This is a genomic window from Schaedlerella sp. (assembly GCF_056796775.1).
This window is the reverse complement of sequence record NZ_JBQIKP010000025.1, coordinates 1-57,671: the sequence shown is the minus strand read 5'-3', so window position 1 is coordinate 57,671 and position 57,671 is coordinate 1. Positions and strand designations below refer to the sequence as shown.

Here is a 57,671-nt window from a genome sequence, read left to right as displayed (position 1 = left end):
CTCTCTGGCGGTGAAGCCGGACGGGATCTATGTAGACGCCACACTGGGCGGAGGTGGACATGCCTTTGAGGTGTGCAGACGTCTAAGCGACAAGGGGAGATTCATAGGGATAGATCAGGACGCTGCTGCGATCGAAGCAGCCAGTGTCCGCCTAGAGGGCTTTGGGAAGATGGTCACGGTCATTCGGAGCAATTATTGTGACATCGGCCCTCAGCTTCGGGCTGTCGGAATTAAAAAAGTCGATGGGATTGTTCTTGATCTGGGAGTATCCTCGTATCAGCTGGATAAGGCTGAACGGGGATTTTCTTACCGATTGGACGCGCCTCTGGACATGCGGATGGACCAGAGGCAGGTCCAGACGGCAAAGGATATCATTAATTCTTACAGTGAGCAGGACCTGTACCGTATCATTCGTGATTACGGGGAAGACAGGTTTGCGAAAAATATTGCAAAGCATATCGCAATGGAGCGGGAGAAGGCGCCGATCGAGACAACGGAACAGCTCAATGAAGTGATTCGGCATGCCATACCCATGAAGATCAGAAAGGCTTCCGGCCATCCGTCTAAACGGACGTTCCAGGCGCTTCGTATCGAACTGAACCGGGAACTGGACGTATTGGAGGGAACGCTGGATGAGATGATCGACATGCTGAATCCGGGGGGAAGGATCTGTATCATCACCTTCCATTCGCTGGAGGACAGGATTGTGAAGCGGACATTCCGCAGGCAGGAGAATCCCTGTACCTGTCCCAGCCATTTTCCGGTCTGTGTCTGCGGGAACGTTTCAAAGGGGAAGGTGGTCACGAACAAGCCGATCCTTCCTGGAAAGGAGGAACTGGAATATAACAGCCGTTCGAAGAGCGCGAAGCTGCGCGTTTTTGAACGGTCCTGATGACTTGAGATAATTGGAAGGAGTATATAAAATAGATTTTATCAGGAAGGGGAGAATCCTGGTAAAAAAGGAAAGGGGCGTAAGAACGATGGCATCGACAAAGACGACCACATATTCGATTTACGGAAGACAAGCTTATGAGAATTCTTTTCATGGAGATACCGTGAATCTGGATCTGTCTCAGATCAGAAGCAGCGTATCCCGGGGAACCACCCGCATCGGGTCGGTTGCGGATGAGTTGCGGCGTGGAAGTCAGGGCGGACAGGTATATGTGTACGACAACATTGCCCGTCAGCCAGAAGTTCCGCCCGTACACATGCCGGTTGGGGAACCGGAGTACAGACAAAAGACAAGCCGTCAGGTCCTTAAGAACCGGAGGCGGGCGCTGAGCATGAATACGGCTTATGCGGTATTTCTTGCGTCTGCGGCGATCTTTGCCGTAGTGATCTGTTCGCTGTATCTTAGACTGCAGTCGGAGACGGTTGCCAGATCGGAGAACATTACGGCGCTGCAGAGGGAGCTTGCGGAGCTGACGGAGAAGAACGATGCCGCGTATCAGGCGGCGGCAGATTCCATCAACCTGAACACCGTAAGGGACAGGGCGTTGAATCAGCTTGGGATGGTGTATGCGTCTCAGGGAAGAGTCGTATCCTATCAAAATCCGACAACAGACTGCGTGAAGCAGTATAATGACATTCCGGACAACGGCGTCCTGGCAAAGTCGGGAAAGCTGGCAGAGTAGGATACCGGCAGAGATCTCTGCGAACGGCGGCAGACGGGAACAAGCAGGAAGGAGTATACATACAGCGGCAGATGGCGGTACCAAAACGTAGAAACAGATTTGATTTTCTGACAAAAAAATTTCCAAAGAGGATGCAGGAAAAGCTGGTAATGGTCTTTATGGGAGTCGTACTAGCTTTTGTTGCTTTAATCGGAAAAATTACATATATCAATGCGTCGAAAGGAAGCGGCTACACGAAGATCGTGCTGGAACAGCAGCAGTACGACAGTCGGGTTATCCCCTACAAGAGGGGGGATATCGTAGACTGCAACGGAACCAGGATGGCAACCAGCGAACGGGTCTACAATGTGATCCTGGATGTATATGTGATGCTGTCGGAGGAAAAATATAAAAAGCCGACCATGGAGGTGCTGAAAACCGTATTCGGCATTCCCGAGGGAACGGTGCAGGAGATCATTGAGGAACGGCCCGACAGCCGGTATGAGATCCTTGCCAAAAAGATCTCCTATGAAAAGGCCCAGGAATTTGACGAGATTGATGGGGATGAAGAGAACTATCCGGACGTGCGGGGTATCTGGCTGGAGGAGGATTACCAGAGAAGCTACCCTTACGGCCGTCTGGCAAGTGATGTGGTCGGTTTTGTGGTAGGTACAAATGAGGGCGCGATCGGCATCGAAAGTGCCTATAATAACATTCTGAATGGGACAAATGGACGGGAATACGGATATTTTAACGACGACGCGACGATTGAACGGACTGTGAAGGCATCTAAAAACGGCAATACGGTGGTGTCGACCATTGATGTCACGCTACAGAGCATGGTGGAACAATGCATCCGGGAGTTCAATGAGGCGCATGCCGGAGAAGCCCGCCCGGGACAGCTTGGCAGCAAGAATACGGCGGTCATGATCATGAATCCGAATACAGGGGCGATCCTGGCGGAGGCATCCTACCCGGATTTTGATCTGAACAATCCGAGAGATCTGTCCATCCTGTATTCCGGGGAACAGTGGAGCGCCATGTCGGAGGAGGAACAGCTGACAGCCATGAATGATCTGTGGAGAAATTTTTGTGTCAGCGATACCTTTGAACCCGGGTCCACGGTCAAGCCGATGACCGTGGCGGCAGGACTGGAATCTGGGATCCTGCAGGGAGATGAAACCTATGCATGCTATGGGAGTCTTCATGTGGGAGACTATGACATTTCCTGCCACCAGAAGACCGGGCACGGGAACGAGACCGTACAGGATGCGGTGGCCTATTCCTGCAATGTGGCGATGATGCATATGGCGGAAAAGATCGGGGTGGATCATTTCCTGCGGTATCAGCACATCTTCGGCTTCGGAGAATATACAGGGATTGACCTTCCGGGAGAGGCCTATACGGAGGGACTTCTTTTTAATAAAGAAAATATGCTGGATGTGAACCTTGCCACCTGCTCCTTCGGACAGGGGTTTAATGCTACCATGACCCAGGTGGCGTCGGCTTTTTGCTCCCTGGTAAACGGGGGATACTATTATCAGCCTCATGTGGTGAAGCAGATTCAGGACGGGGACGGCAAGGTCGTGGAGATCAAGGATCCGGTACTGTTGAGAAAAACAGTGTCCGCCGAGACCGCAGAGCAGTTAAAGCCTTATCTGCGCGCGGTGATGGAATATGGGACCGGGATCAATGCCCAGGTTCCGGGCTATGACATCGGCGGTAAGACCGGGACCGCGGAAAAGCTTCCCAGGGAAGCGGAGAATTATGTGCTTTCCTTTATCGGCTGCGCGCCGCTGGAGAATCCGGAGGTGGTGGTCTACGTAGTGATCGATGAGCCTAATGTGGCAAGGCAGGAGACCAGCCAGTACGTACTGGAGCTGTCTCAGAAGATTATGGCCCAGGCATTTCCATACCTGGATATTACCATGAAAGAGGATGATGTTCCGGAGGAAACTAAGGAAGAGCAGCAGCCGGAAGACAATGCTGGACAGGAAGAGTATACATCCTATAACGAGAACTACGAGGATACCTATTCCAACCCGGACGGCGCTTATATCGACGAGGACTACAACCCGGATCTGGACGGATGGGCCGAAGAGATGCCGGTGGAATACCAGGTGCCTTATCCGGAAGAAGATACCCCGTGAGACGGCCGAACGGTCATAATGGGATGCCTATTGGATATAGGGAATAAGAAACGCATGCATAACCTTACAAAAGAGATAATATGTTATAAAAATATCTTTTGTAAGGTTTTTCTATGAAAAACAGGACATATAATAAGAAGAAGATGCTTGTTGTCTTCTGCGCGGCCTGTATCATTATTTTCGGTCTCATTGCCCGGCTGGTCTACCTGATGATCTTTGACGCCGGGTATTACCAGAAAAAAGCGGAGGCTCTTCACGAGAGGGAGCGTGAGATCAAGGCGGCCCGTGGCGAGATCGTGGACAGGAATGGCAACGTCCTGGCAACCAACAAGACGGTCTGTACGATTTCGGTTATCCACAGCCAGATCGAAGATCCCCAGGCCGTGATCCAAACCCTGGCCCGGGAACTGGAGATGGAGGAAGCCAGCGTGCGCAGGCGCGTGGAAAAGGTCTCCTCTATGGAAAAGGTAAAGACCAATGTGGACAAAGAGACCGGCGACCTGATTCGGGGATATAATCTGGCAGGAGTCAAGGTAGATGAAGATTTTAAGCGGTACTATGTCTATGATGAGCTTGCCTCCAAAGTGCTTGGATTTACAGGCGGCGACAACCAGGGCATTATCGGGCTGGAGGTCAAATATGAGGATGACCTGAAAGGAAAAAACGGAACCATACTGACAGTGACGGATGCCCGGGGAATTGAGCTGGAGGGCGTGGCGGAGGACCGGATAGAGCCGGTGGCGGGCAATACGCTGCAGATCAGCCTGGATTATAATATCCAGTTCTTCTGTACCCAGGCGGCTTACAAGGTGATGGAGGAAAAGCAGGCGGATAGTGTGTCGGTGATCCTGATGAACCCTCAGAACGGGGAGATCCTTGCTATGGTCAATGCACCGGAATTTAATCTGAATGATCCCTTTACTCTGAATGCGGATGCTTCCGGAGTTACCGATGAAGAGAAACAAAACCTGCTGAACCAGATGTGGAGAAACGGCTGTATCAACGATACCTACGAGCCGGGATCCACATTTAAGATCATCACATCCTCGGCCTGCCTGGAGGAGGGGGTGGTCAGCCTTTCGGACAGCTTTTCCTGCCCCGGATACCGGATGGTGGAGGATCGGAAGATCCGGTGCCATAAGGTGGGGGGACACGGTGCGGAGACCTTTGTCCAGGGACTGCAGAATTCCTGCAATCCGGTATTCATCGACATCGGCCTGAGACTGGGAGCGGACCGATTTTATGACTATTTTAAGCAATTCGGACTGATGAGCCTGACCAATGTAGATCTTCCGGGAGAGGCCGGAACAATCATGCATAAGAAAGAGGATATCGGGATCGTAGAGCTTGCGACCATGACCTTCGGGCAGTCCTTCCAGATCACCCCGATCCAGATGCTGACAACCGTCAGCTCGCTGATCAACGGCGGAAGACGAGTGACGCCCCACTTCGGGATGGCAGTCCTGGACCGAGACGGCACGCGGGTCAGGGAGTTTTCCTATAAAGAGAAAAAAGGAGTGGTATCGGAGGAAACGTCGGCCACCATGCGGACGCTTCTGGAAAGTGTTGTGGCCGAAGGCGGCGGAAAAAAGGCCTATATTGAAGGGTATCGGATCGGCGGCAAGACCGCGACCTCTCAGACGTTGCCCAGAAGCGCCCATAAGTATATCGCTTCCTTCATTGGCTTTACGCCGGCAGACGATCCCCGGGTCATCGGCATGGTGGTGATCCACAATCCCCAGGGTGTCTACTACGGTGGTACCATTGCGGCTCCGGTGCTGCAGAGCATCTATGACAATGTACTCCCTTACCTGGGCATCCAAAAAGAAATCGTAGAAAAAGAGGAAAATCGTGAAAATGCGGAATGAAACGCGGTAAGACAACTCATGATTGAAAAAGGGGACAGAATGCGGTATACTGTAAACGGTTAGACAAAAGAGATGTGAGGTGGATGTATGGCAGAACATATCGTGATACCAGTATTGATTTCATTTGCGCTGAGTGTGATCATGGGACCGGTGGTGATCCCATTTCTTAGAAAGCTGAAAGTCGGGCAGACGGAGCGTGCGGAGGGAGTGAAGTCGCATTTAAAGAAGGCGGGGACTCCGACTATGGGCGGTGTGATGATCCTGGTCAGCGTGATCATCACGTCACTGTTCTATGTGAAGGATTATCCGAAGATCATCCCGGTGCTGTTTCTGACAGTTGGATTCGGTCTGATCGGATTTCTGGATGATTATCTGAAGGTGGTGATGAAGCGTTCCGACGGATTGTATCCGGGACAGAAGATGGTGCTGCAGGTGGCGGTGACGGCGGTATTTGCGTTCTATCTTGTGAAGATCGCGGAGGTTCCGCTGGTGCTTTTGATCCCATTCTCCGGCGGGAGTTATCTGGATATCGGGTGGGTGGCTGTGCCGCTCTTGTTTGTGGCAGTTATCGGAACGGTCAACGGAACCAATTTTACGGACGGACTGGATGGGCTTGCGTCCAGCGTGACGGTACTGGTGGCGACCTTTTTTACCGTGGTGGCGATCGGATCCAAAAGCGGGATCGAACCGATCACCTGTGCGGTGGTGGGAGCTTTGATGGGATTCCTTCTATTTAATGTACACCCGGCCAGCGTATTTATGGGGGACACCGGTTCTCTGGCACTGGGCGGTTTTGTGGCAGGGACGGCTTATATGATGCAGATGCCTTTGTTCATTATCATCGTAGGCCTGATCTATGTGGTAGAAGTGGTATCTGTCATGATCCAGGTAACATATTTTAAGAAAACAGGCGGAAAAAGATTCTTTAAGATGGCACCGATCCATCATCATTTTGAATTGTGTGGATGGTCAGAGACACGGGTGGTCGCCGTATTTTCCATTACGACCGCGATCCTGTGCCTGATCGCATTGATGGGGGTATGATGATATGAGCATGGAGATCAAAGGAAAAAAAGTACTGGTATTTGGTTCGGGGATCAGCGGTGTGGCGGCAGGGCAGCTTTTGCTCAGCGAAGGCGCGGAGGTGATCCTGTATGACGGCAATGTTTCCCTGGACAGGGCAATGCTTCGAGCGGAGCTTTTAGAAGGCGCGGAAGGACTGCTTTCTTCGCCGGAGGAGAAAGAGAAGCTTTCCGGACGGGCGCGGGTGATCCTGGGAGATTTTCCGGAGGAGGAGCTGGATACCCTGGCGCTGGTGGTGATCAGCCCCGGTGTGCCGCTGGACCTGCCGGTGGTAAAACGGATGCATGAGATGCAGCTCCCGGTATGGGGCGAGATTGAACTGTCCTATGTGTACGGGCAGGGTGATGTGCTGGCCATTACCGGGACCAACGGGAAGACGACGACTACAGCGCTGCTGGGCGAGATCATGAAGAACTATAAAGAAAGCGTCTACGTGGTGGGTAATATCGGCAATCCATACGCCTGCGTGGCTTCGGAAACGAGGCCGGAATCCGTCATTGTGGCGGAGATGAGCAGCTTCCAGCTGGAAACGATACATACCTTCTGTCCGGTGGTCAGCGCGGTGCTGAATATCACTCCGGATCATCTGAACCGCCATCATACGATGGAAGCATATATTGAAGCAAAGAAAAATATCTTCCGCAACCAGACGGCGGAACATACCTGCGTACTGAACTATGAAGACGAAGTGACCAGAAGGTTCGGAGAAAATACGAACGCGCGGGTTCTATATTTCAGCAGCCGGCGTAAACTGGAAAGAGGGATCTGTCTGGACAGCAGCAGGATCATTTACCGGGATAAAGAACAGGTACAGATCTGCCGTACAGATGAGCTCCAGCTCCTGGGGGTCCATAACTATGAAAATGTGATGGCTGCTGCGGCCATGGCGATCGCATACGGGGTTCCCATGGAGATCATCCGGAAGACTGTAAAAAAATTCAAAGGAGTAGAACACCGGATTGAATTTGTGGCAGAGACAGCCGGTGTGGCGTATTACAATGATTCCAAGGCCACCAATCCGGACGCGGCCATCCGGGGCATCCAGGCCATGAACCGGCCCACGCTCCTGATCGGCGGTGGCTATGACAAAAATTCCGATTATGAGGACTGGATCCGTGCCTTTCACGGGAAGGTCAAAAAGCTGGTGCTGCTGGGGCAGACCGCAGAAAAGATCGCGGCTGCGGCGCACAGGCTGGGATTTGAGGATACGATCCTGGTAGAGACCTTTGAGGAGGCGGTAAAGACCTGCGTGAGATTTGCCATGCCGGGTGATGCGGTACTGCTTTCCCCTGCCTGCGCAAGCTGGGGAATGTTTAAAAATTATGAAGAACGGGGAGATAAATTCAAAGAGCTTGTGCAGCAGCTGAGTACGCTCTGAGCTGCGGAACATCTATCGTTAAGGAGTGGATTTATATGCCCAAAAAGCAGGGCCGGCGGCGCTATGACTACACGATGCTGACGGTGGTGCTTGTTCTGGTCGTGATTGGTCTGGTGCTTCTCTACAGCACCAGTACCTACAACGGGCAGGTCAAGTTCCACGATCCGTTCTACTATCTGAAAAAACAGGGATTTGCGACGGTACTTGGACTGGCAGGGATGTTTTTTGTCGCCGGGATCGACTACCATAAATGGGTGCCTCTGGCCAATCTGGGTTATCTGACGGCAGTGCTTTTGTCCGTTGCGGTCATGTTTGTGGGAGACGAATACAATGGGTCCAAAAGATGGCTGTCTTTGGGCCCTGTTTCATTTCAGCCTTCGGAATTTGCCAAGGTGGCGATCATCTTTTTCCTGGCCTGCCTGGTGACGAAGCATGTAAAGACCATGGGAAAATTCACCACGCTGATTCGGGTGATGCTTCCCGTGCTTCCCGTCGTGGCCCTGGTGGGGGCCAGTAATCTGAGCACCGCTATCATCATCCTGGGAATTGCGGCAGTCCTGATCTTCGTGGCAAGCCCAAAGTATGTGCAGTTTATCGCGATGGGAGCAGCAGGCATCGGATTTATGGGAATCTTTCTGGCGCTGGAAAGTTACCGCCTGGAGCGTCTGGCAATCTGGAGAAACCCGGAGCAGTATGAGAAGGGATATCAGACTCTGCAGGGGCTGTATGCCATCGGTTCGGGAGGACTTTTTGGCAGAGGGCTGGGAGAGAGCGTACAAAAGCTGGGTTTCCTGCCGGAGGCGCAGAATGACATGATCTTTTCGATCATCTGTGAGGAGCTGGGCCTGGTCGGGGCAAGCTTCATCGTGCTCTTGTTTCTGATCCTGATCTGGCGCTTTTTCGTGATCGCCACCCGGGCCAAGGATCTGCTGGGCGCTTTGATCGCGTCAGGGGCCATGGCTCATATGATGATCCAGGTGATCCTGAACATTGCTGTTGTGACGAATTCCATTCCCAATACCGGTATCACGCTGCCCTTTATCAGCTATGGGGGAACCTCTGTTTTGTTCCTGCTGCTGGAAATGGGGCTTGTGCTCAGCGTATCTGTGGCCTGCGGTTCGGCAGGCGGCAAACCATAAAGAAGAAACAGACGGACCTGACCTTGCGGGCTCTCCTGCAAAAGACGGTCTTGTCAGCGACAAACCATAAGGAGGAATTTCATGACAGCGAAGAGAAGTCCGGAGGGCAGCACTCGACGGATTCCATCCGGCGGTCCTCCCGGCCGGGGAATGGACAGAGAAGAAGCATATGACGACCGCCGGAGCGCGCGCCGATCCGGAACCGCGCAGAGACCTGCGGACCGCAGAAATTCCGAAAGCTCAGGAGGCGGGGAGCAGAGCCGCCCGACTGGAAGCCGGTCTGCTCCTGCAAGAGGGGATGGCCGTATGTCCGGAAGCCGGTCCGCTCCTGCAAGAGGGGATGGCCGTATGTCCGGAAGCCGGTCCGCTCCTGCAAGAGGGGATGGTCGTATGTCCGGAAGCCGGTCCGCTCCTGCAAGAGGGGATGGTCGTATGTCCGGAAGCCGGGCGGCTCCTGTAAGAGGAGCGCCGCCTGAGAGACGTTCCGAAAAACAAAAAGAAGGCAGGTCCGGCGCGGCCAAGAGAAGCGGAAGCGGACCAAGTCAGAGCAGACAGGCCCGGGAGAAAAGCTCGGGAAGAGCTCCGGGCAGCAAAGCAAAGGCAGGCCATGCAAGGGAGAACCGGGAAGGCCGTCAGATGCCTGAATCCGGAAGACAGGGAAAACAGGCCGAAAGGCCGAAATCCCGGTGGAAGCTTCTGCTGATAATCCTGCTGGGGACTGCGTTCATAGCGGGTGTGGGTTTCCTTGCGATCCAGCTGTTTGAGACAAAGAAGATCACAGTTACCGGCAATCAGTATGTTTCAGAGCAGGAGGTCATCGACTGGCTTCTGGCGGATGAGTATTCCGGCAATTCTCTGTATTTATTGTGGAAATATAACCAGAATGATGTGCAGCAGCTTCCCGCTGTAGAAGAGACGAAGGTAGGACTCAAAAACCTGGTGGAGGTTCAGGTGCAGGTGAAGGAAAAAAGCTTCAGCGGACGGATTGACTATAATGAGGCGTTTTTGTATTTTGACCAGGAAGGGATCGCTTCCCTGATCACCGGAACCGAGATCGAAGGGGTACCTTATATAGAAGGAATGGAGATCAATCCGGAGGAAGTCCTTCTTGGGAGTGTGCTTCCGGTTACGGACGGACAGATCTTTGAGGAATTGAAGACTTTGATGCCGCTGCTGGAAAAGCAGGAATTGTCTCCGGACAGGATTAGCTGTGCGGGGGCGGATCTGACCCTGCATTTCGGGGGTGTCCGGGTGCAGATCGGAAGCGGCCAGTTTGCGGACAGGCTGGCCCAGGTGCCGCCGATCTTGGAAAAGCTGGCCGAGCTGTATGCGGATCAGACAGGAGTCCTTCATCTGGAAAATTATGATATTTCCGGGAGCTCCATCCGCTTTGTGCCGGACACCGCAGCGCAGCCTCAGCCCGAAACCCAGTGATCAGAACGAAAAAATGGAAAAAAGGTGCATAAATTGATTAAAAAAATCAGAAAATACACAAAAATCTATTGATTATTTCCCGAAAAGACTTTATTATATACTTATTGGATTGTATCATTCAATGGTAAGGAATGCTAGAGTATTGATAATAGATGATAAAGGAGGAAGTACTCTTGTTAGAAATTAAAACCAACGAATCAGAAGCTGCCGCGCGAATTATCGTAATCGGAGTCGGCGGAGGCGGCAACAATGCTGTGAACCGTATGATTGATGAACAGATTGCAGGTGTAGAATTTATTGCGATCAATACAGATAAACAGGCACTGCAGTTATGCAAGGCACCCACTCTGATGCAGATCGGAGAAAAGCTTACCAAGGGGCTTGGCGCCGGAGCACAGCCGGAAGTAGGCGAGAAGGCGGCGGAGGAGAGCGAGGAAGATATCTCTGCTGCTCTCAAAGGTGCGGACATGGTATTCGTAACCTGCGGGATGGGCGGCGGAACCGGAACCGGCGCGACTCCGGTTGTGGCAAGGATTGCGAAGAATCAGGGGGCTTTGACGGTGGGGGTTGTGACCAAGCCGTTCCGCTTTGAGTCCAGAACCCGTATGGCGAATGCGCTTGCGGGGATCGACAAGTTAAAAGAGAGTGTGGACACTTTGATCGTCATTCCCAATGACAAGCTGCTGGAGGTTGTGGATAGAAGAACGACCATGCCGGAGGCTTTGAAGAAGGCGGACGAGGTCCTGCAGCAGGGTATCCAGGGCATCACGGACCTGATCAATGTGCCGTCCCTGATCAACTTGGACTTTGCGGATGTCCAGACTGTCATGAAGGACAAGGGTATCGCCCACATTGGAATCGGTGAGGGACGCGGGGATGACAAGGCACTTGAGGCTGTGAAGCAGGCAGTGGCAAGTCCTCTGCTGGAGACTACGATCCAGGGTGCTTCCCACGTGATCATCAATGTATCCGGCGACATCACTCTGATGGATGCATCGGACGCGGCAGAATTTGTACAAGAGCTCGCCGGAGAGAACGCAAATATCATCTTCGGTGCTACTTATGATGACTCCAAGTCTGATGAAGCGAAGATCACCGTGATTGCTACGGGCTTACATAATGTAGGCGGCAGTTCTTCCAAGCTCAAAGCAAGACTGGAAGGACAGCAGAAGATGGGATCCATCCTTCCTTCCGGAGATATGGTGAGCCGGATGCCGATGGACGGAGGCGCAATGAGAAGCGCGGGAACCAGAGCTCCGGCAGGCACACGGCCGATGGGAGGTCCGTCTCCAACGATCCAGCCAAGAACGACTTCCAGCAATGTAAGGGAACAGTCGATCAAGATTCCGGATTTCTTTAAAAAATAGTATGGAAAACCAGCCTGCGGCGGTTTTTCTGCATACAATGGCATTTCAAAACCGCTTTTCTTTTATGGGAAAAGCGGTTTTTTTGTCGAACTTTTTTGTCGAAATATATTCTCAAAGTCTCGTCAGCATCTGACAAAAATCCGATATGGTACGGCATATAATAATTTTTGTGCATGAGGACTTGTTCGGCCATCCTGGAGAGGGAAGTGAAGCATGTATTATGAGCTGTACATAGATGTATTGTTTCTGATCAATTTTATGATGGACTCTCTGCTCCTTATGGCAGTCAAAAAGGTGCTGAGATGTCCGGTAAAAAATGGCCGCGTGTTTGTCGGGAGCGGACTCGGAGCCGTTCTCACATGTGTGCTCGTGGCGCTGCCGCTGCCGACTGCGGTGAGGCTTTTGGCTTATTATGCGGGGATTCCCAGCATGATGATCCGGGTCGGACTGGATATACGTAAGGGAAGGCAATTTTGGAAAGCCTTCGGTCTTTTATACGTATCGGCATTTCTGATGGGAGGAATGCTGCAGATCCTCCGGCCCTGGGTTCGGACAGGAAGTATTTTTTTTGCCTCGGCAGTGCCCATTTACTATCTGATGTACGGAATCTGGAGATTCCTGACCATGCTGAGAAAACAGGAGGAGCGGCTCTGCGAAGTTGTGCTGCACGTAGGGCCGGAAACGTACAGGATGCATGCGCTGTTGGATACAGGAAACGGATTGACCGATCCCATATCAGGGGACCCGGTGAGCGTCATTGATCCAGCCTGCGCGCAGAAGATGCTGGAGAAAGAAAGAACAGATACGGGGGTACGGTATATCCCTTACCGCACGGTTGGCGGGGAAGGGGTGATGCCTGTATTCCGGGCAGAACAGATGGAGGTCTTTCTGCCGGGAGAAAAGGGGGAGTTCAGAATGCGGCGTCCGATCATCGGAATCTGTGAGGGTCAGATTTCAGGACATGAGGAGTATCAGATGATCTTGAATCCGGATGTTCTGGCCTGCTGATCCTTTGCGGACGACTGATGACAGGAGGATACGGGAAATAATCCGTATTTGAAATCTGCCGCGCAGATTGGTTACAAATAAAGGAGGAAAAAAAGAATGGTTGTTAAGGTAGCCGTACCACGACAGTTTAAGCTGAAAATTATACCGGATTTCAGAGGGATTTTCTTTTCCAATCAGAAGGAGATTCATTACATAGGGGGATCGGAGGTGCTTCCGGCGCCGCTCGAGACCGAGGAAGAATCAGAAGTGATTGACAGGCTCGGGACTGAGCGGGATGAGCAGGCCAAAAAACTGCTGATCGAACACAATCTGCGGCTGGTCGTCTATATCGCGAAAAAATTTGACAACACGGGGGTAGGAGTGGAGGATCTGATCTCAATCGGGACCATCGGACTGATCAAGGCGATCAATACCTTTAATCCGAATAAAAATATCAAGCTGGCCACCTATGCCTCCCGATGTATCGAAAATGAGATATTGATGTATCTGCGACGGAATAATAAGACGAAGATGGAGGTATCCATTGATGAACCTCTGAATGTAGACTGGGACGGAAATGAACTGCTGCTTTCCGATATCCTGGGAACCGAGGAGGACACGATCACCAAGGACCTGGAAAACGAGGCGGAACGGCGGCTCCTTGTGAAGGCCATCAATAAGCTGTCCAGCCGGGAAAAGCTGATCGTCCGCATGCGTTTCGGACTGGACAATCCGGACGGAGAGGAGAAGACCCAGAAAGAGGTGGCGGATTATCTGGGGATCTCCCAGTCCTACATCTCACGGCTTGAGAAAAAGATCATGCAGCGGCTGAAACGGGAGATGGTGCGTTACCAGTAAAAAATGGAATATCAGTTCATGCCCGCAGGATGCTTCGGCCAGCCGCTGGGTAAAAAAATCCTTTACGCTTCACCAATACAATGCTATAATATCCACAGGACTAATCATTTTAATTTGCAGGTTCCATTTCCTGATACCAGGATATTCAGGTCTGATATTCCGGGGGCGGGATATGGATCTTGCAGGAGAGCGTGGTGAAGAGAATGAAACTGACATTTGTTGGGGCTGCCCACGAGGTGACTGGAAGCTGTCATCTGCTGCAGGCGGCGGGGAAGAACATTCTGGTGGACTGCGGTATGGAACAGGGGATTGACCTGTATGAGAATCCCGGGCTTCCGATCGCGGAGAATGAGGTCGATTATGTGCTGCTGACCCATGCCCACATCGACCATTCGGGCATGATCCCGAAGCTGGTGAAGGAAGGCTTCAAGGGCGAGGTGGTAAGTACCTTTGCCACATCGGACCTGTGCAATATCATGCTTCGCGATAGCGCCCACATTCAGGAATTTGAGGCAGAGTGGCGCAACAGAAAGGGCAAGCGTGCCGGCTATCCGGAATATGAGCCTGTTTATGTGATGCAGGACGCGCTGGACGCGATCGAGCTGTTCAGGCCCTGCGGCTACGGACAGAGGATCCAGCTCTGTGAAGGGATTGAGGTCCGTTTTACGGATGTGGGACATCTGCTGGGGTCTTCCAGTATTGAGATCTGGGTGACGGAAGGAGAGGAACAGCGCAAGATCGTATTCTCCGGTGACGTAGGAAACCAGAACCAGCCGATCCTCCGGGAACCGTCCTATACGGAGGAGGCGGATTATGTGGTCATCGAATCTACATATGGAAACCGGCTCCATTCCACGGAAAAGGTGGATTATATCGGGACATTTACCCGGATCGTCAAGGAGACTTTTGACAAGGGCGGCAATGTGGTGATCCCGTCCTTTGCGGTAGGACGTACCCAGGAGCTTCTGTATTTTATCCGGGAGATCAAGGAGCAGAACCTCCTGCCGGAATACGCGGATTTTGAGGTATACCTGGACAGCCCGCTGGCTATTGAGGCTACCAAGGTGTTTACAAAGAACATGAAAGGCTGTTTTGACGAGGCGGCCTTAAAGCTGGTCAATTCCGGGATCAACCCGCTGGTGTTCCCGGGGCTGAAGATCTCGACGGGCAGCGAGGATTCTAAGCAGATCAACTTTATCGAGAGGCCGAAGGTGATCATATCTGCTTCCGGCATGTGTGAGGCCGGGCGGATCCGCCACCATCTGAAGCATAACCTGTGGCGGGAGGAATGCACGATCCTGTTCGTTGGCTACCAGGCGGGAGGCACGCTGGGACGCCGGATCCTGGAGGGCGAGAAGGAGGTCAAGCTTTTCGGCGAGACCATCGAAGTCCGGGCACGGATCGAAAGCCTGAAGGGAATCAGCGGACATGCGGACCTGGACGGGCTGCTGAAGTGGCTGGAAGGTTTCAAAAAACCTCTGAAGCGGGTATTTGTCGTTCACGGCGAGGATACGGTGACAGAGGAATTTGCCCAGACCGTGGAGGAAAAGTTCGGATTTCCGGCATTTGCGCCGTTCCCCGGCGGAGAAGCGGATCTGATTGCGGATGAGATCCTTTCCGAGGGCGTCCGGATTCCGGTTAAGACCAAGAAGCCGGCACAGAAGAAGGCTGACGCGGCGACAGAACGTCTGCTTTCCGCTGCCAGATGGCTTGTGGAAGTGGCTGCCAGATGTGAGGGCATGGCCAATAAGGATAAGGCGAAGTTTGAGGCTCAGATCCTGAATCTTGCGGATAAGTGGGAGATCAAGTAATAAAAAGCGACTGTAAACAATGAGAAAGCCATGCGCCGGTGCATGAAGGCAGATGCCGGTGCATGGTGTATTGTGATGTGAAAAAGGCCGTGTATGGGATTGCCGGTATGCGGGAACATCAAAGAGGATCTTGAAAGGGGGAATGCCGGCTGAGGTGCCGCCAAAGATGCAGAGCTGCCGCTGTCTGATCAGGGACAGCCGTATGGACGCTGCAGAACAGAAGATTTTTTGGCTATACAAAAATACGAACAGAAAAGAGAGGAATGAAACATGGACAGTACATGGGGGATTTTTGCGATCATCGTCATCTATCTGGTGGGAATGGTCGCCGTGGGAATCTACTTTATGAGGAGAAACAAGTCAACAGGAGACTATTATCTTGGCGGGAGGAAGCTGGGGCCGATCGTGACCGCGATGAGCGCGGAGGCATCGGATATGAGCAGCTGGCTTCTGATGGGCCTGCCGGGAGTCGCTTATCTGACCGGTGTGGCAGACGCGGCGTGGACAGCCATCGGACTGGCCGTGGGAACCTATTTCAACTGGCTCATCGTGGCAAAACGTCTGAGGAGGTATTCTGTGATCGCTGGAAATGCCATCACCATTCCGGAATTTTTTTCCAACCGCTACCGTGATAAGAGCAATATTCTGGTTGCGGTTTCCGCAGTCTTTATCGTGATCTTTTTTATACCCTATACGGCGTCTGGATTTGCGGCATGTGGGAAACTGTTTTCCACATTATTTGACGTGCCCTATTTTACCGCAATGGCTGTCAGCGCGGTAATCATCGTTGCATATACTGTCCTGGGCGGATTTTCCGCGGCGAGCACCACGGACCTGATCCAGAGCATTGTCATGACGCTGGCATTGATCTGTGTGGTTCTGTTCGGCATCAGCACGGTGGGAGGAACCGGGCTTGTGCTGGAGCAGGCGGGAGAGCTGCCGGGCTATCTGTCTTTGACCAGCATCTACAGTGGCGGCGGGGCGTCAGAATATGGAGCCATCAAGATAGCATCCACATTTGCATGGGGACTGGGATATTTCGGGATGCCTCATATCCTTCTGCGCTTTATGGCGATCCGGAATGAAGGGGAGATCCGGCTGTCCAGAAGGATCGCGTCGATCTGGGTCGTGATCTCCATGAGTGTGGCGATCTTCATCGGGATCCTGGGCTACAGCCTGAGCAAAGGCGGCATGATCGAAACGCTGGAGGGGACAGACTCGGAAAAGCTGATCATTGTGATCGCGGCCCTGATGAGCAAAAGCGGGATTCTGGGAATTGTGATCGCCGGTCTGATCATGTCCGGGATCCTGGCGTGCACCATGTCAACGGCGGATTCCCAGCTCCTTGCGGCATCCTCCAGCATTTCGGAAAACCTGCTGAAGGATGTGCTCCACCTCAGGATCAGCGAAAAGGCATCCCTGCTCGCGGCCCGCGCGACAGTGCTTCTGATCGCCGTTCTGGGCGTGATCCTGGCCGTGGACCCGAACAGCTCCGTATTCGGGATCGTATCTTTTGCCTGGGCGGGCTTCGGCGCGGTATTCGGCCCAGTCATGCTGCTGGCTTTATTCTGGAAGCGCTCCAACCGGTACGGAGCGATCGTCAGCATGCTATCCGGCGGGATCATGATCTTCGTGTGGAAATATATGGTGCGTCCCATGGGAGGCGTATGGGATATCTACGAGCTGCTTCCCGCATTCCTGGTGGCCATCGTCCTCAATGCGGCGGTCAGCCTGGCGACTCCTGCCCCGGAAGCAGAGATCCTGGAGGAGTTTGAGCAGGCTGCAAAGTAAACGGACCATTGCCGCGCGCGCCGCAGATAGATACAGCAGCTGCGAATCCGCAAAATAAGGTTTTTCAAACACACCGCATTTGTCAAGGGCTAAAAGTTTTTTTAATTCCCTGCCAAAAGGAATAACAAATCACCAGAGTGAGAAAAATCCTACTAGATCATATTTTATCTGGCAGGAGGATTGAAACGATGGCTTTGAGTAAAGTAGAAATATGCGGTGTGAATACGGCGAAGCTTCCGCTCTTAAAAGAAGAAGAGAAGGAAGCTTTGTTTGCGCGTATAAAAAAGGGAGATGAAACGGCAAGGGAAGAGTATATCAAGGGAAATCTCCGTCTGGTCCTGAGCGTGATCAAACGCTTTACGAACAGCAATGAGAACGCGGACGACCTGTTTCAGATCGGATGTGTGGGGCTGATGAAGGCGGTGGATAACTTTGACCCTGACCGTGAGGTGAAATTTTCTACTTACGCGGTGCCGATGATCATAGGGGAGATCCGGAGGTATCTTCGGGACAACAACTCGATCCGGGTCAGCCGATCCCTGCGGGATACGGCATATAAGGCTATTTATGCCAAGGAAGGCTATATGCGCAAATACATGAAGGAGCCGACCATGCAGGAGATCGCGGAGGAGATTGGGATCGCCAAGGAGGACATCGTTTTTGCGCTGGATGCCATCCAGGCGCCGATGAGCCTGTATGAGCCCGTGTACAGCGACGGAGGAGACGCGCTGTATGTGATGGACCAGGTCAGCGATAAGAAAAGCCGGGAAGAGAACTGGATTGAGGAATTATCTCTGGAAGCGGCCATGGAACGGCTTAACGAGCGGGAACGCTATATCATCCGCCTGCGCTTTTTTGAAGGCAAGACTCAGATGGAGGTGGCGGAGGAGATCAAAATCTCTCAGGCCCAGGTCAGCCGGCTGGAAAAAAACGCTTTGAAGGTGATGCGGCAGTACCTTTTGGGAAAATAGGTTTCCATTTACGGCCTGAATGACTGCTGATAATAACGAAAAAAGTAGGAAATTGAAAAAAAAGAAAAATTTTAGTTGAAATTTCCATGGCTTCATACTATGATTAACTATATAAAAAGAAGGGTATGATCTGCCATGTACAGACTTTGTATTTTTGACTTGGATGGAACACTGACCGATACGTTGGAATCCCTCACATTTTCCGTGAATGAGACCTTGAAGGAGATGGGCCTTCTGCCGGTGACAGCAGACCAGTGCCGGCAGTTTGTAGGCAATGGAGCCCGTGTACTGATGGAGAGGTCGCTTCTCGCCGCGGGAGAGGCGGATACGGGCAGGATTGATGAGGCGATGCGGATATATGGACGTATATTTGACGCCAACTGCACATATCATGTAGTACCTTATGAGGGAATTCCCGGGATGCTTACGGCCATGAAGCAGGAGGGGCTGGAGCTGGCGGTGCTTTCGAATAAGCCCCATCGGCAGACAGTTCATGTGGTGGAGGCCGTGTTCGGCAGAGGGGTGTTTCGGCAGATCCAGGGGCAAAAGGAGAACATACCCCGCAAGCCGGACCCGAAAGCGGCTCTGCAGATCGCAGAGGAACTGGGGATATCCCCGGAGGAGACCGTATATATCGGGGACTCGGAGGTAGACATTGCAACGGGAACCAATGCACACATGAGGACTATCGGTGTGACATGGGGGTTCCGGGGCCGTGCGGTCCTTGAGGAGGCCGGTGCCGGTTATATTGCCGACTCTCCGGAAGAGGTCATAAAACTGATCAGGGAATAGGGAGGTAAAAGAACATGGGTGAATATAGTGAGGAATGTCTGTTGACGTTTCTGGAAAGACAGTCTCAATTATTTGACGAGCCGGTTGCCGCTACGATCGAAGAGGCGGAAGCGTTTCTGGAGGATTGCATGGCGGTTGTTGTAGATACGCTGGATGATGTAAGAGAATATCTTGACGAAAACGGGATTGACGTGAACAGTATGGGCAAGGATGAACTGGAAGAGGCATCCGAGGTTTTCCCATTGCCGAACGGACAGTATCTGATCGTAGAAGGCTAAGAAATGAACTATGGAGGTCTCCGGACAAGGCCGTGTGGCAAAAGGCAGCAGAAAAAAGTCGCAGCCTAATCGACTGCGGCTTTTTCTACGGTTTCGGCAATGGCATCCAGGATGACCTGGGATGTATACGGAGACTGTTCGGATAGTGTGATATTTTCCAAAGACTGCGTTTTGTAGATTTGTTCGGCAATATCCTCGATGGCCGGCTGGATCAGCGGGAACATCGTGGCAATACTCTCATCCAGATTGGAGAATCGGATGGAGTTGATATGGGATTCATCTACAGATACCTCTACCTCCAGATTGGTGTTGTTGAGTGTGAGGGCAGAGGTATAGATTCCGGGGGTATATTGTTTCTCCGCATGGGCATCTGCAGGCTGCTTTTTGCCGCCGGGCCGGAACATGACGACCAGCAGGATGATGAGCAGGATGCCGAGTGCGGCGAATATGGCAGTGTAAATGATTTCTTTCATATGCAGAACTATGATTTTGGTTTTGGAACTCATGAAAGTAACCTCCCAAAGTGCATTTTTTATAGTGTATGTCAAAGAGGAGGGAAATATACCTTTGGGGGTGTCCGGAATAGGAAAAGGGAGGACGGTTCGGCGCGGGGATGTGTATTTCGGCGCGGGACGGTAGTGAAGAGGGATTCGGACATCCGTACGGAAAGAAAAATGGAGGTGTAAGTCTAGATGTTTGTAATTGTGGGACTGGGCAATCCCTCGAGGGAGTATAAAGGAACCAGACATAATGCGGGGTTTGAGGTTATAGATCGGATTTCTGAAAAATATAATATTTCTGTAAATATAAAGAAGCACAGGGCACTGATCGGAAAAGGGATGATCCAGGGAAAGAAGGTGATCCTGGCGAAGCCGCAGACATTTATGAACCTGAGCGGGGAAAGTGTTCGCAGCCTGGTCAATTTTTACCAGGTGGATGTGACGCGGGAGCTGGTGGTGGTCTATGACGATGTCAGCCTGGGTACGGGACAGCTTCGAATCCGGGCAAAGGGAAGCGCCGGCGGACACAATGGGATCAAGAATATCATCTCCCAGATCGGAGGGCAGGTTTTCCCACGCATCAAGGTGGGGGTTGGGGAGAAGCCTCCGAAGATGGAGCTGGCCGATTATGTGCTGGGACATTTTTCAAAGGCAGAGCAGCAATTGATGGAAGAAGGTTATGAGATGGCAGTCTGCGCGGCAGAGACCATCATGGAGGGCAGGATTGAAGCCGCAATGAATGAGTATAATCGGAAAAAGAAGGAAGAATAAGAATCGTGAGAGCTTTATTGGCGCCGCTTCGTGAGCTTGCGGATTATGAAGAGATTATACAGGAACGAAAAAAAGGGGAAGGGCTTCTGCAGATCGCAGGATGCGTGAACTCTCAAAAAACACATCTGATGTATGAATTGGGCGATGGGTATGGATACAGACTCATCGTTTTTTCCAGTGAGGAAAAAGCAAAAAAAGCCTGGGAGGAGTATCGGTTTCTGGATGAAAACGTGTATTTTTATCCGGCCAGGGATCTGCTGTTTTATCATGCGGATATCAAGGGGAAATATCTGCTGAGCCAGCGGATGGAAGTCGCGCGCGCGCTTTTGGAGCATGGCGCCCTTACGGAGGACGAACGGCGTCGGAGGGGGCTTGCCATCATTACCACCATGGATGCCTTTCTGGACGGGCTTCCGTCAAGGAAGGAACTGCAGAACCGGCAGATTCACCTGGAGGCCGGAGAGAGCGTAGACTTTGACCGGCTGCAGCAGAATCTGTCAGGCATGGGATATGACCGGGAGGCCGAGATCGACAGTCCGGGGCAGTTTGCCGTGCGGGGCGGGATCCTGGACATTTACCCCTTGACAGAGGAGGTTCCGGTGCGTCTGGAGTTGTGGGGAGATGCGATTGATTCGATCCGTGCCTTTGATGTGGAAAGCCAGCGTTCCATTGAGAATCTGGACTCTGTGGAGATCTATCCGGCATCAGAGCTTGTCGGGGATCCCCGGGACATGGTATCCTTTCTGGATTATTTTCCGGGGGAGGAAGTGATCCTCCTGCTGGACGAACCTGTCCGCCTTCTGGAACGGGCGGAAGGGGCGGAGCAGGAATACCAGGAGAGCCTGAGGAACCGGGAAAAGGCCGGGATGGAGCAGGAGACTGCGAATCTGAAGATCTTTTCCTCCAAAGAGGTTGTAGAACGGATGAATCATCTTTCCGGGATCGGCTTTACAACGCTGGAATCCCGGTGCGGCAGTTTCCTGGTCCGTAAGACCTACCGGATCCAGAGCAAGGGCGTGAATCCGTACAATAACAGCTTTGAGATGCTGACAAGGGATTTGAAGAGGCTGAAGCGCAGCGGCTACCGGGTGGTGCTGCTGTCCGGGTCGCGCACCAGGGCCAGGCGTCTTGCGGAGGATCTGAGGGATTATGACCTGAGCAGCTTTTACAGCGAGAACCTGGAGCGGGAGGTTCAGCCGGGAGAGATCCTGGCAGCCTACGGGCATGTGGAGGAAGGGTATGAGTACCCCCTTTTGAAATTTACGGTCATTTCAGAGACCGATATCTTCGGACGGCAGAAGAGGAAAAAGAGGCGGAAGACTTACGAGGGGCAGAAGATTCAGGACTTCACCGAGTTAAAGCCCGGGGATTATGTGGTGCATGAGAATCATGGGCTGGGCATTTACCATGGAATTGAGAAGATCCAGGTGGAGAAGGTGACCAAGGATTATATGAAGATCGCCTATGCAGAGGGAGGCGTCCTGTATATCCCGGCAACCCAGCTGAACCTGATCCAGAAGTATGCCGGCGCGGATGGAGCAAAGCCGAAGCTGAACAAGCTGGGCACCAGTCAGTGGGTAAAGACGAAGAAGCAGGTCCGTTCCGCGGTTCAGATCATCGCAAAGGATCTGGTAAAGCTCTATGCGGCGAGGCAGGAGGCGGACGGCTATATCTACGGGGCAGATACGGTGTGGCAGAAGGAATTCGAAGAGATGTTTCCCTTTGAGGAGACGGAGGATCAGATCCAGGCCATCGAGGATACCAAAAATGACATGGAAAGCCCGAAGATCATGGACCGGCTGGTCTGCGGGGACGTGGGCTACGGCAAGACGGAGATTGCCATCCGGGCCGCGTTTAAGGCAGTCCAGGAGAGCCGTCAGGTGGTCTATCTGGTGCCGACCACGATCCTGGCCCAGCAGCATTACAATACTTTTGTGCAGAGAATGAAGGACTTTCCGGTGCGGGTGGATCTGCTGTGTAGGTTCCGAACTCCGACAGAGCAGAAAAAGACAGTGGAGGATCTGAAAAAGGGATTGGTGGACATTGTTATCGGCACCCACCGGGTTCTGTCCAAGGATGTGGGCTTTAAGGACTTGGGCCTCCTGGTCATTGACGAGGAGCAGCGGTTCGGCGTGACCCACAAGGAGAAGATCAAGCAGCTCCGGGAGAGCGTGGATGTATTGACCCTGACGGCCACCCCCATCCCCCGGACACTTCATATGAGCCTGATCGGGATTCGGGATATGAGTGTGCTCGAAGAGGCTCCGATGGATCGGATGCCGATCCAGACCTATGTGATGGAATATAATGACGAGATGGTGCGGGAAGCTATGGAACGGGAGCTTTCCAGAGGCGGACAGGTCTATTATGTGCACAACAGGGTCCATGACATTGCGGATGTGGCGGCGCACGTTCAGAAGCTGGTGCCGGAGGCGGCTGTGACCTTTGCCCATGGGCAGATGAATGAGCGGCAGCTGGAAAACATCATGTATGATTTTATCAATGGGGACATTGATGTGCTGGTGTCTACTACGATCATTGAGACCGGGCTGGACATCCCCAATGCCAATACGATGATCATCCGCGACGCGGACCGGTTCGGGCTTTCTCAGCTCTACCAGCTCCGGGGACGGGTGGGGCGTTCCAACCGAATGGCGTACGCGTTTTTGCTGTACCGGAAGGATAAGCTTTTGCAGGAGGTGGCGGAGAAGCGTCTGGCAGCCATCCGGGAGTTTACGGACCTGGGATCGGGCTTCAAGATTGCCATGCGGGATCTGGAGATCCGCGGCGCGGGAAATCTTCTGGGTGCGGAGCAGCACGGGCATATGGAATCGGTGGGATACGACCTGTACTGCAAGATGCTCAACGAGGCGGTGAAGCAGGAAAAGGGAGAGTTGGATATGGAGATCTTCGGCACCTCGGTGGACCTGAATGTGGATGCCTATATCCCGGATTCCTACATTTCCAACGAATATCAGAAACTGGATATCTACAAGCGGATCGCTGCCGTGGAAAATGAAGAGGAAATGGAAAACATGGTGGATGAGCTGATCGACCGCTTCGGGGATATCCCGAAAAAGGTCATGCAGCTTCTGCAGATCGCGCTTTTGAAATCACTGGCTCACTCTGCTTATGTGACCAGCGTGGAGGAAAAGAGCGGTGAATTGAAGCTTTTGATGTATGAAAAGGCGAAGGTACAACCTGCGAAGATTCCGGAATTGATCACGGCATGGCATGGAAATCTGGTGTTTAAGGCAGAGAATCCCCCTTATTTTATCTATCGGAAACGGAATCGATCAGGGAAAGAAAAGGATGAAGACATCCTGGAACTTGTGAAAAACCTGTTAAATGCAATAAAGGGCTTGTTAGAATAGGAAAAACGGATTATAATCATATGTGGTATGGAAGCATATCCATGCCGGGGAAGGCAGATGTCCTTCGATGAGATGCCGCCGAACCTGCGGTGCGGAGGCCATAGATTATTATACCAGGAGGATAACATGAAGTTGTTGAAAAGAAGATGTGTAGCAGCGGCAGCGGCAGGAACGCTTGCGGCCGGTTTATTGATGGGCTGCGGTTCGTCTGACGTGAATCATGACGAGGTGGTGGCAACGATCGGGGATTCAGAGGTTTCCTACGGAGTCGCGAATTTTTATTCCAGGATGATGCAGTCCCGGTATGAGAATTATTATACCACCCTGACAGGGGAGACTCCGGCGGAATTCTGGCTGCAGCAATGGGGGGAAGGCTCTTATGAGAATTATGTCAAGAGCGGCCTGATTGAGGATCTGGAGAACCTTTATATCCTGAGCCAGCATGCGGATGAATATGGCGTGACGGTGACGGAAGAGGAGGAAAAGGCAATCGCTAAGGCGGCGGCGGACTTCGAGGAAGATAATGCCCTGGAAGCAAAAGAGGTGGTGTCAGGCTATACGAAGTACATTGAGGAATATCTGAGGCTCGCCACCATTGAGGAGAAGATGGATGCTCCGATGAAAGAAGGCGTAGATGAGGAGGTTTCCGATGAGGAAGCAGCCAAGAAGACCATGAAGTATGTGTATTTTGCGTATTCCAATGAAAAGGAGGACGGCTCCAGCGAAGCCATGTCCGAGGATGAGAAGAAGAAGCTGAAGAAAAAGGCGGAGAAGTTTGCCAAGGATCTGCAGAACAGCGAGGAAAAGGATATCGACGCTGCCGCGGAAAAGGAAGGTCTGGAAGTGGAGACCGCGTCCTTTGATTCCGAGATGACGGCTCCTTATGTAGACTTTGTGAAGGCTGCGGACCAGCTGGAGGAGAACGAGGTTACGGATGCTATTGATTCCGATGGAGGTCTGTATGTAGGAAAGGTCACCAGCCTGTTCGACCGGGAAGCGACGGATAAGGAAAAGGAACGGATCGTGCGGGAACGCAAGGACGATCAGTATGATTCCCTGCTGAAAAAGTGGAAGGAAGATACTAAGATCACCCTCAATGAAGAGGTATGGCAGAAGATCGACTTTGCATACCAGGGAATCGCTATCCCGAAAAACGAGGATGACGGGGCAAAGGATGATAAGAATACGTCCGATGAAAAAGAAGATGACGCGGATTCTGACAAGGAGGATGCGCAGTCCGAAGAAGAGGATGAGGATTCCGAGAATTGACCAGTCTGCGTTTTGGACTTGGCCGGAAGGCGGGATTCACAGCAGAAATGGAAAATATGGAACCGTGTACAATTATATAGCAGTAGATAAAAAGACAGGGGAACGCCAAAAACGCGTCGCCCTGTCTTTTGCTTTCGGGAAACAACAGATCTGAGTATGTACGTCCTGATTTATGTAATGTGAGTATCGAGCAAATATCAGATATACTCCAGCTTCTCAAAATACTGCATCAGGATATTGGCACAGTTCTCAACCCCTAATTCGGTGGTATCCAGGATCATATGATAATCATTGACATCGCCCCAGGTCCTGCCGGTGTGTTCGTAATAGTATGCGGCACGCTGCTCATCGGTGCGCTCCAGCTTTTCCTTTGCCTCCTCGTATGAGAGGGATTCCAGTTTCATGATACGCCGGATCCGGTCTTCCTTGTCTGCACAGACATAAATATTAAGAACATTCATCCGGTCCTTTAGGATGTTCGAAGCACATCGTCCCAGAATAATGCAGGGACTCTCCGCCAGCCTGCGGATGGCTTCGGCCTCGGATTCGTATTCATGCTCATCCAGCTTATGCTCAATGGATGCCTTATCATATACAGGGATGCCAAGCCTTACGGAAAGCTCATTGGCAATAATGCTGGCACCCGTACCAAACCTGCGGCTCATCGTAATCACTAACTTCATTCTACCTTCCTCCTTTGTACAAAAGAGTGCTTTTCACAGAGCACTCACAACCCGCTCGCTTCCTTATTATAGCACTAAAAGCGCTTTGGGGGAAGTGGTTTTCGATGGAAGATCAGGATGTTTTGTAGAAGATTTGCAAGATTTTCGAGAAGAAATCACAGGAAAATGGGTTTCTTTGTATGGTATGCTGTAAACAGTTCTTATTAATAATATTTTCGGAAAGGAAGGATTTACTATGGAACTGAGAACAGCATCGTCCTCGAAGGACGTAAAACACTACACGACACAGAGACTGAGAGAGGAATTCCTGATCCCAAGGCTTTTCTTTGCGGATGAGATCAAGCTGGTGTACAGCCACATCGACCGGATCATCACGGGAGGCGTGATGCCGGTTAAAGAGGTGATCGGATTAAAGGCAGGAGAGGAGCTCAGGACCGAATATTTTTTGGAACGGCGTGAGATGGGCGTAATCAACATTGGTGGGGAGGGAACGATCCTCGCGGACGGCAGGGAATATACGCTCGGATACAAGGATGGCATGTACTTAGGCATGTGCGTGAAGGAAATCTCCTTTGCCAGCAAGAACCCTGAGAATCCGGCCAAATTCTATCTGAACAGCGCGCCTGCACACACATCCTGTCCGACGGTCCTGATCCGGCCGGAGGGACAGCCGGAGGATGGCGTGGTGATCGTGAAGGAGGAGAACAAGGTGGAATTGGGGTGTCTGGAGGATTCCAATCACCGCACGATCTGTAAATATATCCTTCCCGGACAGGTGGAGAGCTGCCAGCTGGTCATGGGAATGACAAGCCTGGAACCTGGCAGTGTCTGGAATACCATGCCCTGCCACACCCATGACCGGAGAATGGAAGTATACCTGTATTTTGAAATGCCGGAGGATGCGTTTGTGATGCACTATATGGGTGAACCGGATGAGACGAGGCACCTTGTGATCCGAAACGAGCAGGCGGTCATCTCCCCGAGCTGGTCTATCCATTCGGGAAGCGGTTCCAGAAACTATACCTTCATCTGGGGAATGGTTGGGGAAAACCAGGATTTTGATGATATGGACGGGGTGGCGAATCGGGATCTGATGTAGAGAAGCACAGTACGGAGAGACCATATAATGTTCTGAGAGGTGAAAAGGATGAAGATTGGTGTACGGGCCCATGATTATGGGCGGATGGAAATTGAAAAAATGGCGGAGATCCTGCATGCACAGGGATATGACGGAGCGCAGCTGGCACTGCCGAAAGCATTTACCGGGATCCGGAGATATGAGGATATCACTCTCGGACATCTGGAACGGATCCGGCGTGCTTTTGAAAAATATCACCTTGAAATCCCGGTATTTGGATGCTATATGGATCTGGGCAACCCGGATCCGGTGGTCCGTGACCATGCGGTGCGGACACTGAAAAAATGTCTTGTTTATGGAAAAGAAGTAGGCGCCGGGGTGGTGGGGACGGAAACCGCATATCCCCATCTGAACCGGCAGGAGAAGGCGCAGTGGTATCCCTATATGCTCGACAGTATCAAGAGGGCCGCAGAGGAAGCCGTGCGTCTGGATGTCAAGCTGGCCATTGAACCGGTGTACTGGCATCCTTTGGAACATCTGGAGGCTGTACTGGATGTGATGGATCAGGTGGGGGAACCGGAGCATCTTCGGATGATCTTCGACGCGTCAAACCTGCTGCAGTTTCCGGATACAACGGATCAGAAGGCGTATTGGGGAGAATGGCTGAAATATACGGGAAAATATATCGAGGCCATGCATATCAAGGATTTTTATTTTGATGAAAACGGCGGATATTGTCCTGCATTGCTGGGAAAAGGTGTCATCCAATATGAGACGATCTCCTATTGGCTGCATGAAAACCGTCCTGATCTGTTTCTTCTCCGGGAAGAAATGAATCCCGAATCAGCTGCGGAGGATATTGAATTTATGAGGGGATTATAAAACCGGACATTGGTAAATTTGACGGAAATACAGGAGGGGCCGAATCAGAAATCTGGCAGAATAGATTAGAAATTGAGAGCAATATAGTTTGAAAACTTGAAAATGACAACAATATGGTTGAAAAATCCCGGATTTTTTTATGCTAGAATAGCGCCATAACGTGCACGAGATAAAAAAGAACCAAAGAAAAGGAGAGTAAGAAATGGGAAGCATGAAAAAAAGATTGGGATTGCGGTCTCTGCGGCCGGTTTGCTGGCAGTTGCAGTTACCTTTGTATCTGTAGTCAGCGCAAACAGCACCGACAAAGTGGAAATCCGTCTGGCGCACAACCAGTCCGCCGGATCGGAAATTGCTGATTCGATTGCGATGTTCTCAGAATTTGCGGCAGAGGATGAGTCTAAAAACCTGAATGTCAATATTTACGCAAGCGGAGTCCTGGGCACAGAAAAAGAAGAAATAGAAATGGTACAGGCAGGGATTCTGGATATGGCGAAGGTCAGCTCCAACACTCTGGGGCAGTTCGCCGACGAATACGCCATATTTGCCGTGCCCTACCTGTTCGTAGATCAGGACCACTACTATACGGCTATGGAGAAAAGCGAGAAAGTAAAGGAGCTGTTCCGCTCTACAGCAGACGACGGATTTATCGCCATCGGGTATTATGCCAACGGCTCCCGTAACTTTTATCTGAAAGAGGATGCTGCCTGTACGGATCCCTCGGTCCTCAAGGGCAAGAAGATCCGTTCTATGCCGAGTTCCACGTCTATGGATATGATCTCCCGCATGGGGGGCTCTCCGGTGCCTATGGCAGCCAGCGAGACCTACACCTCGCTGCAGCAGGGAATCGTAGACGGAGCGGAGAATACAGAGCTTGCGCTGACGGTAGACGGGCATCAGGATCTGGTCAAGTCCTATACCTATACGGAGCATCAGTATTCTCCGGATATCTATATCATCAGTACGAAGACATGGGAAAAGCTTTCAAAAGAGCAGCAGGACTATCTGGTGGAATGTCTGGAAAAGACCAATGATAATTTTAAGAAGCTTTATAACGGCATGATGGAAGAGGCAATGGAAGAAGCCCAGGCCCACGGTGTCACAGTATACAGGGATATCGACAAGTCCGAATTTATCGAAGCGGTATCTCCTATTCACGAGGAGTTCTGTGAACGGGGGGACAGCTATCAGGAGCTTTATGAAGATATTCAGAACTATGCGGAATAGGGGGGACAAAGGATGAAGCTTTTAAATAAAATCATTGAGTATGTACTTGCGTTTCTGGTCGTGGTGATGGTGGCAGGATGCTTCTGGCAGATTTTCACCCGATTTATCCTGAATGATCCGAGTAAATGGACGGAAGAGCTTCTGCGGTATGCTCTGATCTGGCTGACCATGCTGGGGGTTCCCTATGCCTATGGAAGAGGGTAGCATATTTCCATCGGATTTATCACAGGCACCTTTACAAAAAAAGGAACTCTGAAAAATCAGATTTTTATTGAGATTCTGGTGCTGTTTTTAAGCGTATTTGTAATGATCGCGGGCGGAACCATGGTATCCATGAATGCGGCAGGCCAGGTATCTCCGGCCATGCAGATTCCAATGCAGTTCTACTATATCGGCGTACCGATCTGCGGGATCCTGATGGTGGTCTATTCGGCAGAACGCCTGCTGCAGTTTGTAAAGGAATATTCGGAAATGAAAAAGGAGGGGAAATAAATGCAGTTACAAGCGGCTTTGGTATTGATCATATTATTCTTTTTCCTGCTGGCAATGAGCGTGCCTGTGTCATTCAGCATCATTACATCGGCACTTATCACCATTATCATGTTTCTGACACCGCAGTTCGAAATGTTCATCTCGGCACAGAAGCTGGTCAGCGGTATTGACAGCTTTACGCTGCTTGCCGTCCCCTTCTTTATACTGGCAGGACAACTGATGAGCAGCGGCGGGATCGCCAGAAGGCTGATCAACCTGGCAATGCTTTTCCTCGGAAAGGTTCCCGGTTCCCTGGCGCTGACCAATATTGCGGGAAACGCCATGTTCGGCTCTCTATCCGGTTCCGGTATCGCGGCAGCCACAGCCATCGGCGGAGTCATGAACCCGCTGGAAAAGGAGCAGGGCTATGACGAGGGATTTTCGGCGGCCACCAATATCGCCACCGCACCGGTGGGACAGCTGATTCCTCCAACCAATGCATTTATCGTGTATTCCGCGGCCAGCGGCGGCGCTTCGGTTGCGACACTGTTCATGGCCGGATGGATCCCGGGACTGTTATGGGCATTTCTCTGTATGGTAGTTGCATTTCTGTACGCAAAGAAACAGGGTTATGTGGTAAAACGGGAAAGGCTGACCGGAGCAGAGGCGGCAAAGGTTGTGTGGGACGCCATCCCAAGCCTTCTTCTGATCGTCATTATTATTGGAGGAATCCTGTCCGGCTATTTTACTCCTACGGAGGCTTCCGGGGTTGCGGTCATCTATGCATTTATCCTGTCCGCATTTGTTTATAAGAGCATCAAGCTGAAAGACTTAAAAGACATCCTGGTGGATGCGGCAGTGATGACTACGATCGTTATGCTGATCATCGGCGCATCTTCTGTATTGTCCTTTGTACTGTCCTTTACCGGACTGCCCCAGGCGATCAGCAGCCTGATGCTGGGTGTGTCGGACAACAAGATCGTGATCCTGCTGCTGATCAATATCATCCTGCTGATCGTAGGAACATTTATGGATATGGCTCCGGCATTGCTGATCTTTACACCCATCTTCCTGCCGGTTATTACGAACATTGGTATGGACCCGATCCAGTTCGGCGTGATGATGGTCATGAACCTGTCTATCGGAACCGTAACCCCGCCGGTGGGAAGCGTCCTCTTCGTGGGCTGTAGCGTGGCCAAGCTGAAGGTGGAAGATGTGGTTTCCAAACTGATTCCGTATTTTGCGGCGATTCTGGCAGCGCTGTTGTTTGTTACCTTTGTTCCGGCATTTAGTACCTGGCTTCCGACGGTGCTGGGACTGATGTAGAAAATGAATCCGGGCGGAGGACTAGGTCCAAGGCTATGGATTGGAAGGCAGATTCGTGTGGGTCACGATATTCAGCGTCTTTCGGTATTTCAATGGGGAAACGGTCATATAGGTCTTAAAGGTTTTCTCAAAATGCGTCATCGTGCCGTAGCCTACCAGATCCGCGATCTCCGCCACGCTTAAGTCCGTCTCTTCCAGATAACGCTTGGCTTTCTGGATCCGGTGGATGTTGGTATACTCGCTGATCGTATAGCCTGTGATTTCTTTAAATACCCGGCAGGCATAATATTTGCTGAGAAAAAATTTTGCGGCAAGATCGTCCAGGGAAAGTGTCTCTTCGCAGTGCTCGGACAGGTAATCGGCAATCTCATATACATGCCGGAACTTGCCGACGTCAGGATCGAGGGGACCCTCCTGTGCGTGATGGTCCAGTTCCCGGGTGAGCCGGAGAAAATAGGAGGTTACGGCAAGCTCTACGGCCTGCTTGTAATTGTGTTCCTTGTCCCTGCATTCCTGCTTGAACAGGTAGTACAGATCCATGAACTGCTCCTGCTGCCGCGGAGTCAGATGATAGACGCCGTAGTGCTGATGGAAAAAACGTACCAGCTGCAGAGTCGGATATTTCCGATCCAGATCCTGCATGCGGCCGCTGCTGACATAGAGGATGATCCGGTTATGTCCGGTGTCGTCCTCGGAAACGGATTTGGTCATGTGGATCAGGTTGGTGTCTACCAGGATCAGATCCCCCTTGGAGGCAATAAAATTGCGGTTATTAAAGAAAAAAAGACGTTCTCCCTCCAGGATATAGAAGATTTCATATTCGTTGTGAAAATGCTTCACACGCATATCAAACTTTCCGTACCGGACCATGTGTTCCAGGGAAATACCGTCGATGGAGGCGTAGTAGGTTACTTTTTCCAAAATATCACCTGCTTTCTCTTTTGTACCTTGTTACAAAGAGTAATAATAGGAACAGTAAATTTGCAAAGCAATTCATTACAAAGGAAGGAAGAAAAAATGAAGATGAACGAAACGGAGCTCAGAAGAAAGCTGGATCTTGTGATCGAGAAGCTTTTGAATCTGGGCGGGCCGGAAAATGAAAAGGAGCTGGAAGAAACCGGAGGGGAAGCGATTGGATTTTTTAAGCGGGACTTCGGGATCCGGGAATGGGACTGGCCCCAGGGAGTAGGGCTGTATGGCCTGCTTCGGATCATGCGGCAGGATAAAAGTGAGAAATATAAGGAGTTTTTGCACAACTGGTTTGTGGGGAATATGGAACTGGGGCTGCCGTCCCGCAATATCAACACTACGACTCCGCTTCTGACTCTTGCGGAGCTGAATGAATATTACCATGACCCGAAGTTCGAGGAACTCTGCCTGAGCTGGGCGGACTGGCTCATGAACTGTATTCCCAGGACAAAGGAGGGGGGCTTCCAGCACGTGACCAGTGCCAACGGGGATCGGCAGGGGGTTCGGCTGAATGAAAATGAGATGTGGATCGATACCCTGTTCATGACCGTTCTCTTCCTGAATAAAATGGGACAGAAATACGAAAGGGAAGAATGGGTCAATGAAAGCATCCACCAGATGCTCATGCACATCAAATATCTGTATGATAAAAAGACCGGTTTGTTCTACCACGGATGGACCTTTAACGGAAACCATAATTTCGGCGGCGTCTTCTGGTGCAGGGGCAACAGCTGGTTCACTCTGGGCAGTATGGAATATATTGAGATGTCCAGGGGAAACCTGAATCCGGGTGTGAAGGAGCTGATCGTGGATACCTATAAGGCCCAGGCAGCGGCACTGAAAAAGCTGCAGAGCAGAAGCGGGCTCTGGCATACGGTGCTGACGGATCCGGAGAGCTATGAGGAGGTGTCCGGTTCGGCGGCCATTGCGGCAGGGATGCTGAAGGGGGTCCGGTTCGGAATCCTGGATGACTCTTACCTGGAATGCGCGGGACGGGCAATCAAGGGGATTCTGGAAAATATTGATGAGGATGGTACCGTATTGAAGGTGTCGGGAGGAACCGGAATGGGAATGGACGCGGAGCACTATAAGAATATCCTGATCGCTCCCATGGCCTATGGACAGGCTCTGACGATTCTGGCACTGGCCGAGGCGCTTCTGCATTAAATGTTTCCGAGAATCCGTATTTAGCACAGAAGAAAAAATTATATATGCCAGGCAAATGAAACGATGTGGCATGTGCATATGGACGCGCAAAGAATGCATGGTAAAAGAGAAAGGGGAAGATCAAATGAGCATTTTAGACAGTTTTTCATTGGAAGGTAAGGTGGCTCTCGTAACAGGAGGAGCTTACGGCATTGGATTTGCCATCGCCGAAGCTTATGCCAGGGCCGGGGCGAAGATCGCTTTTAACTGCCGGGGGCAGGAGCACCTGGACAAGGCGCTTGCGGATTATGAGGCCAAAGGAATCCAGGCAAAAGGATATCTCTGCGACGTAACAGACGAGGACCAGGTTCGGGAGATGGTGAAGAGCATCAAAAAGGAACTGGGTGTGATCGATATTCTGGTAAACAATGCGGGCATTATCAAGCGGATTCCCATGACGGAGATGAGCGCGGCGGAATTTCGCCAGGTGGTAGATATTGACCTGAATGCGCCCTTCATCATGTCCAAGGCCGTTCTGACGGACATGATCGAAAAGGGACACGGAAAGATCATCAATATCTGTTCCATGATGAGCGAGCTTGGCCGCGAAACAGTATCTGCTTATGCGGCGGCAAAGGGCGGATTGAAGATGCTGACGAAAAATATCTGTTCGGAATACGGGGAATACAACATTCAGTGCAACGGCATCGGCCCCGGATATATCGCTACGCCGCAGACGGCTCCGCTGCGGGAGACACAGGCCGACGGCAGCAGGCATCCCTTTGACCAGTTTATCATTTCCAAGACGCCTGCCGCGCGGTGGGGCAATCCGGAGGATCTGATGGGGCCGGCGATATTTTTGGCTTCGGATGCGTCTGACTTTGTAAACGGACAGATTTTGTATGTAGACGGCGGGATCCTGGCATATATTGGAAAGCAGCCGTAAAGGGTTTTAGAAATAGCAGGGACAGACTGCACAGGAAAGGCATACGGACGGTACGGATCATACCGAGGCGTATGCCTTTTTCTATTGCTCGTACATGGCATATTTCTTTGGGGAGATTCCCACAGCCTTTGTAAAGGCTTTTAAAAAATTGCTGTAATCCTGGAAGCCGCACATCCCGCAGGTTTCCGTGACGGAATAGCCTTCCGCAAGCAGTGCCTTTGCGCGGGAGATCCTTTTGGCAGTGATATACCGGTTGATGGTAGTTCCGGTCTCATCTTTAAAGATCCGGCACAGGTAGGAACTGCTCAGATAAAAATGGGCTGCCAGCTTCCCGATCGTCAGTTCTTCCGTCAGGTTTCGGTTCACATAAGACAAGATAGCATCAATCTGTTCAGAATGGGCAGCCGATGCTCTTTGATCCGTGCGTGACTCCTGCGTCCGGTCCTCCTCGCGGCGCAGCAGAAAGATCCGATTCAGATAGACCATGAGTTCCAGAAATGCGGTCTGCTCCAGGAGATCCTGTCCAAACTCTTTCTTTTCGGAGAGCTTGTGAATATAATATAAAAACCGCTTTTTTTCTTCCTGGGACAGGCTCAGTCTGTGGCCGAAGGAAGTATCTCTTTGTGTGAAGCAGCAGTTCAGGTCAGTCTGATCCGTAGAAAACCTCCTCAGATAATCCGGATAAACGGACAGCACGATCCGCTCATGGGTCACACGGTCGATCTGCGAAAGATAATGGCTTTCATATTGATTGATGAAAAAAATGTCTCCCGGTTGGAAATCATAAAACCGGTTGTCGATCAAAAACTGCTTTCCGCCGGAGATAGAATAGTAGACCTCATAGCAGTCATGAATGTGGATACTCATGGTTTTTTCATCGTTATATAAATGGGCTGCGGCAAATGTCTTCGTGTCGAGGCAGGACTGGATGGCGGCCTTGCAGGAATTATGGATGATCATGGATGCACCTCTCCTCATACAGGTTATACTCACGGCCGGAACCATCCGGCGCTCAGTATATCTATATCATAAAATGAATCCGGAGAATACGCAAGAGGATAGATCATGAAATACTTTGCTTTATCGGAGGATAATGCTTTCAAGATGCCGGATAATGTGCTATACTGAATTTCAGCAGTCAGGAGCTGCCGGGAAGATGATTTTGCCTGATTCTTATTCAGAGGATTCCGGCAGGTCTGTGTAAGCTATATATGAAGCATAAGGGAGGGTTCATTATGTGGAACAGAATAGACTTAAAGATGCGAGGAAAGCTTTCCTTCACGAGGAACTACTGGTCGGCTGTGGTTGCGGCGCTTGTCATGGCTATTTTTACAGGGGGATCCTATTCGAGGTACGGCTCGAGGGCTCCGGAGACCTATGAGTTTTTTCATGATTCCCACATGAGCAGTTCCGAATCCATGGCGCTTGCAATGTTTGCGCTCATGGCTGCCGCAGTGGTCGGGATCATGAGTCTTCTTTTTATCATCGTAAAGATTTTTGTGGGAAATCTTCTGCTGGTAGGAGGAAGCCGCTTTTTTATCGAGAACCAGACCGGAAATCCGGGTGTGGGTGTGGTAGGTTCGGCTTTTCAGGGCGGGCAGTACATGAACGTTGTCGTGACCATGTTTTTAAAAGGACTGTTTATCAGTCTGTGGTCTCTGCTCTTCGTTGTACCGGGAATCATCAAGCACTATGAATATCTGATGATCCCCTATATCCTGGCGGAGAATCCGGGGATGAGCAGGCAGGAGGCATTTGCGATCAGTAAACGGATGATGATGGGGCAGAAGTGGAATGTATTTGTGCTGGATCTGTCCTTTCTCGGATGGCGGCTGTTGGAAGGGATCACCTTCGGTATCGCAGGGGTGTTCTATGTAGAGCCTTATTACCAGGCTACCATGGCGGAGCTGTATGCGTTTAACCGGAATATGGCATATCAGCAGGGGTATATCCGATAAAGCCATTTTCTGTGCTCTAAAAAAGAAAAGAGCTGCCGCGGGCAATGCGGACAGCTCAGAGAAAAGGGAAATCTATCAAAATTCAGTCAATCGTCTTAAGTAAAATATAAACCATTAGGCGAAGTCCAATGGCCGCACATGCCTGCTGCATCCGCAGCCATCGTCTTCTGTAAGTATGGATTTATCATAACAGGCATTTGTGAATCGGATGTGACAAGATATGGAAGAAATTATGAAAATTCTAAAATCAAAATAAAGACAGATTTTGCTTTCCATTTACGGTATCTGGCAGTAAATTTTGCCCGGAACGACCCTGATCAGGGACGGAGCCGGGCAGGCGTCAGAGCTTTTTTGTATTTACGATATGCATACAGTTCTTTTGGGCAGTATTCCAGATCTCTTTTTGGGTCTCATACATTTCGAAAAGCCATGCAATGGCAGCATCCATACCCTCATCCGACATGGGAAAGGAGGCGGAGACTTTCTCATCCTCCGGAGTCTGTTCGAAGGACCAGGGTTCCGGGTAGACGAAGACGGTAAATGTCTCTCTGCTTTCATCCGAGCGGAAAAAATACCTCATTCCATGATGTCCTCCTGAGAAAGGCTCTTTTTTCAGTCCGCCCACGGGGATTAATTTTTTATCGATCATAGCGGCACATCCTGTTCTATTCTTTGAGGTTCAAGAATGGTTTCAGTTTTTCAAAATCTGTCGTCACCACAAGTTCCTCCGGAAAATGACAGTAGTCCAGGAGTTCTGCGGCATATGAGAAATTGCCGGCGTCCACATCCATATGAGCGTCGCTTCCCGTGGTGACGTGAACCTCATACTGGCGGCACAGATCCAGCATGGTGAGGAGATTTTCCCGGGCACCCTCCCGAAAGCTCTGGGGATGCAGGGAGGAATTGTTGACCTCCAAAAGCGTATGGGTTTCCTTTGCTGTCCTTACAAGAACCTCATAATTGATGGGAAATCTGCTGTCATCCGGATGCCCTATGATCTGGATGTATTCCTTTTTCATGGCCTCCACATAGGCGCTCATGACCTCCTGCTCTGTATGCTCAAGCCCGAAGCAGGGAACGTGGATGCTGGCCACTGTGATATCCAGCTTTTTGATCGTGCTTTCCGGCAGGTCTACCCTGCCTTTCGGATCCATGATATTGAGCTCCGCGCCGAAGAGCATCCGGACCCCGCTCATCTCCCGGGGGATGACGCACAGGTTTTGAAAATAAAACAGGCCACAGGTTCCCGGCATTTCCGGTGCGTGCTCAGTCAGGGCGAGAACCTGCATTCCCCGATCGGCTGCCGCTGCTGCCATCTCGCGGATGGTGCTGTAGGCATGGCCGCTGGCCAGGGTATGAGCATGTGTATCTGCAATAATTTTCATGATCATATCATTCCTTTCATTTCTATAAACATAGTCAATCCTCTATCAGTTTACCACATTTTCCCGTGAATACAATTTATTTTTGTACAAATAATAAAACCGAGGTGAAGAATGATGTTAAATCCGAAAGAAAATGAAAAAATTATTGATGATTATGACTATCTGTCAAATGCAGCTTCCGCCAGGGATTGTACAGGGCTGATTCCGTTTCTCCCCACATCGGAGGAAGAACTGGAATCCTACAATGATGTGTATCAATTCGAACCGCCGGTGATTTCCGCAAAAAATTCCAAAACAGACGAACAGACGAAATAGCGGAAACAGGAATACTCTTGTCTTATTACTGTTCACACCCTTTGGGTGCTCCAGTAACAGTATCCAGCCTATTTTAAGTCGCCTTCGGCGAGAGGCTGGATATTATGGCAAATGTTACTTTATTGACCGGAAGCCGCGCAGCAGGGGGTGCGACGCCGTGTGAACAGTAACCTTGTCTTTTCCCATAAATGAGAAACTCCTTATTTTGTCATTGTCCTTATCGGAATAAGATGTTATAATGGTTCTAGCCAAAATCAATGCATACGTTTTACCCCTTTGAATTGGCGAATACGAAAGAGAGGAAATGCACATCATGAAATGTCCGATATGTGGAAAAGATGTTGAGTTACAGAAGAAGCAGGTTGGTGTCGATGAACAGGGCGCACCGGTCTTTCATCAATATGCAGTATGCCGTGATTGTAAGAAGCAGTGGGATCTTGACAAGCAGCGCGCCAGGAAAGCTGTTCCGGATACGGCGGTGAATACTGGAAAGGCTGAGGCTCCTCCGGTACAGCCTGAGAAGGATCCGGGCGAACACAAAGGGACAGCTCCTGATGCGTCCCATAAAACAGGGGCAGTGAAGAAAGCACCTGTCGGCAGTGCGGCGCCGGAGAAGAAGGAACCGAAGAAACCGGCTGCGGCGCATCCGTTTCCGGAAGGGATGCCCTCCCGCAAAGCAGCAGCGGGGGCGGCGCCTGCGGAAGGAAAGGTTTCCCGCAAGTCCGCGCCGGGCAGCAATCCGGCAGGAGGGGAGGCGCCAGGCTCGGTATCCGGAAAGGCTCTTGGGGATGGAGAGGCTTCCCGCAAAGCAGCGCCGGCGAAGGCTGCCGGAGAAGGAAAAGCCCCCCGTAAGCCGGCTTCCCAGGAGGCTTCTTCTGAGAGAAAAGTACCCCGCAGGTCAGCGAATGAAACGGCTTCAGCAGAGGAAAGGACTCCCCGCAAGTCAGCGGACGGAGCGGCTCCGGCAGAGGCAAGAGCAGCCCGCAGGGCGCAGGCAGGCGGAACGTCTCCTGAGAAAAGGATCCGGAAGCCGGATGGCCATAAGCCCTCCGGAGAGAAAGCAGGAACTCCAAGGCCGGCATCAGCAAAACGGCCGCCAGCCGTGGCCTCGGCGGAACAGGCATCGGAGAAGCGTCCATCCGGAAAGCCTCCTGTTAAGAAGCGGGCGGCGGGCGCACCGGTGAATCCGGCGGCGGAACATCTGGCAGAGGGTGCCCCGAAGAGAAAGGCTGTCCGTAAGAGCATGGCCGAATCCGGGGAACAGCGTTACGGAAACATCCCTCCAGAAAAGGTTCGGACCAAAAAGGAGCATGCAGTCAGAAAAGGATACGAGGACATGCTTTCTACGGATCCGAACTATAAGCCGGTGAAGAAGAAAAGAACGCTTGCAGAAGAGGAAGTGCAGCCTGTGAAAAAGGAACGGCCTGTTCCGGCCAAAAAACGTCCGGATACGAAGGCAAGCCTGGAAGACGAGTATGAAGAGGATGACGAGGCGGACTACGATGATACAGAATATGTTACAGCAAGATTCCGTGTTCCGCGGATTCTATTCGGGATCATTTCTGTTCTGGCAGCCGGATTCTTTGCATACGGCGGATTTTTTGCGGGACTGGAAAATATAGCGTCCGGAAGTACGGTTTCTACGGGAACCACATTCCTGATCTTTGCGATCTGTATGCTTGTTTCCGGATTGATGCTGCTGATCATGCAGAACCGCAACACGATCCTGGCCTTTATCCTGCCTATGATCTTTTATTTTGGAGCAGCCGTATTTACATTCCTCAAGCGCGGGGACGACAAGATGTTCCTGTTTTGTGCCATCGGAGGGGCGGTGTTCGGCCTGATCTTCCTTGTACTGGGAATTGTGTCGAGAAATTCGGACGGCTATGATGATTCAGATGATTATGACGATCCGTTTGACGATGAGTATGAATAAAGGAATTTCTTTCCGCTTCCAAAAGATCTGAATATGTTTTTTACTGCGGCTCATTCCTGAAACAGGTGTGAGCCGTTTGAAAAAACAATATTTCTTTATAAAAGGAAAGAGCCACATTGCTGTGACTCAAAGGGGGAAAAAGTTTATGAAAAAGTGTTCTTATCTTCGAACAGTTACATTATATCTTTGAGTTGTGGAAAAAATGTGATACATTTTTGAACGGATTGTTAACAAACCTATAATATTTTGTGAAGCCAGGATATGGAAAAATGATAGAAGAAATATAGAAGGACTGCCGCGGGCAGACATCCCCCTTACGGGGAATGTCTCTCCCGGGCTTGCCTTTAATCTTATTTTACTGCTGTCTCAGCATAGGTCGTTGTTACCAGATCTTCATAAGGCGCACGTTTTTCTAATTCTCCGGCACTTTCCAGAATATCCTGGAGCAGTTCAAAGCTGGATTTTTCAAAGATCAGATTTTCTTTCCACGTATCCTGATCATAATATCTTGTCACGATCGTAGTAATGGTTTCCAGGTCCGATTCCGGAAACTGAGGTTCGATCGCCTTGGCAATCTCTGCCGGGGTATGGGACTGTACATAATCCATGCCTTTCTGGAGCGCATTGACAAAGCTCTGGATCGTCTCCGGATGCTCTTCCATAAAGCTCTGCTTTGCGCTGTAAGCTGTATAGGGCACGTATCCGCTGTCTTCCCCGAGGGATGCTACGACATAGCCCTTGCCTTCTGTCTCCAGGGCGGTTGCTCCTGGCTCAAACTCTACCGTAAAATCCCCCAGATTTTCTGAAAATGCCGCGGCAGTAGCGCCGAAGTCAATGCTCTGGTTGATCTCCAGATCCGAAGCAGGGTCAATCCCGTTTTCTTTCAAAATAAATTCAAAGACCATTTCCGGCATTCCGCCTTTTCTTCCCCCGAGAACCGTCTTCCCCTTCAAGTCATTCCATGAAAATTCCGGCATTTCCTCCCGGGCAACAAGGAAGTTGCCGGCCCGCTGGGTGAGCTGGGCAAAATTGACCACATAATCATTTGCCCCTTCATTATAGGTATAGATCGAAGATTCTGACCCCATGAACCCGATATCTGCTTCGCCGGAAAGTACGGCGGTCATAACCTTGTCGGCCCCGAATCCGCAGACCAGATCGAGCCGGATATTTTCCTCCTCAAAATATCCTTCCTCGATGGCAACATACATGGGAGCGTAAAAAATGGAATGAGCCACTTCATTTAACGTGATGTCGGTCATTTCCTTTTTCGGTGCAGGCGCAGCTGTGGACGATGTGGTTTCTTCGGTCTTTTCCTCTGGTTTTGCAGTCTCCTGTGCCTGCTTTTCACCGCAGGCCGTGAATGTCAGACCGGCGAGAGCCGTAGTAAGAAGTAAGGCAATCAAACGCTTTTTCATAAATCCTCCTGAAAAATGATATCTCAATCTTTATTACTATATGTGGGGATCAGAGACTGGTGAGGAATTTCCTGAAAAATATATTGAAGTATGGACTTTAAAAGTTTAGTGTGCTAAAATGGAAAAGGCTGTTAATTGTAACGGAGTAACAAAGGAGAGGGCTTTATGAGTAAGAAGATTAGAACAGAGGCGGTTGATTATTTGTTTAGCGCAATACTGAGCTTAAAAGACAAAGAGGAGTGCTATACCTTCTTTGAGGATATCTGTACGATCAATGAACTGCTGTCCCTTTCGCAGCGGTTTGAGGTGGCGAAAATGCTGAGGGAAAAGAAGACTTATCTGGAAATCGCGGAAAAGACAGGCGCCTCTACGGCGACGATCAGCCGTGTAAACCGTTCTTTGAATTATGGAAACGACGGGTACGATATGGTGTTTGCGCGGATCGACCAGGAGGAGGACCCGGCAGATTGATAGACGGAGTGGAACTTACAGTACAGCCGCCCCGGAATCGGAAGACCGCCGGATTCCAGGACGGTTTTATAGATAGCGCCGGAATTTATTTTAACTCCGGCATGGAGTCGATCAGCTTTTCAATGATCATCTTTTTTACATATACATCAAAGCTGAGACTGCAGATCAGGGAGAAGAGCTGCAGATATGCCCGGTCCTCCTCCGGAGCCTCCGTGAAGGAATCCATGGCCCTTGCATAGATGCTTTTCATTTCTTCCATGAGCGGCTCGACATCTGCTTTTTCCATCGAACACACTTCTTCATAAATGGACGTGAGATTGAAGGCATCCTCCTTGTGGAAATACTTTTCCGTGAGAGGGTGCAGAAGCATCTCGATATCCTTGATGGACAGGATATTTTTAAAATAATAAATGAAGATCAGGATCAGTACGTGTTCTTTCGTATACTTCTTCCGGACCGGCGGGGGAAGTAGATTGTTCTTGGCATAATTGTTGATCATGGTCTTGGTCAGGATCTTGTCCTGCTCGTAGCGCCGGGTAGAGGAGAGCTGCGAATCCATGAAGGTGGTCACCTGATCCATATACAGGTCAATATTCGGAATCTCATCCGCATGGATATAGTCGATCCGGGAAAGGCTTTCTAAAATGCTGTTCAGCATATCACTTGCGTCTATTTTCATGTTATCACCTCGATGGAATTATTATATAGTATTTAAAACCAGATGGCAAGGAAAAGATTTATTGTTGAAGTTTCACAAAAGGGCTTCCATTTTCTATGAAATTATGATAATCTTAGTGCAAATGTTTCAGATCATAAGGAGGATTTTATGATGTTAAAAGACAAGGTAGCTGTCGTAACCGGAGGAACAAGAGGGATTGGATACGCCGTTGTGAAAAAGTATCTGGAGAACGGCGCAAAGGTCATCCTGTTCGGATCAAGGGAAGAGACTGTGGAGAAGGCGCTTGCTTCTCTGAAGGCGGAGAATCCGGACTGGCCGGTGGAGGGCGCGCATCCGGATCTGACTAATGAGGAAGAGATGGACAAGGCCATTCAGGAGATCAGGGATAAGTATGGAAGAATCGACATCTTGGTCAATAATGCCGGTGTATCGGACAGCACGAAGATCGATCAATATAAAGCAGGGCAGTTTGAAAAGGTGATGAAGTTGAATGTAAACGCAATCTTCAACGCGATCCATCCGGTCGTTAAGATCATGAAGGAGCAGGGAGGCGGATGCATCCTGAATACCAGCTCCATGGTCAGCATTTCCGGACAGCCCGGTGGCGTTGCCTACCCTACAAGTAAGTTTGCGGTGAACGGACTGACGCTCTCTCTGGCAAGAGAACTGGGACCGAGCAATATCCGTGTGAACGCGGTGGCTCCTGGAATCACAAAGACCGACATGGTAGCAGCGCTCCCGGATTCCATGATCCAGCCGCTGATCGCAACGATCCCGCTGCGCAGGATCGGGGAACCGGAGGATGTTGCGAACGCGTTTTTATTCCTGGCCAGCGACATGGCTTCCTATGTGACAGGAGAAGTGCTGTCCGTAGACGGCGCGTCAAGGGCCTGATCAGGCTTAAAAAGATCCTGGAGGAATGTATTTGTTTTTTATAGAGGACAGGCAGGTGCCGGATGATCCGGGGCCTGCTGTTTTCAAGTACGGGGAAAGGCAGATCGAAATATGATTTATGAGCCGTTATTTAAACTGGAGCGGACCGGAGTGCAGATCCATTATTATACGAATATCCGGAAATATAATCCGGTCCACTGGCATTCGGCGGTTGAGCTGATTTATATCCTGAATGGAAACGCGAAGATAGCCATCGAGGGAAAGGATTATCCGGTGGTGGCCGGAGAGTTCGTGGTGATCGATTCCAACCAGCTGCATGAGTTCCGGTGCAGAGGGGAATCCATGATGGTAGTCATCCATTTTTCCCGCAGCAGCATGAAGAATTTTATTCCGAACCTGGACGAATACCATTTTCAATGCGCCAGGGCCGAGCTGCAGAAGGAGAAGCTGGATGCGTATCTGGAGATCTGCGAGCTGTTGAAAGGGCTTCCGCCTTTGTATGTTATGCATCCTACAGGGTATAAGCTGAAAAGCCAGGCCATTGCGATGGAGATATTTTTCGAGCTGGTCAATCAGTTTGCGGAGACCGGGGAATGGGTGCAGAAGCCGGAAAAGCGGGAGAACCTGGAGCGGATGGAGGAGATCATCGAATACATTGAGCTTCACCACAAAGAGCTGATCTCCCTGGAAAGCATCGCCGCCCATTTCTATCTGAGCAGAGAATATTTCAGCCGTTTTTTCCGGAAAAATATGGGCGTGACGTTTACAAGGTATGTCAATCAGGTGCGCCTGATGCATATTTATCAGGAAATATGCAATACCGAATTTGGGATCATGGAGCTGGCGGAAAAGCATGGATTTACGAATTATAAGCTGTTCAACAAAATGTTCCATGAGGTCTACGGCTGTACTCCGCGGGAAATACGGATGAGCCGGAAAAGGTCATGAAGAATGAAATCCGTACAAAAAGGAGAAGATTATGAGTATATATGATTCATTGAATGAACAGCAGAGGGAGGCCGTATATCATACGGAAGGGCCGCTTCTCATCCTGGCAGGAGCAGGCTCCGGAAAGACCAGAGTGCTGACCCACAGGATCGCCTACCTGATGGAAGAAAAAGGGGTCAATCCATGGAACATCCTGGCCATCACATTTACCAACAAGGCGGCCGGGGAGATGCGGGAGAGGGTGAACCGTCTGGTGAGCTTCGGCGCGGAGAGTGTCTGGGTGAGTACCTTCCATTCGGCCTGTGTCCGGATCCTGAGAAGACACATTGACCGGTTGGGATACGAAAATAATTTTACCATCTATGACAGTGACGACCAGAAGACACTGATGAAAGAGATCTGCAAAAGGCTGAATATTGATACGAAGGCCTATAAAGAAAGCTCTCTTCTGGCCGCTATTTCCTCCGCAAAGGACCAGACACTGACACCGGACGCGTATGAAGCCCGGGCGGAGGGCAATTATGGAATGAAGAATATCGCAAAGGTATACCGGGAGTACGAAAGCCAGCTGCGGGCCAGCAATGCACTGGATTTTGACGATCTGCTGCTGCGGACGGTGCAGCTCTTCGAGACACAGCCGGATGTGCTGGAGTATTATCAGGAACGGTTCCGGTATATCATGGTGGACGAGTATCAGGATACGAATACGGTTCAGTTTAAATTCATCAGCCTTTTGGCGTCCAAGTATCAAAACCTGTGTGTGGTGGGGGATGACGATCAGTCGATCTATAAGTTCCGGGGGGCGAATATCCGGAATATTCTGAATTTTGAGGAGGAATTTCAGGACGCAAGGGTCATCAAGCTGGAGCAGAACTACCGTTCCACAGGCAATATCCTGAATGCGGCCAATGCAGTGATCCGGCATAACCTGGGGAGAAAGGACAAGACCCTCTGGACGGATAACGGGGAAGGGGCTCCGATCCGGTTCCGACAGTTCTATAATGCCTATGACGAGGCAGATTTTGTCGCGGAGGATATCAGAAGCCAGGTAGAAGAGGGGATGTGTTACAATGACTGTGCTGTCCTATACCGGACCAACGCCCAGTCCCGTCTTTTTGAGGAGAAGTTTGTAGCATCCAACATTCCCTATAAGATCGTAGGCGGGATCAATTTCTATGCCCGCAGGGAGATCAAGGATCTTCTGGCGTATCTGAAGACTATTGATAACGGGAGGGATGACCTGGCGGTGCGGCGGATCGTCAATGTGCCGAAGCGGGGGATCGGCCTGACCACTATCAACCGGGTGCAGGAATCAGCGTCAGCCCGGGGCATCGGATTTTACAGTGCGCTGCAGGGGCTGGATCTGATCCCGAATATCGGACGGGCAGCCCCGAAGCTGGATTCCTTTGTGGCTCTCATTGAATATTTCAAAAGCAGGGCAGATCAGATCCCGGTTTCAAAGCTGATGGAAGAGATTCTGGAGAGGACCGCGTACATAGAGAGCCTGGACGCAGAGGATAAAGAGGATGCGGAAGCAAGGATCCAGAATATCGACGAGCTGGTGAGCAAGATCGTGTCCTATGAGGAGGCCTGTGAGGAAGCGGGGGATCAGCCGACACTTAGCGGATTTCTGGAAGAGGTGGCGCTTGTTGCGGATATCGACAGCCTGGACGAGAACCAGGATTATGTGGTGCTGATGACGCTGCACAGCGCGAAGGGGCTGGAATTTCCCCATGTATACTTGGCCGGGCTGGAGGACGGGTTATTTCCCAGCGCCATGTGCCTGGACGATCCGGAGGACCTGGAGGAGGAGCGGCGCCTGTGCTATGTAGGCATTACGAGAGCGGAGAAAAAACTGACCGTAAGCTGCGCAAAGCAGCGGATGCTCCGAGGCGAGATCCGGTTTAATCCCATGTCCCGGTTTTTGAATGAGATTCCGGCGGAGTTCCTGGAGACGGAGAGGAGGATGTTTGAAAAGGAGGAGCGGATCGCGCCGGTGCCCAATGCAAAGCAACAGGCGAGAAAGGCATTTCATCAGCAGCCATTCCAGAGCCATTCCGCGGCAAAGCAGTTCACAGTAACGAAGGGAAAAGGGCTGGACTATACGGTAGGAGACCGGGTCAGCCACATGAAGTTCGGGGAAGGCACGGTGAAGGTGATCACGGAAGGCGGAAGGGATTATGAGGTGACCGTAGAGTTCGATTCGGCAGGGGTACGGAAGATGTTTGCATCCTTTGCGAAGCTTCAAAAATTGTAACAAAATATATGAAATTTTTAAAAAATCAAATAATTTAGTAGTAATCTGAAATCGTTAGTGTTATAATAAAAAATAAGTGAAACCTAGATCAGATTGGGAAAGGACGGAAAAGAATATGGATGCTATGAGCAAGGTGGAAGGATTGATCGCGGAGACAAAGTTAAAGGAACTTCTTCACAGAACAGAGGCGGAAAAGCAGAAAAATACGATCGTATGGGTACTGGCGATCATCGGGGCGATCGCAGCGGTTGCGGCGATTGCGTTTGCAGTGTATAAGTTCGTGACACCGGATTATCTGGAAGACTTCGAGGAAGATTTTGATGATGATTTCGATGATTATTTCAGTGAGGAAGACCAGGTATAATCTGCGGTGAGCAGGTGATTGTTTCTCCGGGCAGATGCCCGGAAGATGGTTTGCGCATAGTTGACCTGTCTGTCAGGCGGTCTGCTCCTCTCTCTGGCTGATTTTTACAGATACATGCAGGGAGGGAGAGAACCCTGGCGGTCAGGTCATATTGGCGGCTGTTGTGAGAGTCAAAGGCTCAGGGCAGGATGTACTGTTGCACTCTGCCTCTTTTTGTGTTGCGCTTTATATCGGATCTGCTGTAAACAGCCGCTGCGGAGATTCCATTATGATTGATAAGGGGAAAGTATGAAAAAAGGGCAGATATATGAGGGGATCATCGAGTGCGTAGATTTTCCGAACAAGGGGAAGATCAGTCCGGACGGGGAAGATCAGTATGCGATTGTAAAAAACGGGATTCCGGGTCAGAAGATTCGCTTCATGGTCCAGAAGTTTAAGCAGGGTGTCGCTCAGGGGCGGCTTCTGGAGGTGCTCGAACCGTCGCCTCTGGAAACGAGAGAGCCTGTCTGCCGCCAGTTTCCGGCCTGCGGAGGGTGCATGTACCAGACTATGTCCTATGAAGCGCAGCTGGAGATGAAGGCCGGACAGGTCAAGCGGATCCTGGATCAGGCGCTGGCGCCCGGGCGAAGCTATGAATTTGAAGGGATTTTGGGCGGCTCGGAGGAGTTTGGCTACCGGAATAAAATGGAATTTTCTTTTGGCGATGCGTATAAGGACGGGCCCTTGTCGCTGGGACTTCATAAAAAAGGAAGTACTTATGATATACTGACCGTGTCGGACTGCAGGCTGGTACACAGGGACATGACGGCTGTACTGGACTGCGTACTTCAATTTTTTCGGGAACGGGGCACTTCCTATTATAAGAAGCTTCAGCATCAGGGGTATCTGAGACATCTGCTGCTGCGCCGGGGAAATGCTACCGGCGAGCTGCTGGTCAATCTTGTGACCACCACACAGGAGGAGCATGACCTTCAGCCTTTGGCAGAACGGCTTCTGGGACTGGAGCTGGAGGGAAAGATCACAGGGATCCTTCATATTTATAATGACTCTCTGTCGGATGTGGTGAGAAGCGACAGGACAGAGCTTCTGTACGGACAGGACTATTTTACAGAAAAGCTTCTGGGGATGGATTTTAAGGTGACTCCATTTTCCTTCTTTCAGCCCAATTCCCGGGGTGCGGAAATACTGTATGGGACGGTCAGGGAATACATCGGCGATATCCGGGATCTGACAGTCTTTGACCTGTTCAGCGGAACCGGAACCATTGCACAGGTGCTGGCTCCGGTGGCGGGACAGGTGATCGGGGTAGAGATCGTGGAGGAAGCGGTGGAGGCAGCGAGGGAAAATGCCGCGAAAAACGGACTGGACAACTGCCGGTTTCTAGCAGGTGATGTGTTCAAAGTATTGGATGAGATTGGGGAAAAACCGGATGTGATCGTGCTGGATCCGCCCAGAGACGGGATTCATCCGAAGGCGCTTCCGAAGATCCTGGATTACGGAGCGGACCGGATCGTCTACATTTCCTGCAAGGTGTCCAGTCTGGCGAGAGACCTGGAAATGATACAGGGAAGAGGGTATGAGCTGGTGAAGTGCAGGGCAGTGGACCAGTTCTGTCAGACTGTCCATATCGAATGCGTGTGTCTGCTGGAGAAAATTTCATGATTCTACCATTGCAAGAAACGGTAAAATAATGCTATAATCCATAGTAGTGTACCCAAAGGGCGTTCCATAATGCACAGCCCTTCGGGACGGGCGGTTTCCGTCTGATCAGGAATACTCTGTTAGAACGTTTTGAAGTAGGTGACGAATTTGAAGAATAAGATTAAGCGTCTTTCCAAAGGAGACTTTCATATTCCACAACCGGATATCATTTTTTCCGAGACTCACATTACCATGCGGGTAGGGGAAGGGGAAGTATATAAAGGCAGTTTTTCCCTGCAGAACCAGGGGGAGGGAACCATCCGGGGTCTGGTGTATCCTTCTTCCTTCCGCATGCGCTGCGAAGAGACAGGCTTTGACGGCAATCCGGTGAATATCTACTATGTGTATGACGGTACCGGACTGGTGCCGGGACACGTGGAGCACGGGAGATTTACCATTGTCTGCAACGGCGGGGAATTTGACATCGCGTTTACGGCCATCATCGAGAAGCCGTTTGTCATGACACGCTATGGCAAGGTGCAGAGTCTGGAGGATTTTAGAAAGCTATCCTTCCAGGATCCGGCCGAGGCGGAGAAGCTGTTCCGTTCGCGGGACTTCTATGAGATTCTAAAATACGAAGACAGAAGGATCCAGGCCCTTTACGACAATATGCGTAAATGGGAGCTGGATCAGCAGGCGCTGGAGGAATTCCTGGTCGGCTGCAAGCAGAAGGAAAAGGTATTCCTGACACTGGAGGAGGAGAGCAGGGCGTTCATTTCCCTGACTGAGACCCGGAAGGAGATCTTTACGATCAAGAAGAATACCTGGGGGCACCTTCTGATTGATGTACATACGGAGAGCGATTTTTTGTCCATAGAGCGCACCAGGATTTCAACCGAGGAGTTTATCGGAAATTCCTACCGGATGGAGTATATCATCCACGACGAGAAGCTTCACAAAGGAAGCAACTTCGGACAGATCATCCTGGAAACCCCTTATGAGACACTGACCTATGAGATCGTGGTGGAAAAGAATGTAGACCGGGATGAGGAGCATCATGCCCAGGAACAGGAATTTGCGGGGATCCTGAAAGGCTTTCTGCAGTATGAGGCCGGGAAGAAGGAGCTGAGTACCTGGACGGAGGAGGCGCTGCGCCGGGTGGAACGGCTTCGGAAGAAGAGCGATAAGAATGACATGTATCTTCTCGTGAATGCGCATATCAGCCTGATTGGAAACCGGATGGATGAGGCCAAGATGCTTCTGGAATCCTACAATTATAATCGGTTTGCAATCGGGAAAAATGCAGAGCTGAGTTCCTATTATCTCTATCTGACGACGCTTTTAAGCAATGATTCCATCGGACAGCGGCGTGTGGCGGAAGAGATTTCCAAGTATTACATGAAGCATCCGGAGAGCTGGAAGATCCTGTGCATGCTGGTGCAGGTGGATTCGGAATACAAGATCTTAAGCGAGCGGCTGCGGGTGATGGAGAACCTGTTTTATGAAGAAAAGCCTCACAGCCTGATCTTTTACCTGGTCGTATTCCGCTGCTTTCGGGAGAAGAGTACTTCCCTGAAAAAGCTGGGGATGTTCGAGGTGCGGGTGCTGTTCTTTGCCGCAAAATACAAGCTTATGACAAAGGAACTGGCGCTCTATACAGCGAATCTGGCAAGTCAGCTCAAGACCTTTGACAAGCATTTATATAATACACTGGTGCTGTGCTATAAGATGTATCCGGAGTCCATGATCTTAACTGCGATCTGCACGCTTCTGATCAAGGGGAACTGCGTGGACAATATTTATTTCCGCTGGTATGAAAAGGCGGTGAAGTCAGAGCAGAAGATTGCCCAGCTGTATGAATTTTATATGGCGTCCGTGAAGGAGACCCAGTTTAAGAAGGCGCTTCCGCGCTCGGTCTACCTGTATTTCATGCATGGAAATTCTCTGAATTACCATAAGCTGGCATTTTTGTACGCGAACCTGATCTCCTATGTGGATGAGGGAAGCGAGATCTATGCTCATTACCGGGATGAGATCGAAGCATTTGCATGCAATCAGATGGAGCGCAGGCATATTGATGAGCACCTGCGGATCATTTATAAGAGGTTTGTGGCGGAACGGCTTATGAATCCGGACAGGGTAAAGGCGCTGTACGATATCTGCCATGCTTATGAGATCACGACCAAGGTTCGGAATATGAAGTTCATCCATGTGGTTGCCGAAGATGGGAGCATTACCCAGACAGTCCCCTACACGGAAGACGGAGCGCAGGTGTTTTTGTATTCCAAGACGGACCGGCTGGTTTGGGAGGCGCGGAACGGAAGACACTATACCGATTCCATTCCCTATGAGAGCAAGCGTCTGTTTTACGAGCTGCGCTATCTGGATATGTGCAAGCGGTATATCAACGGTATGCGGCTGAGGCGGCAGGAAGAAGAGGCGGAGGAGCTGACACTGGAGACCGTACGGTCCGTAGGTGTGGAACAGTATACGGAAGAGGAGCTGTTTGCGCTCTGCACCAAGACGATCCGGGAAACGAATTACGAAAGCGATGATTTCCTGACCTATATCTGTTTTGAACTGTTTAAAAAGGGACAATACGACAAGGTGACTCTGACCTACCTTGCCAATTATTACTGCGGGGCGACCACGGATATGAAGCTGCTCTGGCGGGAGGCCAAGGAGTATGAGGTCCATACCCATAAGCTGGGTGAACGGATCCTGACGCAGATGCTGTTTGCGGAGGAGATTTTTGCAGAGGCTCCGGTGTTTGAGGATTATTATGCGGAAGGGCCGTATTTCCGGCTGCAGCAGGCGTATCTGGCTTATATGTCCAGGGAATATGTGGCGGAGGACCGGAAGATCAGCAGAAGTGTCATAGACATTATCTGCAGGGAATATGAAAAGGGTGAGGATACCATTGATATCTGCAAGATCGCGGTGCTCAAATATTATGCGGACAAGGATTATACGCCTTCCCAGCGCAGGACGCTGAAGAAGTTCCTTCAGGAGCTTTGCGGAAAGCAGCTGTATTTCCCGTTTTATCTGTCGTATGAGAAGGACTGGCTGATTGAGCTGCAGCTCTGGGATAAGACCCTGATCGAGTATAAGGGGCAGAAGGGCAGCCGCGTGATGCTCTACTACCAGCTCCAGAAAGGAAATTCGGAGAGCGTGGACTATTCGACGGAAGTGCTTTCTCCGATGTATGACAATATCTATGTAAAGAAGTTTGTATTGTTTGCAAATGAAACCTTAAAATATTATTTTAAAGAAACGATTGACGGCAATTCCTACCGCAGCGAGAAGGAGAGCTGTTCAAAGGAGATCAGGGAAGGCGAGAACGGGCGTTACGGCCGGCTCAATGATATTCTGCTTTCGGAAGGAAGCATCCGCGAATCCAGGATGAAGGCATATGCCCAGGAGGACATGACTGCTGCGCATATGTTTGAGAACGACGCATAAAAGGAGGCTGATTTGTATGGGACAGGGGAGCATGATAGGATATGAGATCACGGAGAAAATGTGCCAGATCAGCTATTATAATGACCAACAGTCAGAACCTGAGACGCTGGAAGTGGATTCCGACAATTATCAGATCCCGCTGTTGGTCGGAAGACTTCGGGATACCTGGGCCTATGGAAAGGAAGCAAAGCGCCTGGTCACAATCAAGGAAGGCTTTGTGGTGACCAGGCTTCTGGAGAGAAGCCTGGCGGGAGAGAAGATCGACTGCGGGGAGGAGACCTATGATGCGGTGGAGCTGCTGTCCAAGTTTATCCAGCTGTCCCTGCAGCAGTTTCCGGAGATCAGCGGGATTGTGTTCAGCGTGCCGGAGCTGACGGAGGAGCTGGCCCAGATGCTCCGCGGAATCGCGGTGCGGATGGGAGTGGAAAAGCAGCACATTTTTATACAGGATTATAAAGAAAGCTTCTGTAATTACCTCTTTTACCAGCCCAAGGAGCTGTGGCAGTATGACGCTGCGCTGTTCTGCTGCGACAGGAACGAGATCAAGGCGTTTATGCTCCGGCGTCTGAAGCCGGGGCTGGGAGGCGGCAAGACCACCTTTGTCACGGTAGACGAGGTGGCAAGCGCCCATATGAAGGAGCTGGCGGCCGTATATCCGGTCCTGAACGAGGACAAGGCAAAGGAAGCGGACGCAAGGTTCTGCAAGTTTATCCAGAGTGTGTTTGAGAAGCGGATCGTATCCTCGGTTTTTCTCACAGGAGAAGGCTTTGAGAATAACTGGTATCCCAAGTCTCTCCGGGTGCTCTGCAACGGGCGGCGCGCGTTTATCGGGAACAACCTCTACAGCAAGGGAGCCTGCTATACGGCGTTCCGCAAGATGTATATGCATATCGAGAATCCGGTTTATCTGTCGGCCAGCAAGCTGACGGATCAGATTACGGTTAATATGCGGGTGAACGGTCAGGAGATGTGGTATCCCATCGTATCCTGGGGCGCCCAGTGGTATGAGTGCAACAACCAGTGGGAGGTGCTGGTGGAGGATCTGGACAGCATTGAGCTGCATGTGGAATCCCTGGTTCAGGGATCTCTTCGGAATGAAGTGATCTCCCTGGAAAAATTTCCGAAACGGGCGGAGTATTCCATGCGGCTGCAGATTGAGACTCTGCTTTTAGATGAAAAGACCTGTAAGATCACAGTGCGGGACGTAGGCTTCGGGGAGTTTTTCCTGCCCACGGATTTCCATGCAGAGAAGATTATACATTTAGGAGGCAACGATGGGAAGTTTGGTTCTTTGTCATGAGCGGCATGCAACGCATCCGTATGAGATTACTCGGATCCACTGCAAGATATTTACAATAGAAGAATTGTGCTACTATCTCTGCAACAACCTGTATCTGATTGATTACACAATCATGAACGAGCAGCTGTGCGTGTGGCTGGATGAAGAGCTGGGCATGAGAACGCTTGCTGGGCAGCTTCGGGACGTGATCCGCCTGCACGGGTCCATTGAGAAGTTCGTGCTGACGATCCTGAAAGATTCCAGAATCTACCGGGATACGGAGATGATCCGGATCCAGAATGTACTGGAACGGCTGCGGAACCAGAAGGACATTGAGCGGCAGAAATACAAGGGCGACAACCTGCTGGAAAGCGGGGAGATCGAGGAAGCGATCCTGGTCTATCAGGCGATCCTGAATCAGGAAAAGGACGAGAGCGTGGACGCAAAATTCTACGGCAGGATCTACGCCGGCCTGGGGGCGGCCTATGGGAGACTGTTCTTGTACCAGGAGTCGGCACGGATGTATGACCGGGCGTATCAGATCTGCGAGGATCCGAATCTTTTGAAGCCATATCTCTATGCGTCATACAAGTATATGTCGCTGGAGGAATACCACATCCTGCTGACCAAGCATGAGAATTATGTGGAGATCAATGCCAGGATGCGCCAGGAGATGGAGGATATCCGCAACGGCATGCAGCTGGAATTAAATGATGTGCTCCTGGAGAAGTGGAAGAGACAATACCGCAGAAGCCATATATAATGTTGGAAAATATACCATTTTTAGGTACAAATATCTTGACGTGATACGACAAAACCTTTAAAATAAGAATGCGACTTAAACAAGCTTAGCAAAATATATATTAGGGAGGTCATTAGGACATGGCAAAATGGGTTTATATGTTTACCGAAGGTGACGCCACCATGAGGAACCTGCTCGGCGGAAAGGGCGCGAACCTTGCCGAGATGACGAATCTGGGTCTGCCGGTGCCGCAGGGCTTTACGATCACAACAGAAGCCTGCACGCAGTATTATGAGGATGGCAGAACGATCAATGACGAGATCATGGGCCAGATCATGGAAGCAATCACGAAGATGGAAGGGGTTACCGGCAAGAAGTTTGGTGACAAGGAGAATCCGCTCCTGGTTTCCGTACGTTCCGGTGCTAGAGCTTCTATGCCCGGTATGATGGACACGATCCTGAACCTGGGTCTGAATGAAGAGGTTGTAGACGTACTTGCGGAAGGATCCGGCAATCCGCGCTGGGCATGGGACTGCTACAGAAGATTTATCCAGATGTACTCCGATGTCGTTATGGAAGTCGGCAAAAAGTATTTTGAAGAGCTCATCGACAAGATGAAAGAGGAAAAGGGCGTGAAGCAGGACGTAGAACTGACTGCGGATGACCTGAAAGCGCTTGCGGGACAGTTCAAAGCGGAATATAAAGAGAAGATCGGGGAAGACTTCCCGACAGATCCGAAGGAACAGCTCATGGGAGCGATCAAAGCCGTATTCCGTTCCTGGGATAACCCGAGAGCGAATGTATACCGCCGTGACAATGATATCCCGTATTCATGGGGAACTGCTGTCAACGTACAGATGATGGCATTCGGAAACATGGGAGATGACTGCGGTACAGGCGTTGCATTTACCAGAGACCCGGCTACAGGCGAGAACGGTCTGTTCGGCGAGTTCCTGACCAATGCACAGGGCGAGGACGTAGTTGCAGGTGTCCGAACTCCGATGCATATTTCCGAGATGGAAGACAAATTCCCGGAGGCTTTTGTACAGTTCAAGGACGTTTGCAAGACTCTGGAATCACACTACAGAGACATGCAGGATATGGAGTTTACTGTAGAGCACGGCAAGCTGTACATGCTGCAGACCAGAAACGGCAAGAGAACCGCTCAGGCTGCTCTGAAGATCGCATGCGACCTGGTGGATGAAGGCATGCGTACAGAGGAAGAAGCTGTTGCCATGATCGACCCGAGAAACCTTGACACACTGCTTCATCCGCAGTTTGACGCTGCTGCATTGAAGGCTGCTGAGCCCATCGCAAAGGCTCTGGGCGCTTCACCGGGAGCTGCCTGCGGTAAGATCGTATTCTCCGCTGACGACGCAAAGGAGTGGGCTGCAAGAGGAGAAAAGGTCGTTCTGGTCCGCCTGGAGACTTCTCCGGAGGATATCGAAGGTATGAAGGCTGCACAGGGAATCCTGACCGTTCGCGGCGGTATGACAAGCCATGCGGCAGTTGTAGCGCGCGGGATGGGCAGATGCTGTGTATCCGGCTGCGGCGATATTGCGATGGACGAAGAGAACAAGAAGTTCACACTGGCAGGAAAAGAATACCATGAAGGAGACCCGATCTCCATCAACGGTTCTACCGGAAATATCTACGATGGCATCATCCCGACTGTAGACGCGACCATTGCGGGAGAGTTCGGACGGATCATGGCATGGGCTGACAAGTACAGAACCATGAAGGTACGTACCAATGCAGATACGCCTGCAGACGCGAAGAAAGCCCGTGAGCTGGGAGCTGAAGGTATCGGACTGTGCCGTACAGAGCATATGTTCTTCGAAGGCAACAGAATTGATGCGTTCCGTGAGATGATCTGTGCGGAGACCGTAGAAGAGAGAGAAGCAGCACTGGAGAAGATCCTTCCGGAACAGCAGGGAGACTTCGAGAAGCTGTACGAGGCTCTGGAAGGCAACCCGGTTACCATCCGTTTCCTGGATCCGCCGCTGCATGAGTTCGTTCCGACAGAGGAAGAGGACATCAAGAAGCTGGCTGATGCGCAGGGCAAGACTGTAGAGCAGATCAAGACGATCATCGACGGCCTGCATGAGTTCAACCCGATGATGGGCCACCGCGGATGCCGTCTGGCAGTGACCTATCCGGAGATTGCGAAGATGCAGACCAAGGCAGTGATCCGTGCGGCCATCAATGTAAAGAAAGCACATCCGGACTGGAACGTATGCCCGGAGATCATGATCCCGTTGATCGGCGATATCAAAGAGCTGAAGTATGTGAAGAAGTTTGTTGTTGAGACTGCTGATGCTGAGATCGCAGCAGCCGGCGTGGAATTGAAGTATGAGGTTGGTACCATGATCGAGATCCCGAGAGCGGCTCTTACCGCTGACGAGATTGCGAAGGAAGCGGACTTCTTCTGCTTCGGAACCAACGACCTGACACAGATGACATACGGCTTCTCACGTGACGATGCGGGCAAGTTCCTGGATGGATACTATGACGCGAAGATCTTTGAGAACGATCCGTTTGCGAAGCTGGATCAGACAGGTGTCGGCAAGCTGATGGAGATGTCCATCAACCTTGGCAAGCCGGTGAATCCGAATCTGCATATCGGTATCTGCGGAGAGCACGGCGGAGATCCTTCTTCCGTAGAATTCTGCAATAAGATCGGACTGAACTATGTATCCTGTTCACCGTTCCGTGTACCGATCGCAAGACTGGCAGCGGCACAGGCGGCGATCAACAATGTAGGAAAATAGAATATAAGCCAGTCTATTTTGGAACTTTTGTAGTGACTCGTGAAGATGTGCAAAAATATATGGCGCATCACCCACAGTACACAAAAGCCAACAGATTCAAAGACATAGTGCTTAAAGTCTATATATAAGTCGAAAGGGAAGTGAGAAATTACTTCCCTTTTGCGTTTATGGTTGTTCGTTCCAATATTTGATATTGGGATTTTTTCCCAAACAAAAAATGCCTTGCCGAAGCAAAGCATTCTTTCACATAAATTCAAGGTGTCCTTAACGGATCTAAAGTAAGATATGGTTTTTTTAAGAACCATTCAATTAAGTGTATCCTATCCTACGTTTTTCATCCGCAAGATCATATTCTCTATCTCAAGCTCTTTAATACGTTTGTTAGCTTCTTCCAAGTCTGTGTATGTTCTCTTGCCGATAGTTGGTTCTTGCTTGGAGTTATTTATGTAGTCTCTGATTTCTTGATTCTTGTAAATAAAGGATTTGGAGCATCCTGCATTAAGGGAAACCCTCTCCACTGTAAGAGGGATGCCTTTCTCTACCATATCATCAATTACAGATTTTGTATGAGCTATGAGCTTTTGTGACCTTTGAGTTGAGCTTTCACCAAGGATTTTGTGCTGAGGAGGTGTCATGTCTAGTTTTCGCCGTTTTCTCTTCTCCATTGGGATTATCTCCATATAACGTAGTTATAGAGCAATGCTCTTCTATAAGGATAGCTCTATTCTACAAGAAATGGTTGGAAAAGGGAAGATGGTTTTTGTGAAAAAGTGTGTCTATTCCTTATGTTTTCTATGTTTGTACCGTATGGACGGTGTGGACGTGGTAAGGATGGTTTGTTTAATTTCTTCAGTGTAGACGGTCTGGATGTGATTGAAAATATTCGGATTGTATGGTAGTATGGAGATACGAAAACAGAAGGGAAAGCAGGTGGGAAGATTGACAGTGACGGAACAGATAGACCAGAAACATCAGGAAGATTTACAGAGGCT

General features: G+C 50.7%; 47 protein-coding genes and 2 pseudogenes (1 of these 49 running past the window's edge). 40 read left to right on the top strand and 9 right to left on the bottom strand.

Annotation, left to right across the window (positions count from 1 at the left end; all coding sequences use genetic code 11):
* The 16 genes from rsmH to ACTOY7_RS12365 all read left to right on the top strand — a co-directional run.
* Window positions 1–892 carry the 3' portion of a 16S rRNA (cytosine(1402)-N(4))-methyltransferase RsmH gene (rsmH, locus tag ACTOY7_RS12440; RefSeq protein WP_160283204.1) on the top strand. It extends 44 nt beyond the left edge of the window, so 892 of the gene's 936 nt are visible here — the last part of the coding sequence; its start codon lies off the left edge, out of view; its stop codon occupies window positions 890–892.
* An 88-nt stretch (window positions 893–980) separates the two neighbouring features.
* Window positions 981–1,634: a hypothetical protein gene (locus ACTOY7_RS12435; protein ID WP_160283205.1), complete on the top strand. Its 654-nt coding sequence runs from the start codon at window positions 981–983 to the stop codon at window positions 1,632–1,634.
* A 71-nt stretch (window positions 1,635–1,705) separates the two neighbouring features.
* Window positions 1,706–3,763, top strand: coding sequence for a peptidoglycan D,D-transpeptidase FtsI family protein (locus tag ACTOY7_RS12430; protein ID WP_482671002.1), 2,058 nt, complete (start codon window positions 1,706–1,708; stop codon window positions 3,761–3,763).
* 113 nt (window positions 3,764–3,876) lie between these two features.
* Window positions 3,877–5,631: a peptidoglycan D,D-transpeptidase FtsI family protein gene (locus ACTOY7_RS12425; protein WP_394682767.1), complete on the top strand. Its 1,755-nt coding sequence runs from the start codon at window positions 3,877–3,879 to the stop codon at window positions 5,629–5,631.
* A gap of 87 nt (window positions 5,632–5,718) precedes the next feature.
* Complete coding sequence (gene mraY / locus ACTOY7_RS12420) at window positions 5,719–6,675, top strand: phospho-N-acetylmuramoyl-pentapeptide-transferase (RefSeq protein ID WP_160283207.1); 957 nt, start codon at window positions 5,719–5,721, stop codon at window positions 6,673–6,675.
* Between the two features lie 10 nt (window positions 6,676–6,685).
* Window positions 6,686–8,092 (top strand): UDP-N-acetylmuramoyl-L-alanine--D-glutamate ligase, encoded by a 1,407-nt coding sequence (murD, locus tag ACTOY7_RS12415; protein ID WP_482671010.1) that lies wholly within the window; start codon window positions 6,686–6,688, stop codon window positions 8,090–8,092.
* Between the two features lie 35 nt (window positions 8,093–8,127).
* Window positions 8,128–9,231 carry an FtsW/RodA/SpoVE family cell cycle protein gene (locus tag ACTOY7_RS12410; protein ID WP_160283208.1) on the top strand — a complete coding sequence of 368 codons (1,104 nt, stop codon included), beginning with the start codon at window positions 8,128–8,130 and terminating at the stop codon, window positions 9,229–9,231.
* Between the two features lie 81 nt (window positions 9,232–9,312).
* A complete protein-coding gene (locus ACTOY7_RS12405) occupies window positions 9,313–10,665 on the top strand; it encodes a cell division protein FtsQ/DivIB (RefSeq protein WP_482671003.1) in 1,353 nt (450 codons plus the stop codon).
* A gap of 173 nt (window positions 10,666–10,838) precedes the next feature.
* Window positions 10,839–12,032: a cell division protein FtsZ gene (gene ftsZ, locus ACTOY7_RS12400; RefSeq protein WP_160284018.1), complete on the top strand. Its 1,194-nt coding sequence runs from the start codon at window positions 10,839–10,841 to the stop codon at window positions 12,030–12,032.
* Window positions 12,033–12,245: 213 nt separating this feature from the next.
* Window positions 12,246–13,040, top strand: coding sequence for a sigma-E processing peptidase SpoIIGA (locus tag ACTOY7_RS12395; protein WP_482671004.1), 795 nt, complete (start codon window positions 12,246–12,248; stop codon window positions 13,038–13,040).
* A gap of 96 nt (window positions 13,041–13,136) precedes the next feature.
* Entirely contained in the window at window positions 13,137–13,877 is a 741-nt protein-coding gene (sigE, locus tag ACTOY7_RS12390; protein WP_016293722.1) for an RNA polymerase sporulation sigma factor SigE, read from the top strand.
* A gap of 203 nt (window positions 13,878–14,080) precedes the next feature.
* On the top strand, window positions 14,081–15,688 hold the full coding sequence (locus tag ACTOY7_RS12385) for an MBL fold metallo-hydrolase RNA specificity domain-containing protein (RefSeq protein ID WP_160284020.1): 1,608 nt from the start codon (window positions 14,081–14,083) through the stop codon (window positions 15,686–15,688).
* Between the two features lie 270 nt (window positions 15,689–15,958).
* Window positions 15,959–17,479, top strand: a complete 1,521-nt coding sequence (locus ACTOY7_RS12380; protein WP_160284016.1) for a sodium/proline symporter — start codon at window positions 15,959–15,961, stop codon at window positions 17,477–17,479.
* A gap of 188 nt (window positions 17,480–17,667) precedes the next feature.
* Window positions 17,668–18,450 (top strand): RNA polymerase sporulation sigma factor SigG, encoded by a 783-nt coding sequence (sigG, locus tag ACTOY7_RS12375; RefSeq protein WP_160284015.1) that lies wholly within the window; start codon window positions 17,668–17,670, stop codon window positions 18,448–18,450.
* A gap of 135 nt (window positions 18,451–18,585) precedes the next feature.
* Entirely contained in the window at window positions 18,586–19,242 is a 657-nt protein-coding gene (locus ACTOY7_RS12370; RefSeq protein WP_160284014.1) for an HAD family hydrolase, read from the top strand.
* Window positions 19,243–19,256: 14 nt separating this feature from the next.
* On the top strand, window positions 19,257–19,520 hold the full coding sequence (locus tag ACTOY7_RS12365) for a glyoxalase (protein ID WP_482671006.1): 264 nt from the start codon (window positions 19,257–19,259) through the stop codon (window positions 19,518–19,520).
* Window positions 19,521–19,585: 65 nt separating this feature from the next.
* On the opposite strand, the gene ACTOY7_RS12360 is transcribed toward ACTOY7_RS12365, so the two are convergent.
* Window positions 19,586–20,026 carry a hypothetical protein gene (locus ACTOY7_RS12360; RefSeq protein ID WP_160284012.1) on the bottom strand — a complete coding sequence of 147 codons (441 nt, stop codon included), beginning with the start codon at window positions 20,024–20,026 and terminating at the stop codon, window positions 19,586–19,588.
* Window positions 20,027–20,212: 186 nt separating this feature from the next.
* Between ACTOY7_RS12360 and pth the strand changes: the two genes are divergently transcribed.
* The 3 genes from pth (at window position 20,213) to ACTOY7_RS12345 (ending at window position 25,434) form a co-directional block, all read left to right on the top strand.
* On the top strand, window positions 20,213–20,791 hold the full coding sequence (gene pth / locus ACTOY7_RS12355) for an aminoacyl-tRNA hydrolase (RefSeq protein ID WP_300885288.1): 579 nt from the start codon (window positions 20,213–20,215) through the stop codon (window positions 20,789–20,791).
* 5 nt (window positions 20,792–20,796) lie between these two features.
* Window positions 20,797–24,165 carry a transcription-repair coupling factor gene (mfd, locus tag ACTOY7_RS12350; protein WP_482671007.1) on the top strand — a complete coding sequence of 1,123 codons (3,369 nt, stop codon included), beginning with the start codon at window positions 20,797–20,799 and terminating at the stop codon, window positions 24,163–24,165.
* A gap of 126 nt (window positions 24,166–24,291) precedes the next feature.
* Entirely contained in the window at window positions 24,292–25,434 is a 1,143-nt protein-coding gene (locus ACTOY7_RS12345) for a peptidylprolyl isomerase (RefSeq protein WP_300885286.1), read from the top strand.
* Between the two features lie 197 nt (window positions 25,435–25,631).
* Here ACTOY7_RS12345 and ACTOY7_RS12340 read toward each other — a convergent pair whose 3' ends face one another.
* On the bottom strand, window positions 25,632–26,117 hold the full coding sequence (locus ACTOY7_RS12340) for a cytidylate kinase-like family protein (RefSeq protein WP_300885285.1): 486 nt from the start codon (window positions 26,115–26,117) through the stop codon (window positions 25,632–25,634).
* A gap of 235 nt (window positions 26,118–26,352) precedes the next feature.
* Here ACTOY7_RS12340 and kduI point away from each other — a divergent pair, with 235 nt between their 5' ends.
* The 5 genes and pseudogenes from kduI to ACTOY7_RS12315 all read left to right on the top strand — a co-directional run bounded on the left by kduI (window position 26,353) and on the right by ACTOY7_RS12315 (window position 31,098).
* Window positions 26,353–27,216 carry a 5-dehydro-4-deoxy-D-glucuronate isomerase gene (gene kduI, locus ACTOY7_RS12335; protein ID WP_482671008.1) on the top strand — a complete coding sequence of 288 codons (864 nt, stop codon included), beginning with the start codon at window positions 26,353–26,355 and terminating at the stop codon, window positions 27,214–27,216.
* A gap of 48 nt (window positions 27,217–27,264) precedes the next feature.
* Window positions 27,265–28,077: a sugar phosphate isomerase/epimerase family protein gene (locus ACTOY7_RS12330; RefSeq protein ID WP_160284006.1), complete on the top strand. Its 813-nt coding sequence runs from the start codon at window positions 27,265–27,267 to the stop codon at window positions 28,075–28,077.
* A gap of 249 nt (window positions 28,078–28,326) precedes the next feature.
* Window positions 28,327–29,301: a TRAP transporter substrate-binding protein DctP gene (gene dctP, locus ACTOY7_RS12325; protein ID WP_482671009.1), complete on the top strand. Its 975-nt coding sequence runs from the start codon at window positions 28,327–28,329 to the stop codon at window positions 29,299–29,301.
* A gap of 12 nt (window positions 29,302–29,313) precedes the next feature.
* Window positions 29,314–29,793, top strand: a pseudogene (locus tag ACTOY7_RS12320) (TRAP transporter small permease).
* On the top strand, window positions 29,794–31,098 hold the full coding sequence (locus tag ACTOY7_RS12315; protein WP_160284004.1) for a TRAP transporter large permease: 1,305 nt from the start codon (window positions 29,794–29,796) through the stop codon (window positions 31,096–31,098).
* A 33-nt stretch (window positions 31,099–31,131) separates the two neighbouring features.
* Here the strand turns inward: ACTOY7_RS12315 and ACTOY7_RS12310 are convergent, their stop codons facing one another.
* On the bottom strand, window positions 31,132–32,019 hold the full coding sequence (locus ACTOY7_RS12310; protein WP_482671562.1) for a helix-turn-helix transcriptional regulator: 888 nt from the start codon (window positions 32,017–32,019) through the stop codon (window positions 31,132–31,134).
* 96 nt (window positions 32,020–32,115) lie between these two features.
* Here ACTOY7_RS12310 and ACTOY7_RS12305 point away from each other — a divergent pair, with 96 nt between their 5' ends.
* The gene (locus tag ACTOY7_RS12305; protein ID WP_482671561.1) at window positions 32,116–33,234 is read left to right on the top strand and encodes a glycoside hydrolase family 88/105 protein; all 1,119 of its coding nucleotides are present in this window, start codon (window positions 32,116–32,118) and stop codon (window positions 33,232–33,234) included.
* Between the two features lie 124 nt (window positions 33,235–33,358).
* Window positions 33,359–34,159: a gluconate 5-dehydrogenase gene (locus ACTOY7_RS12300; protein WP_160284001.1), complete on the top strand. Its 801-nt coding sequence runs from the start codon at window positions 33,359–33,361 to the stop codon at window positions 34,157–34,159.
* A gap of 81 nt (window positions 34,160–34,240) precedes the next feature.
* On the opposite strand, the gene ACTOY7_RS12295 is transcribed toward ACTOY7_RS12300, so the two are convergent.
* Window positions 34,241–35,119 (bottom strand): helix-turn-helix domain-containing protein, encoded by an 879-nt coding sequence (locus ACTOY7_RS12295; protein ID WP_394682588.1) that lies wholly within the window; start codon window positions 35,117–35,119, stop codon window positions 34,241–34,243.
* Window positions 35,120–35,394: 275 nt separating this feature from the next.
* On the opposite strand from ACTOY7_RS12295, the gene ACTOY7_RS12290 reads away from it, so the two are divergent.
* Complete coding sequence (locus ACTOY7_RS12290) at window positions 35,395–36,117, top strand: DUF975 family protein (protein ID WP_160283999.1); 723 nt, start codon at window positions 35,395–35,397, stop codon at window positions 36,115–36,117.
* A gap of 340 nt (window positions 36,118–36,457) precedes the next feature.
* Here ACTOY7_RS12290 and ACTOY7_RS12285 read toward each other — a convergent pair whose 3' ends face one another.
* Window positions 36,458–36,766 carry a hypothetical protein gene (locus ACTOY7_RS12285; protein WP_160283998.1) on the bottom strand — a complete coding sequence of 103 codons (309 nt, stop codon included), beginning with the start codon at window positions 36,764–36,766 and terminating at the stop codon, window positions 36,458–36,460.
* Window positions 36,767–36,782: 16 nt separating this feature from the next.
* Window positions 36,783–37,502 (bottom strand): phosphatase, encoded by a 720-nt coding sequence (locus ACTOY7_RS12280; protein ID WP_482671560.1) that lies wholly within the window; start codon window positions 37,500–37,502, stop codon window positions 36,783–36,785.
* A gap of 114 nt (window positions 37,503–37,616) precedes the next feature.
* On the opposite strand from ACTOY7_RS12280, the gene ACTOY7_RS12275 reads away from it, so the two are divergent.
* A complete protein-coding gene (locus ACTOY7_RS12275) occupies window positions 37,617–37,817 on the top strand; it encodes a hypothetical protein (protein WP_482671564.1) in 201 nt (66 codons plus the stop codon).
* Between the two features lie 313 nt (window positions 37,818–38,130).
* Window positions 38,131–39,753: an MFS transporter gene (locus tag ACTOY7_RS12270; protein WP_482671559.1), complete on the top strand. Its 1,623-nt coding sequence runs from the start codon at window positions 38,131–38,133 to the stop codon at window positions 39,751–39,753.
* 350 nt (window positions 39,754–40,103) lie between these two features.
* On the opposite strand, the gene ACTOY7_RS12265 is transcribed toward ACTOY7_RS12270, so the two are convergent.
* Window positions 40,104–41,171, bottom strand: a complete 1,068-nt coding sequence (locus ACTOY7_RS12265) for an ABC transporter substrate-binding protein (RefSeq protein WP_300885185.1) — start codon at window positions 41,169–41,171, stop codon at window positions 40,104–40,106.
* Window positions 41,172–41,336: 165 nt separating this feature from the next.
* Between ACTOY7_RS12265 and ACTOY7_RS12260 the strand changes: the two genes are divergently transcribed.
* Complete coding sequence (locus ACTOY7_RS12260; protein WP_160284391.1) at window positions 41,337–41,642, top strand: YerC/YecD family TrpR-related protein; 306 nt, start codon at window positions 41,337–41,339, stop codon at window positions 41,640–41,642.
* 85 nt (window positions 41,643–41,727) lie between these two features.
* Here the strand turns inward: ACTOY7_RS12260 and ACTOY7_RS12255 are convergent, their stop codons facing one another.
* Window positions 41,728–42,321, bottom strand: a complete 594-nt coding sequence (locus ACTOY7_RS12255) for a DUF1836 domain-containing protein (RefSeq protein ID WP_160284390.1) — start codon at window positions 42,319–42,321, stop codon at window positions 41,728–41,730.
* Between the two features lie 147 nt (window positions 42,322–42,468).
* Between ACTOY7_RS12255 and ACTOY7_RS12250 the strand changes: the two genes are divergently transcribed.
* From ACTOY7_RS12250 to ppdK, 9 genes are all read left to right on the top strand, one after another.
* Entirely contained in the window at window positions 42,469–43,215 is a 747-nt protein-coding gene (locus tag ACTOY7_RS12250) for an SDR family NAD(P)-dependent oxidoreductase (RefSeq protein WP_300826604.1), read from the top strand.
* Between the two features lie 111 nt (window positions 43,216–43,326).
* Window positions 43,327–44,163, top strand: coding sequence for an AraC family transcriptional regulator (locus ACTOY7_RS12245; RefSeq protein ID WP_160284389.1), 837 nt, complete (start codon window positions 43,327–43,329; stop codon window positions 44,161–44,163).
* A gap of 31 nt (window positions 44,164–44,194) precedes the next feature.
* Window positions 44,195–46,420, top strand: a complete 2,226-nt coding sequence (gene pcrA / locus ACTOY7_RS12240) for a DNA helicase PcrA (RefSeq protein ID WP_160284388.1) — start codon at window positions 44,195–44,197, stop codon at window positions 46,418–46,420.
* A 124-nt stretch (window positions 46,421–46,544) separates the two neighbouring features.
* A complete protein-coding gene (locus tag ACTOY7_RS12235) occupies window positions 46,545–46,784 on the top strand; it encodes a hypothetical protein (protein ID WP_160284393.1) in 240 nt (79 codons plus the stop codon).
* A gap of 288 nt (window positions 46,785–47,072) precedes the next feature.
* Window positions 47,073–48,446 (top strand): 23S rRNA (uracil(1939)-C(5))-methyltransferase RlmD, encoded by a 1,374-nt coding sequence (rlmD, locus tag ACTOY7_RS12230; RefSeq protein ID WP_482671647.1) that lies wholly within the window; start codon window positions 47,073–47,075, stop codon window positions 48,444–48,446.
* 147 nt (window positions 48,447–48,593) lie between these two features.
* On the top strand, window positions 48,594–51,887 hold the full coding sequence (locus tag ACTOY7_RS12225) for a DUF5717 family protein (RefSeq protein ID WP_394682930.1): 3,294 nt from the start codon (window positions 48,594–48,596) through the stop codon (window positions 51,885–51,887).
* Between the two features lie 16 nt (window positions 51,888–51,903).
* Window positions 51,904–53,187 (top strand): DUF5716 family protein, encoded by a 1,284-nt coding sequence (locus tag ACTOY7_RS12220; protein WP_160284385.1) that lies wholly within the window; start codon window positions 51,904–51,906, stop codon window positions 53,185–53,187.
* The gene (locus ACTOY7_RS12215) at window positions 53,162–53,929 is read left to right on the top strand and encodes a hypothetical protein (protein ID WP_016293815.1); all 768 of its coding nucleotides are present in this window, start codon (window positions 53,162–53,164) and stop codon (window positions 53,927–53,929) included. The genes ACTOY7_RS12220 and ACTOY7_RS12215 overlap by 26 nt, the downstream gene beginning before the upstream one ends.
* A gap of 119 nt (window positions 53,930–54,048) precedes the next feature.
* On the top strand, window positions 54,049–56,679 hold the full coding sequence (gene ppdK / locus ACTOY7_RS12210) for a pyruvate, phosphate dikinase (protein WP_300885180.1): 2,631 nt from the start codon (window positions 54,049–54,051) through the stop codon (window positions 56,677–56,679).
* 320 nt (window positions 56,680–56,999) lie between these two features.
* Here the strand turns inward: ppdK and ACTOY7_RS12205 are convergent, their stop codons facing one another.
* Window positions 57,000–57,344 carry a DUF6262 family protein gene (locus ACTOY7_RS12205; RefSeq protein ID WP_160282638.1) on the bottom strand — a complete coding sequence of 115 codons (345 nt, stop codon included), beginning with the start codon at window positions 57,342–57,344 and terminating at the stop codon, window positions 57,000–57,002.
* Between the two features lie 235 nt (window positions 57,345–57,579).
* On the opposite strand from ACTOY7_RS12205, the pseudogene ACTOY7_RS12200 reads away from it, so the two are divergent.
* Window positions 57,580–57,671 (top strand): annotated as a pseudogene (locus ACTOY7_RS12200) (nuclease); the annotation flags it as partial.

Excerpts from the sequence above, each read along its gene's own strand:
- ACTOY7_RS12435 (WP_160283205.1), top strand. The coding sequence starts at position 981 with ATGGCATCGACAAAGACGACCACATATTCGATTTACGGAAGACAAGCT.
- ACTOY7_RS12430 (WP_482671002.1), top strand. The coding sequence starts at position 1,706 with ATGGCGGTACCAAAACGTAGAAACAGATTTGATTTTCTGACAAAAAAA.
- ACTOY7_RS12425 (WP_394682767.1), top strand. The coding sequence starts at position 3,877 with ATGAAAAACAGGACATATAATAAGAAGAAGATGCTTGTTGTCTTCTGC.
- mraY (WP_160283207.1), top strand. The coding sequence starts at position 5,719 with ATGGCAGAACATATCGTGATACCAGTATTGATTTCATTTGCGCTGAGT.
- murD (WP_482671010.1), top strand. The coding sequence starts at position 6,686 with ATGGAGATCAAAGGAAAAAAAGTACTGGTATTTGGTTCGGGGATCAGC.
- ACTOY7_RS12410 (WP_160283208.1), top strand. The coding sequence starts at position 8,128 with ATGCCCAAAAAGCAGGGCCGGCGGCGCTATGACTACACGATGCTGACG.
- ACTOY7_RS12405 (WP_482671003.1), top strand. The coding sequence starts at position 9,313 with ATGACAGCGAAGAGAAGTCCGGAGGGCAGCACTCGACGGATTCCATCC.
- ACTOY7_RS12395 (WP_482671004.1), top strand. The coding sequence starts at position 12,246 with ATGTATTATGAGCTGTACATAGATGTATTGTTTCTGATCAATTTTATG.
- sigE (WP_016293722.1), top strand. The coding sequence starts at position 13,137 with ATGGTTGTTAAGGTAGCCGTACCACGACAGTTTAAGCTGAAAATTATA.
- ACTOY7_RS12385 (WP_160284020.1), top strand. The coding sequence starts at position 14,081 with ATGAAACTGACATTTGTTGGGGCTGCCCACGAGGTGACTGGAAGCTGT.
- ACTOY7_RS12380 (WP_160284016.1), top strand. The coding sequence starts at position 15,959 with ATGGACAGTACATGGGGGATTTTTGCGATCATCGTCATCTATCTGGTG.
- sigG (WP_160284015.1), top strand. The coding sequence starts at position 17,668 with ATGGCTTTGAGTAAAGTAGAAATATGCGGTGTGAATACGGCGAAGCTT.
- ACTOY7_RS12370 (WP_160284014.1), top strand. The coding sequence starts at position 18,586 with ATGTACAGACTTTGTATTTTTGACTTGGATGGAACACTGACCGATACG.
- ACTOY7_RS12365 (WP_482671006.1), top strand. The coding sequence starts at position 19,257 with ATGGGTGAATATAGTGAGGAATGTCTGTTGACGTTTCTGGAAAGACAG.
- ACTOY7_RS12360 (WP_160284012.1), bottom strand. The coding sequence starts at position 20,026 with ATGAGTTCCAAAACCAAAATCATAGTTCTGCATATGAAAGAAATCATT.
- pth (WP_300885288.1), top strand. The coding sequence starts at position 20,213 with ATGTTTGTAATTGTGGGACTGGGCAATCCCTCGAGGGAGTATAAAGGA.
- ACTOY7_RS12345 (WP_300885286.1), top strand. The coding sequence starts at position 24,292 with ATGAAGTTGTTGAAAAGAAGATGTGTAGCAGCGGCAGCGGCAGGAACG.
- ACTOY7_RS12340 (WP_300885285.1), bottom strand. The coding sequence starts at position 26,117 with ATGAAGTTAGTGATTACGATGAGCCGCAGGTTTGGTACGGGTGCCAGC.
- kduI (WP_482671008.1), top strand. The coding sequence starts at position 26,353 with ATGGAACTGAGAACAGCATCGTCCTCGAAGGACGTAAAACACTACACG.
- ACTOY7_RS12330 (WP_160284006.1), top strand. The coding sequence starts at position 27,265 with ATGAAGATTGGTGTACGGGCCCATGATTATGGGCGGATGGAAATTGAA.
- ACTOY7_RS12315 (WP_160284004.1), top strand. The coding sequence starts at position 29,794 with ATGCAGTTACAAGCGGCTTTGGTATTGATCATATTATTCTTTTTCCTG.
- ACTOY7_RS12305 (WP_482671561.1), top strand. The coding sequence starts at position 32,116 with ATGAAGATGAACGAAACGGAGCTCAGAAGAAAGCTGGATCTTGTGATC.
- ACTOY7_RS12300 (WP_160284001.1), top strand. The coding sequence starts at position 33,359 with ATGAGCATTTTAGACAGTTTTTCATTGGAAGGTAAGGTGGCTCTCGTA.
- ACTOY7_RS12295 (WP_394682588.1), bottom strand. The coding sequence starts at position 35,119 with ATGATCATCCATAATTCCTGCAAGGCCGCCATCCAGTCCTGCCTCGAC.
- ACTOY7_RS12290 (WP_160283999.1), top strand. The coding sequence starts at position 35,395 with ATGTGGAACAGAATAGACTTAAAGATGCGAGGAAAGCTTTCCTTCACG.
- ACTOY7_RS12285 (WP_160283998.1), bottom strand. The coding sequence starts at position 36,766 with ATGATCGATAAAAAATTAATCCCCGTGGGCGGACTGAAAAAAGAGCCT.
- ACTOY7_RS12280 (WP_482671560.1), bottom strand. The coding sequence starts at position 37,502 with ATGAAAATTATTGCAGATACACATGCTCATACCCTGGCCAGCGGCCAT.
- ACTOY7_RS12275 (WP_482671564.1), top strand. The coding sequence starts at position 37,617 with ATGTTAAATCCGAAAGAAAATGAAAAAATTATTGATGATTATGACTAT.
- ACTOY7_RS12270 (WP_482671559.1), top strand. The coding sequence starts at position 38,131 with ATGAAATGTCCGATATGTGGAAAAGATGTTGAGTTACAGAAGAAGCAG.
- ACTOY7_RS12265 (WP_300885185.1), bottom strand. The coding sequence starts at position 41,171 with ATGAAAAAGCGTTTGATTGCCTTACTTCTTACTACGGCTCTCGCCGGT.
- ACTOY7_RS12260 (WP_160284391.1), top strand. The coding sequence starts at position 41,337 with ATGAGTAAGAAGATTAGAACAGAGGCGGTTGATTATTTGTTTAGCGCA.
- ACTOY7_RS12255 (WP_160284390.1), bottom strand. The coding sequence starts at position 42,321 with ATGAAAATAGACGCAAGTGATATGCTGAACAGCATTTTAGAAAGCCTT.
- ACTOY7_RS12250 (WP_300826604.1), top strand. The coding sequence starts at position 42,469 with ATGATGTTAAAAGACAAGGTAGCTGTCGTAACCGGAGGAACAAGAGGG.
- ACTOY7_RS12245 (WP_160284389.1), top strand. The coding sequence starts at position 43,327 with ATGATTTATGAGCCGTTATTTAAACTGGAGCGGACCGGAGTGCAGATC.
- pcrA (WP_160284388.1), top strand. The coding sequence starts at position 44,195 with ATGAGTATATATGATTCATTGAATGAACAGCAGAGGGAGGCCGTATAT.
- ACTOY7_RS12235 (WP_160284393.1), top strand. The coding sequence starts at position 46,545 with ATGAGCAAGGTGGAAGGATTGATCGCGGAGACAAAGTTAAAGGAACTT.
- rlmD (WP_482671647.1), top strand. The coding sequence starts at position 47,073 with ATGAAAAAAGGGCAGATATATGAGGGGATCATCGAGTGCGTAGATTTT.
- ACTOY7_RS12220 (WP_160284385.1), top strand. The coding sequence starts at position 51,904 with ATGGGACAGGGGAGCATGATAGGATATGAGATCACGGAGAAAATGTGC.
- ACTOY7_RS12215 (WP_016293815.1), top strand. The coding sequence starts at position 53,162 with ATGGGAAGTTTGGTTCTTTGTCATGAGCGGCATGCAACGCATCCGTAT.
- ppdK (WP_300885180.1), top strand. The coding sequence starts at position 54,049 with ATGGCAAAATGGGTTTATATGTTTACCGAAGGTGACGCCACCATGAGG.
- ACTOY7_RS12205 (WP_160282638.1), bottom strand. The coding sequence starts at position 57,344 with ATGGAGAAGAGAAAACGGCGAAAACTAGACATGACACCTCCTCAGCAC.